Annotated in this window: 49 protein-coding genes, 1 other RNA gene and 4 pseudogenes; 30 read left to right on the forward strand and 24 right to left on the reverse strand. The window is 46.6% G+C overall.

Features of this window, described 5'->3' with window-relative positions:
- The coding region (locus D908_RS00840) for a GGDEF domain-containing protein (protein WP_005527729.1) at positions 1-738 on the reverse strand (738 nt) is incomplete at its 3' end.
- 224 nt (positions 739-962) lie between these two features.
- On the opposite strand from D908_RS00840, the gene D908_RS00835 reads away from it, so the two are divergent.
- From D908_RS00835 to udp, 3 genes are all read left to right on the forward strand, one after another.
- Positions 963-1379 (forward strand): CBS domain-containing protein, encoded by a 417-nt coding sequence (locus D908_RS00835; RefSeq protein ID WP_000377748.1) that lies wholly within the window; start codon positions 963-965, stop codon positions 1377-1379.
- 136 nt (positions 1380-1515) lie between these two features.
- Positions 1516-3837, forward strand: coding sequence for a zinc/cadmium/mercury/lead-transporting ATPase (locus D908_RS00830; RefSeq protein WP_005527732.1), 2322 nt, complete (start codon positions 1516-1518; stop codon positions 3835-3837).
- 277 nt (positions 3838-4114) lie between these two features.
- Positions 4115-4876 (forward strand): uridine phosphorylase, encoded by a 762-nt coding sequence (gene udp / locus D908_RS00825; protein WP_000169475.1) that lies wholly within the window; start codon positions 4115-4117, stop codon positions 4874-4876.
- Positions 4877-4958: 82 nt separating this feature from the next.
- On the opposite strand, the gene D908_RS00820 is transcribed toward udp, so the two are convergent.
- Together D908_RS00820 and metG are read right to left on the reverse strand one after the other, a co-directional pair.
- On the reverse strand, positions 4959-5789 hold the full coding sequence (locus tag D908_RS00820) for a hypothetical protein (protein ID WP_005527734.1): 831 nt from the start codon (positions 5787-5789) through the stop codon (positions 4959-4961).
- Positions 5790-6130: 341 nt separating this feature from the next.
- Positions 6131-8182: a methionine--tRNA ligase gene (gene metG / locus D908_RS00815; RefSeq protein WP_005527737.1), complete on the reverse strand. Its 2052-nt coding sequence runs from the start codon at positions 8180-8182 to the stop codon at positions 6131-6133.
- Positions 8183-8339: 157 nt separating this feature from the next.
- Between metG and apbC the strand changes: the two genes are divergently transcribed.
- The 3 genes from apbC to D908_RS00800 all read left to right on the forward strand — a co-directional run bounded on the left by apbC (position 8340) and on the right by D908_RS00800 (position 12572).
- Positions 8340-9416: an iron-sulfur cluster carrier protein ApbC gene (apbC, locus tag D908_RS00810; RefSeq protein ID WP_005527739.1), complete on the forward strand. Its 1077-nt coding sequence runs from the start codon at positions 8340-8342 to the stop codon at positions 9414-9416.
- Between the two features lie 302 nt (positions 9417-9718).
- Positions 9719-10360 carry a uridine kinase gene (gene udk / locus D908_RS00805; protein ID WP_001293731.1) on the forward strand — a complete coding sequence of 214 codons (642 nt, stop codon included), beginning with the start codon at positions 9719-9721 and terminating at the stop codon, positions 10358-10360.
- 97 nt (positions 10361-10457) lie between these two features.
- Positions 10458-12572: an AsmA family protein gene (locus D908_RS00800; protein WP_005527742.1), complete on the forward strand. Its 2115-nt coding sequence runs from the start codon at positions 10458-10460 to the stop codon at positions 12570-12572.
- Between the two features lie 71 nt (positions 12573-12643).
- On the opposite strand, the gene cobO is transcribed toward D908_RS00800, so the two are convergent.
- Positions 12644-13315 (reverse strand): cob(I)yrinic acid a,c-diamide adenosyltransferase, encoded by a 672-nt coding sequence (cobO, locus tag D908_RS00795; RefSeq protein WP_390622335.1) that lies wholly within the window; start codon positions 13313-13315, stop codon positions 12644-12646.
- Positions 13316-13334: 19 nt separating this feature from the next.
- Between cobO and D908_RS00790 the strand changes: the two genes are divergently transcribed.
- Positions 13335-13802, forward strand: coding sequence for a low molecular weight protein-tyrosine-phosphatase (locus tag D908_RS00790; protein ID WP_001174519.1), 468 nt, complete (start codon positions 13335-13337; stop codon positions 13800-13802).
- An 89-nt stretch (positions 13803-13891) separates the two neighbouring features.
- On the opposite strand, the gene D908_RS00785 is transcribed toward D908_RS00790, so the two are convergent.
- From D908_RS00785 to D908_RS00775, 4 genes and pseudogenes are all read right to left on the reverse strand, one after another.
- Positions 13892-15163, reverse strand: coding sequence for an outer membrane protein transport protein (locus tag D908_RS00785; protein ID WP_005527747.1), 1272 nt, complete (start codon positions 15161-15163; stop codon positions 13892-13894).
- Between the two features lie 301 nt (positions 15164-15464).
- Positions 15465-16738, reverse strand: a pseudogene (locus D908_RS0120095) (outer membrane protein transport protein).
- A gap of 259 nt (positions 16739-16997) precedes the next feature.
- Positions 16998-17729, reverse strand: a complete 732-nt coding sequence (locus D908_RS00780; RefSeq protein ID WP_005527752.1) for a DUF3379 domain-containing protein — start codon at positions 17727-17729, stop codon at positions 16998-17000.
- A complete protein-coding gene (locus D908_RS00775; protein ID WP_005510252.1) occupies positions 17722-18228 on the reverse strand; it encodes a sigma-70 family RNA polymerase sigma factor in 507 nt (168 codons plus the stop codon). The genes D908_RS00780 and D908_RS00775 overlap by 8 nt, the downstream gene beginning before the upstream one ends.
- 545 nt (positions 18229-18773) lie before the next feature.
- On the opposite strand from D908_RS00775, the gene fadI reads away from it, so the two are divergent.
- From fadI to D908_RS00760, 3 genes are all read left to right on the forward strand, one after another.
- Positions 18774-20081: an acetyl-CoA C-acyltransferase FadI gene (gene fadI, locus D908_RS00770; RefSeq protein WP_005527754.1), complete on the forward strand. Its 1308-nt coding sequence runs from the start codon at positions 18774-18776 to the stop codon at positions 20079-20081.
- On the forward strand, positions 20081-22207 hold the full coding sequence (gene fadJ / locus D908_RS00765) for a fatty acid oxidation complex subunit alpha FadJ (protein ID WP_005527756.1): 2127 nt from the start codon (positions 20081-20083) through the stop codon (positions 22205-22207). The genes fadI and fadJ overlap by 1 nt, the downstream gene beginning before the upstream one ends.
- A gap of 152 nt (positions 22208-22359) precedes the next feature.
- Positions 22360-22908: an NAD(P)H nitroreductase gene (locus D908_RS00760; RefSeq protein WP_000387673.1), complete on the forward strand. Its 549-nt coding sequence runs from the start codon at positions 22360-22362 to the stop codon at positions 22906-22908.
- A 74-nt stretch (positions 22909-22982) separates the two neighbouring features.
- Here D908_RS00760 and D908_RS00755 read toward each other — a convergent pair whose 3' ends face one another.
- Entirely contained in the window at positions 22983-23858 is an 876-nt protein-coding gene (locus D908_RS00755) for a LysR family transcriptional regulator (RefSeq protein ID WP_005527758.1), read from the reverse strand.
- A 248-nt stretch (positions 23859-24106) separates the two neighbouring features.
- Here D908_RS00755 and D908_RS0120100 point away from each other — a divergent pair.
- The 7 genes and pseudogenes from D908_RS0120100 to recR all read left to right on the forward strand — a co-directional run bounded on the left by D908_RS0120100 (position 24107) and on the right by recR (position 29707).
- Positions 24107-25205: pseudogene (locus D908_RS0120100) on the forward strand (response regulator).
- Between the two features lie 172 nt (positions 25206-25377).
- Positions 25378-25509, forward strand: coding sequence for a hypothetical protein (locus D908_RS22975; RefSeq protein ID WP_000013197.1), 132 nt, complete (start codon positions 25378-25380; stop codon positions 25507-25509).
- Positions 25509-25907 carry a YbaN family protein gene (locus tag D908_RS00745; RefSeq protein ID WP_005527760.1) on the forward strand — a complete coding sequence of 133 codons (399 nt, stop codon included), beginning with the start codon at positions 25509-25511 and terminating at the stop codon, positions 25905-25907. The genes D908_RS22975 and D908_RS00745 overlap by 1 nt, the downstream gene beginning before the upstream one ends.
- Before the next feature lie 138 nt (positions 25908-26045).
- Positions 26046-26591, forward strand: coding sequence for an adenine phosphoribosyltransferase (apt, locus tag D908_RS00740; protein WP_000206214.1), 546 nt, complete (start codon positions 26046-26048; stop codon positions 26589-26591).
- A gap of 18 nt (positions 26592-26609) precedes the next feature.
- The gene (dnaX, locus tag D908_RS00735; protein WP_005527762.1) at positions 26610-28691 is read left to right on the forward strand and encodes a DNA polymerase III subunit gamma/tau; all 2082 of its coding nucleotides are present in this window, start codon (positions 26610-26612) and stop codon (positions 28689-28691) included.
- A gap of 70 nt (positions 28692-28761) precedes the next feature.
- Complete coding sequence (locus D908_RS00730; RefSeq protein WP_000467102.1) at positions 28762-29091, forward strand: YbaB/EbfC family nucleoid-associated protein; 330 nt, start codon at positions 28762-28764, stop codon at positions 29089-29091.
- Between the two features lie 14 nt (positions 29092-29105).
- Positions 29106-29707 (forward strand): annotated as a pseudogene (gene recR / locus D908_RS0120105) (recombination mediator RecR).
- A 67-nt stretch (positions 29708-29774) separates the two neighbouring features.
- Here the strand turns inward: recR and D908_RS00725 are convergent.
- A complete protein-coding gene (locus D908_RS00725) occupies positions 29775-30023 on the reverse strand; it encodes a YkgJ family cysteine cluster protein (RefSeq protein ID WP_000340589.1) in 249 nt (82 codons plus the stop codon).
- 141 nt (positions 30024-30164) lie between these two features.
- On the opposite strand from D908_RS00725, the gene D908_RS00720 reads away from it, so the two are divergent.
- Positions 30165-30602 carry a YcgN family cysteine cluster protein gene (locus tag D908_RS00720; protein WP_000106699.1) on the forward strand — a complete coding sequence of 146 codons (438 nt, stop codon included), beginning with the start codon at positions 30165-30167 and terminating at the stop codon, positions 30600-30602.
- Between the two features lie 90 nt (positions 30603-30692).
- Here the strand turns inward: D908_RS00720 and D908_RS00715 are convergent, their stop codons facing one another.
- The gene (locus D908_RS00715) at positions 30693-31436 is read right to left on the reverse strand and encodes a YciK family oxidoreductase (protein ID WP_005527765.1); all 744 of its coding nucleotides are present in this window, start codon (positions 31434-31436) and stop codon (positions 30693-30695) included.
- 157 nt (positions 31437-31593) lie between these two features.
- On the opposite strand from D908_RS00715, the gene sohB reads away from it, so the two are divergent.
- Positions 31594-32655, forward strand: coding sequence for a protease SohB (sohB, locus tag D908_RS00710; protein ID WP_005527766.1), 1062 nt, complete (start codon positions 31594-31596; stop codon positions 32653-32655).
- An 86-nt stretch (positions 32656-32741) separates the two neighbouring features.
- Here the strand turns inward: sohB and D908_RS00705 are convergent, their stop codons facing one another.
- A complete protein-coding gene (locus tag D908_RS00705) occupies positions 32742-33809 on the reverse strand; it encodes a PLP-dependent cysteine synthase family protein (protein WP_005527768.1) in 1068 nt (355 codons plus the stop codon).
- Between the two features lie 121 nt (positions 33810-33930).
- On the opposite strand from D908_RS00705, the gene D908_RS00700 reads away from it, so the two are divergent.
- Positions 33931-34389 carry an Lrp/AsnC family transcriptional regulator gene (locus tag D908_RS00700; protein WP_032467781.1) on the forward strand — a complete coding sequence of 153 codons (459 nt, stop codon included), beginning with the start codon at positions 33931-33933 and terminating at the stop codon, positions 34387-34389.
- 10 nt (positions 34390-34399) lie between these two features.
- On the opposite strand, the gene tesB is transcribed toward D908_RS00700, so the two are convergent.
- Positions 34400-35260 (reverse strand): acyl-CoA thioesterase II, encoded by an 861-nt coding sequence (gene tesB, locus D908_RS00695; protein ID WP_000042754.1) that lies wholly within the window; start codon positions 35258-35260, stop codon positions 34400-34402.
- A gap of 149 nt (positions 35261-35409) precedes the next feature.
- On the opposite strand from tesB, the gene D908_RS00690 reads away from it, so the two are divergent.
- Positions 35410-35844 carry a YbaY family lipoprotein gene (locus D908_RS00690; RefSeq protein WP_000756877.1) on the forward strand — a complete coding sequence of 145 codons (435 nt, stop codon included), beginning with the start codon at positions 35410-35412 and terminating at the stop codon, positions 35842-35844.
- A gap of 39 nt (positions 35845-35883) precedes the next feature.
- Here the strand turns inward: D908_RS00690 and D908_RS00685 are convergent, their stop codons facing one another.
- Entirely contained in the window at positions 35884-36186 is a 303-nt protein-coding gene (locus D908_RS00685) for a DNA base-flipping protein (protein WP_001071327.1), read from the reverse strand.
- A gap of 50 nt (positions 36187-36236) precedes the next feature.
- Between D908_RS00685 and D908_RS00680 the strand changes: the two genes are divergently transcribed.
- The 5 genes and pseudogenes from D908_RS00680 to D908_RS00665 all read left to right on the forward strand — a co-directional run bounded on the left by D908_RS00680 (position 36237) and on the right by D908_RS00665 (position 40942).
- On the forward strand, positions 36237-36980 hold the full coding sequence (locus D908_RS00680; RefSeq protein WP_005527773.1) for a VP0952 family biofilm-associated protein: 744 nt from the start codon (positions 36237-36239) through the stop codon (positions 36978-36980).
- Between the two features lie 194 nt (positions 36981-37174).
- Complete coding sequence (locus D908_RS00675) at positions 37175-39193, forward strand: GGDEF domain-containing protein (protein WP_005527775.1); 2019 nt, start codon at positions 37175-37177, stop codon at positions 39191-39193.
- A 133-nt stretch (positions 39194-39326) separates the two neighbouring features.
- An RNA gene (ffs, locus tag D908_RS21230) (signal recognition particle sRNA small type) lies at positions 39327-39423 on the forward strand.
- A 258-nt stretch (positions 39424-39681) separates the two neighbouring features.
- A pseudogene (locus tag D908_RS00670) lies at positions 39682-40606 on the forward strand (hypothetical protein).
- A 3-nt stretch (positions 40607-40609) separates the two neighbouring features.
- A complete protein-coding gene (locus D908_RS00665) occupies positions 40610-40942 on the forward strand; it encodes a hypothetical protein (protein ID WP_005527778.1) in 333 nt (110 codons plus the stop codon).
- A 97-nt stretch (positions 40943-41039) separates the two neighbouring features.
- Here the strand turns inward: D908_RS00665 and D908_RS00660 are convergent, their stop codons facing one another.
- Entirely contained in the window at positions 41040-42077 is a 1038-nt protein-coding gene (locus D908_RS00660; RefSeq protein WP_005527779.1) for a DUF1254 domain-containing protein, read from the reverse strand.
- 160 nt (positions 42078-42237) lie between these two features.
- On the opposite strand from D908_RS00660, the gene D908_RS22840 reads away from it, so the two are divergent.
- Positions 42238-42474 (forward strand): helix-turn-helix domain-containing protein, encoded by a 237-nt coding sequence (locus D908_RS22840; RefSeq protein ID WP_005527781.1) that lies wholly within the window; start codon positions 42238-42240, stop codon positions 42472-42474.
- Positions 42456-43112: a LysR substrate-binding domain-containing protein gene (locus tag D908_RS0120110; RefSeq protein ID WP_005527783.1), complete on the forward strand. Its 657-nt coding sequence runs from the start codon at positions 42456-42458 to the stop codon at positions 43110-43112. Before D908_RS22840 ends, D908_RS0120110 begins: the two co-directional genes overlap by 19 nt.
- Positions 43113-43161: 49 nt before the next feature.
- Here D908_RS0120110 and D908_RS00655 read toward each other — a convergent pair whose 3' ends face one another.
- Positions 43162-44034 (reverse strand): AraC family transcriptional regulator, encoded by an 873-nt coding sequence (locus tag D908_RS00655; protein ID WP_005527785.1) that lies wholly within the window; start codon positions 44032-44034, stop codon positions 43162-43164.
- Between the two features lie 182 nt (positions 44035-44216).
- Between D908_RS00655 and nrtS the strand changes: the two genes are divergently transcribed.
- Together nrtS and D908_RS00645 are read left to right on the forward strand one after the other, a co-directional pair.
- Positions 44217-44495 (forward strand): nitrate/nitrite transporter NrtS, encoded by a 279-nt coding sequence (nrtS, locus tag D908_RS00650; protein WP_001133512.1) that lies wholly within the window; start codon positions 44217-44219, stop codon positions 44493-44495.
- Between the two features lie 187 nt (positions 44496-44682).
- The gene (locus D908_RS00645; protein ID WP_226048013.1) at positions 44683-45402 is read left to right on the forward strand and encodes a methyl-accepting chemotaxis protein; all 720 of its coding nucleotides are present in this window, start codon (positions 44683-44685) and stop codon (positions 45400-45402) included.
- A gap of 111 nt (positions 45403-45513) precedes the next feature.
- On the opposite strand, the gene iutA is transcribed toward D908_RS00645, so the two are convergent.
- The 8 genes from iutA to D908_RS00605 form a co-directional block, all read right to left on the reverse strand.
- Positions 45514-47685 carry an IutA-like xeno-aerobactin receptor gene (gene iutA / locus D908_RS00640; protein WP_005527788.1) on the reverse strand — a complete coding sequence of 724 codons (2172 nt, stop codon included), beginning with the start codon at positions 47683-47685 and terminating at the stop codon, positions 45514-45516.
- Between the two features lie 103 nt (positions 47686-47788).
- The gene (locus D908_RS00635) at positions 47789-49099 is read right to left on the reverse strand and encodes a lysine N(6)-hydroxylase/L-ornithine N(5)-oxygenase family protein (protein WP_005527790.1); all 1311 of its coding nucleotides are present in this window, start codon (positions 49097-49099) and stop codon (positions 47789-47791) included.
- Positions 49100-49165: 66 nt separating this feature from the next.
- On the reverse strand, positions 49166-50935 hold the full coding sequence (locus D908_RS00630) for an IucA/IucC family protein (RefSeq protein ID WP_005527792.1): 1770 nt from the start codon (positions 50933-50935) through the stop codon (positions 49166-49168).
- Positions 50935-51852, reverse strand: a complete 918-nt coding sequence (locus D908_RS00625) for a GNAT family N-acetyltransferase (RefSeq protein ID WP_005527794.1) — start codon at positions 51850-51852, stop codon at positions 50935-50937. The genes D908_RS00630 and D908_RS00625 overlap by 1 nt, the downstream gene beginning before the upstream one ends.
- The gene (locus tag D908_RS00620; protein ID WP_005527797.1) at positions 51845-53641 is read right to left on the reverse strand and encodes an IucA/IucC family protein; all 1797 of its coding nucleotides are present in this window, start codon (positions 53639-53641) and stop codon (positions 51845-51847) included. Before D908_RS00620 ends, D908_RS00625 begins: the two co-directional genes overlap by 8 nt.
- Before the next feature lie 212 nt (positions 53642-53853).
- Positions 53854-55815 (reverse strand): Fe(3+)-hydroxamate ABC transporter permease FhuB, encoded by a 1962-nt coding sequence (gene fhuB, locus D908_RS00615; protein ID WP_086028670.1) that lies wholly within the window; start codon positions 55813-55815, stop codon positions 53854-53856.
- 32 nt (positions 55816-55847) lie between these two features.
- A complete protein-coding gene (locus tag D908_RS00610; protein WP_005527800.1) occupies positions 55848-56741 on the reverse strand; it encodes an iron-siderophore ABC transporter substrate-binding protein in 894 nt (297 codons plus the stop codon).
- Positions 56742-56764: 23 nt separating this feature from the next.
- Complete coding sequence (locus D908_RS00605; protein ID WP_000489419.1) at positions 56765-57532, reverse strand: ABC transporter ATP-binding protein; 768 nt, start codon at positions 57530-57532, stop codon at positions 56765-56767.
- Between the last annotated feature and the right edge of the window lie 139 nt (positions 57533-57671).

A 57671-nucleotide genomic window follows, 5' to 3' on the forward strand; every position in this document is an offset into this window, starting at 1 on the left:
TTGTGCCGCATCGACACCCGTCATAAGAATTAAAAACTCATCACCGCCATAACGAAAGCAAAGCTCTAAGTTGGATTTCCATTTCCTCAGAGCCTGACTGATTTTCCGCAGTACAGTATCCCCCTGAAGATGGCCGTAGCAGTCGTTATATTCTTTAAAACAATCAATATCGATCATCAATAATGCGGCGCTGACTTTATCGAGCCTTGCAATTTCAAGGGCTTGTGGAAGTAGAGAGTCCATCGCATAGCGGTTGTACACTTGGGTCAGGTGATCCATATGCGTCAAGTGTTCCAATTCCAACTGATGTTGAGCGAGCTTTTCGACGGTGTGTTTGTAATCGGAAATATTACGCACAGTCCATAGCACCATGTCAGTACCGGGGAGGGGAATCACCAGCGCTGAAAAGTGCTGTCGATCCGTTGGGCCGGGAACACTATCGAAGCAAGGTAGCTGGCTAGGGTCAATTTCATATTCCAACTCTTTGGCCCGATTCTGTTCAATCGTTTCAGCGATAACCTCAGTAAACCAAGCTGCTTGAGCGGCTGGCAGAACGTCATATTGATTCAAACCCACCAGATAAGAAGGGTTATGGTGACGTTCACTGTCGGTTCCTCCCCATGCCTCTATGTACACACCTTGTTTATTGATGAGAAAAGTCGGCTCAGGCAGTGATTGGAAAATAAACTGCAAAATTTCAGGCTTGGCAATAATCGTCGAGGAAAAAATGGAAGCCACCGACCTTATTCCTATTGGCTAATGGGTTATTACTTTATTTATAGATGATCTTGATAAGAACGAATACTTACTCGCTATCATATTTATCAATTGAACCTAATATTCATATAAAAGAATGAAATGTTCGAATTTGTCTAGCGCAGCCACAAAATGAGACAGGATAAATTGTTCATTTTGAACAACACTTAGTTTAGTCAGCTTGATTTGACGTTAAGGAGATTAGAATGGACTCACTCAAAGTTAGCGATTACATGACTACACAAGCAATTACTTTTAGCCCTGAAATGTCACTCAGTGCGGCTTTAGAAAAAGTGGTGCGCTCAGACAATATGGGCGGCCCTGTCATTGATACCCAGCGTCACGTGGTGGGGTTTTTATCGGAGCAGGATCTGTTGGATAAGTTGGTGCATACCAGTTACCACTGTCAGGACACCCACATAGTGAGTGATTGCATGCACAAAGAGGTGCTGTCTGTCTCTCCAGATACCTCAATTATCGAGTTGGCCGCCATGATGAAAGTCGGCAAACCTAAAATGTATCCGGTGGTTGATGAAGGCCGACTGGTTGGGATTATCACCCGACGCGATGTGCTGCGTGCATTGAGTAAAACACTGAATAGTTGTTTCCAACATCCGGTTTAAGATGCAGTTAATTTAAGGAGCAGTTAAGGAATAGAGCGAACCGCAAACTTTTTTCTGGTGAATTACTTAATCAGCTTGACCTTGAAGCTGACTCCAAGGTGTAAGCTGACAGCAGACCATAAAAAGGAGATGAAATATGTGTACTAAACACCATGCGTGTCGTTCAAAATCGTTAACTCAACCAACGCCAACGCATCACACTAGCTGTTCGGGAAGCCCGAAAATCGTGGCAATTCGTGCTGCGGGAGTAGCCTCTGCGTGTGATGGTGATGGCTGTTGCAGCACTGCGGATGGCGGCGGTGGCTCAACATTGGAAGATGAGCCCGAGCGACATCGAAGCGAAGAGTCAGCATCGCGTTATCAGCAGAGTTGGTATATAGCCGGGATGGATTGTCCCTCCTGCGCACAAAAAATTGAAAAAGCAGTCAAGCAGCTGAGTGATGTTGCTCAGGTACAAGTAACCTTCGCCACACAGAAGTTGGTGGTGGGCTTTAATCAACAAACAACCGCGTTAAGCATCGAACAAGCGGTTATCAATAGCGGCTTCACTCTAAGTTCATCGGGTGCGGCGGCTTCTACCTCCGAACAGACTAAACCTCCTTTCTGGCAAAGTGAAAACGCACGCATCATCGGCATTGCTGCCCTGATGGCTGTGGGTGTGTTAGTCAATTCCGCTGAAATCAGCCGTTGGATTTTCACTATTACCTGTCTTTTGGGCTTGCTGCCCATCATTCAACAAGCTTGGCGTTTGGCAAAATCGGGTTCTCCTTTCTCGATTGAAACCTTAATGTCGGTTGCTGCTATCGGTGCTTTATATCTCGGTGAAACCTTAGAAGCAGCCATGGTATTGCTGCTGTTTTTGATTGGTGAGCGTTTAGAGGCTTATGCCGCTTCACGGGCTCGAAGTGGGGTGCAGGCTTTGATGGCTCTGGTACCTGAAACTGCATTGAGAATTGAAAATGGTCAACGTGTCTCTGTGCCAGCAGCGCAGTTGCAGCCCGGCGATGTGATTGAAGTAGCGCCCGGAGGCCGCTTACCCGCAGATGGACAACTTCTGGCGGCAGCAAGTTTGGATAATAGTGCGCTGACAGGTGAATCTCTCCCCGTAGAACTTACAGTTGGCGATCGCGTTTCTGCTGGGTGTGTGGTGGTAGATAAAGTCGTGCAGGTCGAAATTACTTCTCGCCAAGGTGAGAATGCCATCGATCGCATCCTACATCTGATTGAAGAAGCTGAATCACGCAAAGCTCCGCTTGAACGCTTCTTGGATAAATTCAGCCGTTGGTACACACCATTAATGATGGTGGTGGCAATCGCAGTGATCATCATCCCGCCATTAGCATTTGGTGCGGATTGGCAAACTTGGGTGTATCGAGGTTTGGCGCTGCTCTTGATCGCTTGTCCTTGTGCATTAGTGATTTCGACGCCTGCTGCGATCACTTCTGGTTTAGCAGCAGCTGCACGCCATGGTGCCTTGATTAAAGGCGGCGCTGCGTTGGAGCAATTAGGCAAAATCGAAACCATTGCATTCGATAAAACTGGCACCTTGACTGAAGGTAAACCACAAGTCACTGACCTTATTCCTTACCAAGGTTGGGATGGGCTCACCTTATTGGCGAGAGCAGCCGCGATAGAGATGGGTTCACACCATCCTTTGGCAACGTCACTTGTCGCTAAAGCGCAGACAACAGGCTGTGAGATCCCTGATGCTGAAGAGAGAACCGCATTAGTAGGAAGAGGCATAAGCGGAAGGATTGATGGGGTGACTTACCGGATTTTAGCGCCAAATCGCGTAGAAACCGAGTTACCGGACGACGTTGTACAACAGGTTAATCAGCTTGAAGCACAAAGCAAAACGGTTGTGGTGATGCTTGACGGTGAGAAAGCTGTAGGTGTGATTGCTTGGCAAGATACTTTGCGTGACGATGCCCGATCGGCTGTTGAAGCGTTGCAGCAGATTGGTATCAATGCCTTGATGCTGACTGGTGATAATGAACGCAGTGCTGCCGCGATGAGCCGTCAATTGAATATGGATTTCCGTGCAGGGCTATTACCCCAAGATAAGGTTCGTTATATCCAACAATTGGCGCAAAACCAACGGGTTGCCATGGTTGGCGATGGTATTAATGATGCGCCTGCGATGAAAGAAGCCAGCATTGGTATCGCGATGGGTGGCGGCACGGACGTGGCACTGGAAACGGCAGATGCAGCACTTACGCACAATCGACTGGTTGAGCTGGCGAGCATGATTGAACTCTCGCGAGCCACATTAGCCATCATTCGGCAAAACGTCACCTTGGCATTGGGATTGAAAGCGGTGTTTTTGGTGACAAGTCTAATGGGCATTACGGGATTATGGGTTGCCGTGTTAGCTGACAGTGGAGCGACTGCTTTAGTGACGCTTAATGCGCTGCGTTTGCTGAGGTTCAAAACTCAAAATACTTCTTCGGAATCTTAATGGAACATACTTTGGCTAGGAGAATTCCTAGCCAATTTCTATTGTTAATCGCGTAGATGGTGATGTTTACAAGGAAAGTGCATAAGCATTTTTCTGTATTTAATTGCAGCACAGATACATTAAATTTGTGATGCAAATCGTTTAATTGTGAAATGTGAGCATGTATTACTTATGCTGCTGTGATTTGTGTCACTTCATATTGGAGGTGCCTCAGTTAAAGTAACCTAGTACCCTAAATGATTGATGCGCTGAATAGACGCAATGAAGGAGCCCCCTTATGACCAAAACTGTATTTCACCTTGGTGTGACCGAAGCTGATTTAAATGGTGCAACATTAGCCATTATTCCGGGTGATCCTGCTCGTGTGCAGAAAATTGCGGAGCTGATGGATAACCCAGTTTTCCTCGCTAGCCATCGTGAATATACCGTGTACCGCGCGGAGCTGGATGGCCAGTCTGTTGTGGTTTGTTCAACCGGTATTGGTGGTCCTTCAACGTCGATTGCGGTTGAAGAATTGGCGCAATTGGGTGTGCGTACCTTCCTGCGTGTAGGTACTACAGGTGCTATTCAGCCACACGTTAATGTGGGTGACATGATTGTTACAACTGGTTCAGTGCGTTTGGATGGTGCAAGCCTGCACTTCGCACCGATGGAATTCCCTGCTGTACCTGATTTTGATGTTGCAACAGCAATGAAAGCGGCAGCACAAGAAAGCGGTGCTGCGGTACATATGGGTATCACGGCTTCTTCTGATACTTTCTACCCAGGCCAAGAGCGTTACGACACCTTCACTGGTCGCGTAGTGCGCCGTTTCCAAGGCTCTATGAAAGAGTGGCAAGAAATGGGCGTGCTGAACTTTGAAATGGAATCTGCAACTCTGCTGACCATGTGTGCAAGTTCAGGTCTGAAAGCGGGTTGTGTGGCGGGCGTGATCATCAACCGTACACAGAAAGAGATCCCAGACCACGCGACGCTGAAAGAAACCGAAGCGCGCTCAATCAAAGTCGTGGTGGAAGCTGCGCGTAAGATGCTGAAATAATTCATAGACTCCTTAGTTTATTACTAAAGAGTATGACTAAAAAGCGCCACCTTGTGTGGCGCTTTCTGTTATCCGCTTCTGTTTAAGCGACAACGAGTTGCGGCAAAGGGTGATAAAGGCTTTCCACCAGATCATTGAGCATATGATCGTAAACCTGAGCGATGGTTGATGAAAGCTCAGAGCTTAATTGGTACAGCGCATCGCTCTCCAACTCTACGTGAGTATTGTCCGTCACCTCATTGAGTTGACGCATTGCGGATGAACAGACTGGCGAGCCCAGCGTTAAGGGGCTGATTAGTGCCAATTGATTCAGCTTGCGTTGCATCAGTTCACAATAATGTCTTATACGTAACTCATTGTTTTCATTTCGAGTATCGTCAATACACAGGCGTAATTGAGTCAGTGTCTCCATTGCATCAAAAATTTGCTGCCAGTTCATATGGTACTCATCACTCAGTTCTTCACGACCTGATTCCGCTAACCATGCCAATACCACATCATCCATCAAATACATGCAGTGGCGGATCAGCTTGCCATGCAAGCGTTGATTCTTGCTCACGTTAGCTTGTGACCACTCGTTTAACACCTTCTTTAATGAGTTCTGCAAAATCCGATAAGACGGTCTGTTATCAAAATGGGCGATTTGGATCAGTTGCTCTGATTTCTCCAACAAGTGCTGTTGTAAATCTTGCAGATGGAGTTGCCCTTGTTGAGTCATTCCTTGTTGACCAAGCCCTAACTGACTAAGAGTTTGGTGAGTCAAACTACGATGCTGGCGACACAGGGCAAGTACTTCACGCAAACAAACAAGCAACTCAAATTTACGCTGCTGTGCAGAGTGCTTTTGTTGAGAAAGTGTGTAAATCAAGCCAAGAATAGCCAATGAAACAAGCATTGAAATCGTCACAAACATAGCCACCTCCGTGTTGGTGTTTGACGGTTCCTCTCTGTATTTGAAAGAGAGAGAAGAGAGGATGTTTGGAATAGTGCAGTTTGAATGCCAGAAAATTAATAATTTAAAATCAATTACTTAAAAGTTTATTGTGATTTTTAATGCACATTTATGGGGCAGGCTGCGCAAAAAATGTGAGTTAAGGTGGGTATTTTCAGGAAAGTTATTCTGAGTTCTAGCAAGGGAAGTGTGCCAGTGTAATCACAGGGTTCAATAACAAAAAAGCCTTTGCAGTCGCAAAGGCTTTAAAGGCTCTCATCTCTCAACATTGAAGAGAGACGAGAATCGAAGGATGGCGAGAATTACATCACGCGCATGCCCGCTTTCGCACCTTGATGCGGTTCAAGCAACCACAGGTCACTACCGCCAGGGCCTGCTGCGAGGATCATGCCTTCTGACATACCAAACTTCATCTTACGTGGTTTGAGGTTTGCTACCACAACAGTGTATTTGCCAATCAGATCTTCTGGTTTGTAGGCAGATTTAATGCCAGAGAAGACTTGACGGGTTTCACCGCCGATGTCGAGTTCAAACTTAAGTAACTTGTCTGATTTCTCTACGGCTTCACAAGAAAGAATCTTGGCAATACGCAGATCCACTTTCGCGAAATCATCGAACTCAATTTCAGCCGCTAGGGGATCTTTGCTCAGTTCAGTTTCTTCGCTCTTTGGTTTTGCTGCATCTGCCGCGGCTTTTTCTGCTGCCGCTTCTGCTTTAGACGCTTCAATCATGGCTTCAACGTGTTTCGGATCGATACGGTTGAACAGCGCTTTGAATGGCGTTACAGCATGATCAGTCAGCGGTGTCGCGATGCCTTCCCAAGTCAGTTCTTGGTTGAGGAAAGCTTCAGTGCGCTCTGCCAAAGCTGGCATCACTGGCTTGAGGTAAGTCACCAGTACGCGGAACAAGTTAATGCCCACAGTACAGATATCTTGCAGTGCTTGGTCTTGGCCTTCTTGTTTCGCTACAACCCAAGGGGCTTTTTCATCCACATACTGGTTCGCTTTGTCTGCCAATGCAGTAATTTCACGGATGGCACGACCAAACTCACGCGTTTCAAACAGCTCAGCAATACGATCTGCTGCGCCAGCAAATTCAGCATACAGCTCAGGCTCAGCAAATTGTGCTGACAGCTTGCCATCAAAACGTTTAGTGATGAAACCTGCGTTACGTGACGCAAGGTTAACGATTTTGTTTACCACGTCAGCATTCACACGTTGGGTGAAGTCTTCGAGATTCAAATCGAGATCGTCAATGCGGTTGTTCAGTTTTGCCGCGTAGTAGTAACGCAGACACTCTGGATCCAAGTGATTCAGGTAAGTGCTTGCTTTCACAAACGTACCTTTCGACTTAGACATTTTCGCGCCATTGACGGTCACATAACCGTGCACAAACACGTTGGTGGGTTTACGGAAACCAGAGCCATCCAGCATTGCAGGCCAGAACAAGCTGTGGAAGTAAACGATGTCTTTACCGATGAAGTGGTAAAGCTCCGTTTTGCTGTCTTTATTCCAGTATTCGTTAAAGTCCAAATCGCCACGCTTGTCGCACAGGTTTTTGAATGAACCCATGTAACCAATTGGGGCATCTAGCCACACGTAGAAGAATTTGTCTTTCTCGCCCGGGATTTCAAAACCGAAGTAAGGTGCATCACGTGAGATATCCCACTGCTGCAAGCCACCTTCAAACCACTCTTGCATTTTGTTGGCGGTTTCAGATTGCAGAGAACCTGAACGCGTCCATTCTTTAAGCATGCTTTCGAACTGAGGTAGGTCAAAGAAAAAGTGCTCAGAATCTTTCATCACTGGAGTGGCACCAGAGACGGCTGATTTTGGATTGATCAGCTCAGTCGGACTGTAAGTTTCACCACAGGCGTCACAGTTGTCACCGTACTGGTCTTCTGATTTACATTTCGGGCAAGTGCCTTTTACGAAACGATCCGGCAGGAACATCTCTTTTTCTGGATCGAACAGCTGAGAAATCGTGCGGCTTGAAATAAAACCGTTCTTTTTCAGTTGCAGATAGATGTGTGAAGCCAGCTCGCGGTTTTCATCGCTGTGCGTGCTGTGGTAGTTATCAAAGCTAATATCGAAGCCAGCAAAGTCGCGTTGGTGCTCTTCGCTCACCATTTCGATCATTGCTTCTGGTGTCATACCCATTTGCTGTGCTTTCAGCATGATAGGTGTACCGTGCGCATCATCCGCACAGATAAAGTTTACTGTATTGCCACGCAGACGCTGATAACGAACCCAAATGTCAGCTTGGATATGCTCAAGCATATGACCAAGGTGGATTGAACCGTTCGCGTAAGGCAGGGCACAAGTTACCAGAAGTTTTCTTGGATCGTTTGCCATACTTAATATTCGCTTTTCTTGATAGGGACCAAATTGAAGCGATAATACTACCCTAAGCACGCAGTCACGCCAAGGCGCGCAACAGTTGATTCCCCTATCTTTTTCGGGGTTCAGTCGCAGGCTGAGCGGTGATAGCATGGGTAAAAAAGGGGAAGTTATGCAATCTATTCAATCCAAACAGGATCTCTGCCTATGGCTGAGTCAATTTTCGCATCCCGATTTAATTGCAGATTGGGCAATGTCACCGTCTGTCGTTACGATAACGCCAAATCAGCAAGTCACGATTCAACTGCCGTTTGCTGCGAACACTCTCATCAGTGAATTGAGTGACTGGATCGCCAAGCAGCAGGCAATCGGCGCAATTGCGCCTGTCACTTTTGACATTCAAGTAAAACCTCAAGCTCTGGAAACTCGCGTAAGTGCGGCAGTCAAAGGGGTGAAAAATATTATTGCGGTCACTTCAGGTAAAGGTGGCGTGGGTAAATCCACGACTGCGGTGAACCTTGCACTCGCAATTGCGAAGTCAGGAGCCAAAGTTGGTCTATTGGATGCCGATATTTATGGCCCCTCAGTCCCGCTTATGCTTGGTAAAACCAAAGCAAAACCTGAAGTGCGTGAGAATAAATGGATGCAGCCAATTGAGGCACACGGCATTGCAACTCATTCGATTGGTTATTTGGTTGATGAGGCGGATGCGGCGATTTGGCGTGGGCCTATGGCATCCAAAGCGCTGGCACAGCTATTAAATGAAACCGAGTGGCCGGATCTGGATTATCTAGTAATCGATATGCCGCCGGGCACGGGGGATATTCAGCTCACTCTCGCACAGCAAATTCCAGTAACGGGTGCTGTGATTGTGACTACACCACAGGACTTAGCACTGGCTGATGCCCGTAAAGGTGCGGCAATGTTTGCCAAAGTGGAGGTACCTGTGATTGGGCTGGTGGAAAACATGAGTTATCACATCTGTAGCCATTGCGGCGAAAAAGAGCATATTTTCGGCGTGGGCGGAGCACAAACTCTTGCCGCAGAATTTGGTTTATCACTCTTGGCACAAATTCCTCTGCATATTGAAATGCGTGAAGATATTGATGCTGGAGTTCCGACAGTTGTGGCACGTCCAGATAGTGAACATACCCAACGTTATTTAGAACTTGCGCAGCGCGTGTGTGCTTCTCTTTACTGGCAGGGAAGACCCAAACCGGAGAGCATTCAAATCCAGTGGGTGAACTAAGTATCCCCTTCCTACTTGAAGCTACAGCGGTGTTGGCTACGTTCATTCACCCCAATCACATAGTTTGTCTATGCTCATGGGGATTCACTCACTTGCCGCCTACCTGCAACTCCAAGTAGTTTGGGTATAGAATCCTGTTCTGACAGCCAGAGTGAATGTAATCGTTTGCTCTGGTTTAAACTTATCCATCCGACATTTCTTCGGCTGTTTTTGCACAATGCAAACTGGTATCGCGGTCACATTCTCCCTATAATCAGGCGGTTTACCTTAATTCCTCACAACCATGTTTCGGGTGCATAACCATGTCTGAGAATAATCAATGTGTCATCGTCGGTATTGCTGGCGCTTCTGCTTCTGGTAAAAGCCTTATTGCGAGCACGATTTATAACGAGCTACGCGCCAAAGTGGGTGACCATCAAATCGGTGTGATTACGGAAGATTGCTACTACAAAGATCAGAGCCATCTGAGCATGGAAGAGCGTGTTAAAACCAATTACGATCACCCGAATGCACTAGACCACGATTTACTTTGCCAACATTTGCAAATGTTGGCGCGTGGCGAAGCGGTTGAAGTGCCAGAGTACAGCTATACTGAGCATACTCGTACGGACAAAACCACCGCAATGACACCGAAAAAAGTGATCATTCTGGAAGGTATTCTGCTCCTGACTGACCCGCGCCTACGTGATTTGATGCACGCGACAGTATTTATGGATACACCGCTGGATATCTGTTTGCTGCGTCGTGTTAAGCGCGATGTACAAGAACGTGGTCGTACGATGGAATCCGTACTGAAGCAATACCAAGAGACGGTGCGTCCTATGTTTATGCAATTTATTGAGCCGTCAAAACAGTACGCAGACATTATCGTGCCTCGTGGTGGTAAAAACCGTATCGCGATTGATGTACTCAAAGCGCATATCGCAAAACTGCTCAAATCGTAATTTTGACCAGAGCTTTGCATCGGTTAGCTTTATTTTTACCAGTAGAAGTGGCACTTTAAGTGCCACTTTCTTTTTCTCGTCAAGCAAGGAAAAGCAGATGAAAAAACTGTTTCTTTCTCTTCTCGGTCTAGTGGTGGTCATCGTTGGTGCACTGCTTGCGCTCGTGTTATTGGTCAACCCTAACCAATTTAAACCTTTAATTGTTGAACAAGCCAAAAAGCAAACCGGTTTGGAACTCGTCATTGAAGGGGATATCGGTTGGCAATTTTTCCCTTCAATTGGTTTTGAATTAGGGAAAACCGAGCTGAAAAACCCGCAAGGTTTCCAAAGCGCGAACCTATTCAAAGTTGAGAGTGTGGGTATTGATGTTTCTGTCATGCCGCTGCTCGATAAACAACTGAAAATTGGCAACATTCATTTGGATGGCGCAGAGTTTCATCTTGAAACACTGAAAGATGGCCGCTCAAATCTGGATGCTTTAACTCAAGCGCAATCAAAGCAAGCTGCTGCTCCTGCGGCAACTGAGTCAACGCCTACTCCTGAAACCACATCAAGTGAACCTACCGCCGCTTGGAGTATTGAGCTTGGTGGTGTATCGGTAAGCAATGCTGTGCTGGAAATTGTGGATCACAAAGCAGGCACGCAGACCAAGCTTTATGATGTTCAATTGAGTGTTTCTGAGTTTATGCCTGACAGTTGGACTAAAGCGACTTTTGCCGCGAAAGGCAACAAAGATCAGCAGAAGTTTGCGGCGCAAGGTGATGCAGAAGTGCGTCTATCAGCAGATTTTAAGCAGTATGCACTACGTAATATCAACCTTGATGCGAGCTTTAGTGACCCAAGTAATCAGATCGATTCAGCTAAGCTAAAACTGGATACCTTTGAATTTGATAAAGCTAATGCGCTGACTTTCTCCGTGGCGGGTAAAGCGGCGGACATGAAGCTGAATGCAAAAGGTTCTGCGTCACTGATGGTGGATAAGGCGATCAGCAAAGTCGGTTTAGAGGGTTTGAAACTGGAAGCTGACCTTGAAGGTGCTGCGTTGCCACAGTCGCCAATGAAAATTGGTTTGGATTCGCAAATCTCCTTTGATCTGACGAAAAGCCACTTGAATGTGCTGCTGAATAAACTGACTGCGAATGCGTTGAGTTTTGATGGTAAAGCGGACGTTACGCTCGCGGATATTCCGAAAGTGCGCTTTAACGTGCACAGTCCAGAGATTGATCTCGATGCATTTCTTGGTAATAAAGCAGCGACAACTGAGCCAACGCCAGCGAATGATAGTGCAGCAGCCTCTTCCTCTACGCCTGTTGCTTCTGATGCACCTGCGGAAGTTGAGCCTGATTTATCTGCTCTGAAAACCTTGGATGTGGTTGGTGATATCACCATCGATAAATTCAAAGCCAACAATGCTCATCTCCAAAATGTGAAAGCAAGCTTTGTAATCAATCGTGGTGTGGTGGATTTGAAATCATTCACTGCCAACCTGTACCAAGGTTCAGTACAAGCTACCGCTCACTTGGATGCCCGTAAAACACCAGCCACTTACACAGTGAAGAAGCAGGTAAAAGGGGTTCATGTACAACCTATGCTGAAAGATATTCTGAACAATCAGATGCTGGAAGGTACGGGTAATATTGATGTTGATATCCAAGGCCAAAGCCTGACGCCAAGTGCGATTCAGAAAAATCTGCTTGGTACCGTGGCGATTAACTTTGCTGATGGTGCTGTGAATGGCATCAACGTAGCTAACCTTATTCGTACTAACTACGCCAAAATCAAAGGGCAGGATGTACAAGAGGTGGATACGGTTAAGAAAACGGATTTCAGTGCGATGACAGCGACACTGAAACTCAACAAAGGTGAAGTCACCGCCAATGATTTGAACATGCAATCTCCATTGCTGCGTATTCATGGTGAAGGTAAAGCTAATTACCTGCAGCAAACCGTTGATTTTCTGGTGCGTACCTCGATTGTTGGCTCGTTAGAAGGTCAGGGCGGTAAAAGCATTGATGATCTACGTGATGTGACCATTCCGATCAATGTTTCAGGCTCATGGAGTGATCCAAAGTTCCGCTTGGTGTTTGATGATGTACTCAAACAAAAAGCCAAGAAAGAAGTGGATCGCGGTGTTGAGAAATTGACGGATAAAATCAAAGATGAAGAGACGAAGAAAGCGGTCGATGGATTGCTGAAAGGTCTATTTAATTAATGGTTATGCATCACTGATGGTACAAAAAAGGGCTGATTTTCAGCCCTTTCTATTTTTGCCGCTTTGGCGTTTTACCAATCGACACCTTTCAGTGCTTTAACACCAGATTCAAAAGCGTGCTTAATGTTTTTCACTTCAGAAACGGTATCGGCCATCTCAATCAAAGTGCGGTGTGCGCCACGCCCAGTGATGATCACGGATTGCATTTTGGGGCGCTGATTTAATGCTTCGACGACTTCATCCAGCTCGATGTAACCGTAGCTCACCATGTAAGTGAGTTCATCAAACAGCACAACATCAAGAGACTCATCCTGCAACATACGTTTGCACTCTTGCCACACTTCTTGTGCGGCCGCGGTATCGCTCTCGCGGTTCTGGGTTTCCCAAGTAAATCCGGTTGCCATCACTTGGAACTCGACACCGAGCTTTTCTAAAAGATTGCGCTCGCCGTTTTCCCAAGTGCCTTTAATAAATTGGGCAACCGCACACTGTTTTCCATGGCCCACTGCGCGAGCAATAGTGCCAAAACCAGACGTTGACTTGCCTTTACCGTTGCCAGTAATAATCAGCAATAGCCCTTTCTCTTCCTGAGCGGCGGCAATTTTGGCATCCACTTGCTCTTTTACTTTTTGTTGGCGAGCTTTGTGACGCTCTTGTTTGATTTCATCGCCTGACATGGCAAATCCTTTTTCAATCTGAAACTTGTCGCTATGATAGCTCAACTCGTCAGTAGCAAACACCAAACAAAAATAGGGATATATCATGCAAAAGGTTCTTGTGGTGTGTATGGGCAATATTTGCCGTTCTCCGACCGCTGAGGCCGTATTACGGGCCAAGGCAGCACAACTTAACGTTGAAGTGGAAATCGATTCAGCAGGCACGATAGGGTATCACCAAGGTAATCCTCCTGACGCACGTTCTCGTGTTGCTGGAGAGAAGCGTGGTTATTCATTTTCAGGGATCAAAGCCAGAAAGATTCGTGATGAAGATTTTGCGAAATTTGATTGGATTTTAGCGGCAGACAAAGAGAATTTGGCTGAGCTGAAAGCTCGCTGCCCTAAACCCTATCAACACAAGTTGTCACTGATGCTTAGCCATTGTGATTCTGACTATGAAGAGATCCCAGATCCCTATTATGGCGGTGAGCATGGTTTTGAGCGGGTATTAGATTTAGTTGAAGAAGCGGCTGAGCAGTTTTTACTGAAACTAAAACAACAAGGCCAGCATTAAGCTGGCCTTGAAATATCTCTTGTCGACTTGAGTTGCAACGGTGTTGGCTGCCCCTTAGGTCGTTTGGATATAGAGAAATAGCAATCAAATTAGAAGCGGTAGTTCGCTTGCACACCGATCAGCCAAACGTTGCCTGTTACATTGGCATCGAAAGCTCCACCAATCAATGCTGATGGCTTATCAGAATCATCACGCGGTTCACTGATAGTGGCATCTTTTGCAAAGATATAAGTGAAACCAGCATCCAAAGTCAGTTGTGGTGTTGCCACGTAGCTCGCGCCCAAACTTAGCCAAGTACGGTCAGTTTCAGGGATGGTTGCTGTGCGGTTTTTATCGTCTACTGCTGAAGTATCGTAAGCAACACCAGCACGCAGAGCGAGTTTGGCATCGTATTGATAAGTTGTACCGATCGCAAAGCGGTAGTTGTCTTCCCAGTTTTCTGATTTGATGAGATCAGATTTTTCTGGGAACACAGCAGTCAGCTCTTTGAATGAGCTCCAATCTGTCCAGTTAAGGCTGGCATGAATAGCCCATTGCTCATTCAATTGATGGAAGCTTGCCAGTTCAGCGGTAGCTGGTAGAGCAATAGACATCATGCCTGGCTTGTAGGCACCATAAGTAATACCCTCAGCATGGCCTTCAAAATCCATCATCACTTCTGATTTATAAGCAAAACCTAAGCGATGATCTTCATTGATTTGCCATGCAGTACCAACTTGCCAACCCCAAGAGTTGTCTTCGCCTTCCATGTATTTCAGCGTAGTGCCTTGAGGTAACTTTAGGGCATTTTTAGCGGGTGCAGTTGCACCGAAATGACCTTCCCCCATCACATAACGCACACCGCCACCAATGCTCAGTTGAGGCAGAATTTGGTACGCAATGTTTAGGTTTGCTTCTTTGCTGATCACGCTGGCTTGGTTACCAAAGTGAGAAGCAGCAAACTCAGTACCCAGATCCGTTTCCATACCGTAGTTAGTGCCAAGGGCAAAGCCCAGTACCACTTGTTCGTTCAACTGGTGTGACAGGTAGAAATTTGGAATCACAGCATCGTGTGCAAAATCTTTTGAAGAAGCCGCTGTTTGGCCAAGCAATTGATGCTTGACGGTTCCATCAACATCTACGTTTGGGTTCACGTAAACCGCACCAGCCGAAACTTGTGTGCCGTTGAGGTAGGTTAACATGGCTGGGTTACGCCATTGTGCGCTCGCATTGTCTGCCATTGCCGCTTCACCAGCGTAAGCTCGACCAAGACCTGTTGCTGAGTACTCAGCAAGCTGGAAACCAGCAGCCTGAGTAAGAGTAGAAACACTGGCTAAACCGAAAGCCACGGCACAGGAAAGGAAAGTCTTATTGGTTTTCATAGAGATTGTTCGCTGAAATTCGCAAATTTAGGTCGGGGAAGTCTACGGCTAGAGCAATTACTTTAAAACTTCAAATCAACGAAAGTAATGGATTTGAAGTTTTAAACTAAAAATTTGCCATTTTCTAGATGATATTTCTAATTATAAAGATGTGGGTATTAAAATTTCAGCGTACAAATGTAGGTTTATCTATGGTGTTAATCGCACAAGTGTACGCTGATATTGAGCAATCAAAACTCAAAATAAAAAGAAAGGGGCTGATAAATCAGCCCCTTAGCAATAGGATATTTTGACGTTTTAATTAGAACGTACGGCTGTACTGTAAGCCCAGCAGGATTGCATCTGCGTGAGTTGTACCAGTCAGAGATGATAGGTACTTAGGTGTACCTGTTGGATTTGGAGTTGCTTCTGTTACTGCAACATCATCACCCATCAGGTAAGTAAAGCCGAAGTCGATGTTTGATTTTTGGTCAATATGGTAGGTGAAACCAGCAGATACCCATTGACGGTCTGAGTCAGGTACAGAGATTGAAGTTAACGCATCTTGTGCGCTGGTGTCATACATGTAGCCTGCACGTAGTGTCCAGTCATTGTTTAGGTAGTAAGTACCACCAATCGCGTAATGCCAGCCGTCTTGCCATTTATATGGTTTGTCGTAGCTTGAGCCAGTGGTGAGCCTTGCAGATTACGGAATTCGATTTGGTCGAATGCGCTCCAGCCAATCCACTGCACGCTATAGTGAACTGCGAATTTTGTATCTTCGATTTTGTGGTAGCCAGAGAATTCAAAAATGTCAGGCAGAGGTAGTGTGATCTCTTGGCCTTTATCATCTTTTGCCTTGAATTCAGGGCTGTAATGGTACGCAGCACCAAAGCGGTTGTTCTCATCCATTTCGTAGACTGCGCCTAGGTTAAAACCTACAGCCCAACCATCTGCACCATCTACGTTAACAAGATCTTTGCCACCAATAGAGGCAACACTAGTGCTAGCAGTGCGCTTCATCGTTCCTTGGCCATAGATTAGGTCAAGACCAGCACCCAAACTGACTTGGCTGTTGATACGATATGAACCAGCTAAACCAAAGTTCGCACTTTTAACATCAGTTAGGCCACCAAATTCACTAGCAACATAACTATTTTCAAATTCAGTTTTAGTGCCAAAGTTAGTGTACGCGTTGAAACCAACGGCAAACTTATCATCAATCGGTACGATCAGGTGAATGTTTGGAGCTACAGAAGTGCTGCCTGCATCGTCGTAATTGGCATCTTTTGCTGGAGAAAGAGTTGGAGCCACTTGGCAAGTTGTTCCACAGTATTTCGCATCTTTAACGTCAATCAAGGTTGTGATGGTTTCAAAACCTAACGACAGTGCTGTTTCATCAAACAGCGCCATAGCGGCAGGGTTACGAGCCATAACAGATGCGTTATCGGCAATTACCGCATCACCGGCAAATGCGCGGCCAAGGCCTGTCGCTGATTGTGCGTTGAGCTGGAAGCCCGCGGCAAAAGCTTGTTGTGTCGCAAGCGTTACTGTCACTGCAAGTAACGATTTTTTAAACAGACGCATGTTGTTCATTAGACTTTTCCTTTTTGGTTTCGCCTCTAATGGGCGTTGTTATATGAGCCGCTGCTTTTTTTTGAGCAATTGCTCAGTGGTGGCTGATCCTAGTCGCTAGTATAGGAGATAGAAATCCGACCATTGTCTAATTTCGCGAGAAAGTTACTGAAATGATGGCTATTTGGCAGGAATTTAGGCGAAAACTCTATAAATTAGAGTTTTCGCTCTATTTGATGGGTTTCGTTAATGAATAAGTCTCTGATGAACAATCTGTCTTTTAGATAGAAGATTGAATCATCGGCATTAACTTCTCAGCAATTGCAGAGATATTTTCACCTTGGTCTCCGACTAGGATTAGGCTGGCATTGCCAATTGGTTCTACAACACCAGACATTCCATCTTGCTTAAATTTCAACGTTTGTTTGCTGACAATTGGCGTAAAGAATAAGGTGACTTTGCCTTTTTCTCCTTGGAAAACCATATGAACCGCATTTTCTTTACCAAAACCGCAATGGTTAAGGTAGTAAACGTGATATGGGAAGTCTCCATCCATTTTGTAGGCGAAAGGCTGCATTTTTGCGTTGATTTGGTTCATATCCGCGCGCTCATCGAGTCGCTCGACAAAGCCTTCTTCATGAGTCACATGTTTTATCGCCATTTCCGACAAACTTGCCTGTGCTGGTGAAACCAAAATATTTCCCCACTGGACCTGGCCAACGAATAATCCCGCGGTAAAGGCAATGGATGCTGCAATCGCCATTGCTTTACGAACAAATTGTGGACGGATAACTTTCTCATCTTCAATTTGGGCGCTTTGTCTGAATAAGATCTTATCAGCCAAATCATCAGGAACATCGACCTTGAATGCTTGGGCAATGTGTTTGTCGAGCTGCAGCACGTCATCAGCAAATTTGGCGTTAGAATCGCTTGAGGCGATCATCTCAAGTAATTCGTTGTCGCGTTGTTTAGGATCAGACATGACTTTGCGGCGAAATTCTAATTCATCCATTGTTCTGCTCCTGATAGTGTTCTGAACCATCCATCATCTCTTTGAGTTGGTTGCGTGCTCTAAACAAACGGGTCATTACCGTATTTTTGTTCAGTGAAAGAATGTCAGCGATCTCTTCACCGCTGAATCCTCCCACTACCTGTAAAAAAAGTGGCTCTCGATACTCAACATCCAGTTTTAGAATTTGGTTTTGCAGCCACTCATTTTGATGATGTTCATCATCGGTGTACTTCGCTTCATAGCCGTGTTCATCGATATCGACTAAATCAAACTGTTTACGCTCAAAACGGCGAGCATTTTCTCTGCGTAAAATGGTGATCAACCAAGCTTTTGCTGCTTTTTCATCCAGCAAGCTGTCGAGTGATTTCCACGCTCTTAAGCAGGTTTCTTGCACTAGGTCTTCGGCAATCGAGCGATCTTTACATAACCAGTAAGCGTAACGGTAAAGATCACGATGATAAGCTCGTACAAGTGCTTCGTATTTTCTTTGTCTGTCCATGTCACTATTGACCGGACGTTGTGAAGCTTTCTTTCCAAACAGATTCAATATCGACACCAAGGACTCCCTAAATGCGTCGTGTAAGTCAAATGGATTTCAGTGACGCACCTCTTATGATGGGGCGAATAGCTGAAAAAGGTAGCATTTGAGCTCACGTTTAATTTCGTACAGTTTAATAAATCACATTAAACTTGATCTAATTCAAAATCTCTTGTTCTGAAGCGGTTATAGTACCTCCTGTCATCTCGTTAGTCATTACGACTGACATTGTTGAGCAAAGATGACACTTCCTTTTGAAGGCTGACTTTACTTTCTCCTAATCAGGAAACTGATTTTTCAATTGGCGTAAGTTAATTGCTTTACCCATTCCGACCACACAGTTCTGTGTGGTTTTTTTTTGCAAAAAATTCTTTGTACGAACGATTCCACAGCACTTTTGACGTGGAAAGGATTGCTTGAATCACGATTATTTAAACGGTCGTTTGATTTGTTTAACATTCTCGTTACAATGCTTCAGGTCAGACCTCTTAATCGAAGGAGAAATCATGGGCAAGCAGGAAGTCAGGACTCGTTCTGGAGAACGAGTGGCGATAGTGGCGGGGCTACGTACGGCTTTCGCTCGTCAAAGTACCGAATTTGGTCAAGTACCCGCCGTTGATCTCGGCAAAATGGTGGTGCAAGAAATGATGGCGCGCACAGCTATTGATCCGAAATTGATTGAACAAGTGGTGTTTGGTCAAGTGGTTCAAATGCCAGAAGCCCCCAATATTGCTCGAGAAATTGTGTTGGGTACGGGAATGTCGATTCACACGGACGCCTACAGCGTAACCCGTGCTTGCGCGACCAGTTTTCAAGCGGCGGTCAATGTTGCAGAAAGCATTATGGCTGGAACGATTGATATTGGTATTGCAGGTGGTGCGGATTCCTCTTCTGTTCTGCCCATTGGTGTTTCCAAAAAACTGGCTGCTTCTTTATTAGCACTGAGCAAAGCCAAAACGATGGGCCAAAAGCTTAAGCTGCTCAGCAACCTCTCTTTCAAAGATTTGATGCCTGTTCCTCCTGCGGTGGCTGAATATTCTACTGGGCTTTCCATGGGGCAAACGGCTGAGCAGATGGCCAAAAGCTATGCCATTTCTCGCGCCGATCAAGATGCGTTAGCGCATCGTTCACATACTTTAGCTGCTCAGGCATGGGCAGAAGGGAAAATTCGTGATGAAGTGATGACCGCTTTCCCAGAACCTTATAAAAAGTGGATTGATACCGACAATAACATTCGCCTTGATTCCAAATTAGAGAGTTATGCAAAGTTGCGTCCGGCGTTTGATCGTCAATACGGTTCAGTGACGGCGGCAAACTCAACGCCGCTAACCGATGGTGCAGCCGCGATTATGTTGATGCGCGAAGGCAAAGCCAAAGAACTTGGTCTGGAGATCATGGGTTACATCCGTTCTTATGCGTTTGCGGCGATTGGTGTGGAAAAAGATATGTTGATGGGGCCATCGTACGCAACGCCGATTGCATTGGATCGCGCAGGGATAACTCTAAACGATTTGACCCTGATTGATATGCACGAAGCCTTTGCAGCGCAAACCTTGGCGAACTTGAAGATGTTCGCGAGCGATAAGTTTGCTCAAGAGCAACTCGGTCGTGCGCAAGCCATCGGCGAAGTCGATATGAGCAAATTTAACGTCCTTGGCGGTTCATTGGCGTATGGTCATCCATTCGCAGCCACGGGCGCGCGAATGATCACTCAAACATTACGTGAATTGAAACGCCGCGGTGGAGGCTTAGCCTTGAACACAGCTTGTGCTGCTGGTGGTTTGGGCGCTGCAATGATTTTGGAGGTGGAATAATGGACAACAAAAAAGCGTTTCAGCTCTCGTTTGATGAGCAGCATTACGCATGGCTAGCGATTGATGTCCCTGGTGAGAAAATGAATACCTTGCAAGCGGCGTTTGCCGAAGAGATGCAAGCGGTATTTACAATGCTCAATGAAAAGAAAGGGCAAATTAAAGGTCTGATTATCCACTCTCTTAAGCCGGATAACTTCATTGCGGGTGCCGATGTGCGTATGTTGGAAGCCTGCCAATCCGTCCACGAAGCACAAGCGTTGGCCTCGCAGGGTCAGCAGATGTTCCAACAGCTTGCAGATTTGCCTTTCCCTGTGATTGCAGCGATTCACGGCCCCTGTCTCGGTGGTGGTTTAGAATTGGCGCTGGCGTGTGATTATCGAGTCTGTACGGAAGATGATGTTACTCGCCTTGGCTTACCCGAAGTGATGTTGGGTTTGTTGCCGGGTTCTGGTGGTACGCAGCGCTTGCCACGCTTGATTGGTTTACTACCAGCACTGGATCTGATCCTGACTGGTAAACAGCTACGGGCGAAGAAGGCGAAAAAGCTTGGCATCGTGGATGCCTGTGTTCCGCATTCTGTGTTACTGGATGTGGCAAAGCGTGTGTTGGAAGAAAAAGGGCACAAGAAGCGTGCGCAAACCGCGTTACCCATCAAAGAAAAACTGATGGCGAATACGGGGTTGGGACGTAAGTTAATTTTTGATCAAGCTGCCAAGAAAACGCAGCAGAAAACACGCGGCAATTACCCTGCAGCGCAAGCCATTTTAGAGGTGATTCAATACGGCCTTGAAAAAGGGATGCACGCAGGTTTGGAGTATGAAGCGAAGCGTTTTGCCGAATTGGTGATGACGCGAGAATCGAAAGCGCTTCGTTCGATTTTCTTTGCCACGACAGAGATGAAAAAAGATCTCGGTGCGGACGCGAAACCAGCAGCAATTAAAGCGGTAGGTGTGTTGGGTGGCGGTTTGATGGGGGCGGGCATTAGCCATGTCTCTGTAGCAAAAGCCAAAGTGCCAGTACGAATCAAAGATGTGGCTAACGATGGAGTGCTGAACGCGCTCAATTACAACTACAAGCTATTTGATAAGCAAAGGCAACGCAAAATTTTGAGTAAGGAACAGTTGCAAGCTCAGATGTCGCAACTCTCTGGCGGTACGGATTTTGTGGGTTTTGATCGCTGTGATGTGGTGATCGAAGCGGTGTTTGAGGATCTCAAACTTAAGCAACAAATGGTGGCAGATATTGAAGCCAACGCGAAACCTTCCACCATTTTCGCAACCAATACTTCGTCATTGCCAATCCATCAAATTGCCAGCCAAGCGCAGCGTCCAGAAAACATTGTGGGTCTGCATTACTTCAGCCCGGTGGAAAAAATGCCGCTGGTGGAAGTGATCCCTCATGCCACTACTTCGGATGAAACGATTGCAACAGTTGTGGCACTTGCGCGTAAACAGGGTAAAACGCCGATCGTGGTGAAAGATTGTGCTGGTTTTTACGTCAACCGTATTCTTGCACCATATATGAATGAAGCCGCGCAAGTGTTGATGACGGGTGAACCGATTGAGAATCTGGATACCGCTTTGCTCGATTTTGGCTTTCCAGTAGGCCCAATCACTTTGCTGGATGAAGTGGGGGTCGATATTGGCGCGAAGATCATGCCGATATTGGTTAAAGAGCTTGGACCTCGTTTCCAAGGTCCGGATGTATTTGATGTGCTACTCAAAGACAACCGTAAAGGCCGTAAGAGTGGCAAGGGGTTTTATACTTATAAAGGCAGCAAGAAGAAAGATGTCGATAAATCAGTCTATAAACTGCTCAAATTAACACCTGAGTCTAAGTTGAATGACAAAGATATTGCGATGCGCTGCCTGCTTCCTATGCTCAACGAAGCAGTGCGTTGTCTTGATGAAGGTATTATCCGCAGTGCACGTGATGGTGACATGGGCGCGATTTTCGGTATCGGTTTCCCTCCATTCTTAGGTGGCCCTTTCCGTTACATGGATACGCTTGGTTTAACAAAGGTGGTGGAAATGATGAATCAGCATACCGAGAAATATGGCGAACGATTTGCGCCATGTGGCGGCCTGCTGACTCGAGCGGGATTAGGTGAAAAATTCTATCCGTAATCTTCAGCCCACGACTATCCATCCCCAAACTACTGGTAGCTTTAGGTAGATAGGTATAGAAAGAGGCCAAGTGCCTCTTTCTTATTGGGAGTGATTCTCAAAAATGTGTGCTAGGATGAAACGTAAAATAAAGAAATAACAAGGAATCCAATATGGAAGCGCTCGATTTATTGCTCAACCGTCGTTCAATCGCGAAACTGGATGCGCCTGCACCGCAAGGTGAAGCACTAGACAATATTTTACGTGCAGGCTTACGCGCACCGGATCATGGCGCACTGACTCCGTGGCGCTTTGTGGTTGCTCATGGCGAAGGTTTAGCGAAATTAGCTGCGGTTTTAGAGCAAGCAGAGATCGCCAACGGCAGTGATGAAGCGGTGATTAACAAAGCCAAGAATGCGCCATTTCGTGCTCCTATGGTGATCACCGTGATTGCAAAAGTGACTCACAGCGAAAAAATCCCGGCTTTTGAGCAACACTTATCTGCAGGCTGCGCTGTACAAGCCATGCAAATGGCCGCTGTGGCACAAGGATTTCAGGGGATTTGGCGCTCGGGGAGTTGGATGTTCCACCCTGTAGTTCGCAGTGCTTTCAATGTGCAGGGTGAAGATCAAATTGTCGGTTTTCTTTATCTCGGCACCCCAGGCACAACAGCAACTAAGGTACCAGAACGCGATCTCAGTAAGTTTGTCGAATACCTATAAATTTGCATACTGAACATAAAGAAAAAGGGCTGAAAGCCCTTTTTTAATATCTTTTTTAGTCTCCGAAGTTCGGATTACTGCAAGTGATAGCTAATCACGAAATCAATAAACAAGCGTACTTTTTCAGGCTGATGATCTTTGTGGTTATACAGCATATAAATATCACGCGGGTTTGAGCTCCAATCCGAAAGCACTTGGACCAAACTGCCATCATCAAGGTACTCGCGCAGCATCACATCGGGCATCAGCGTAATGCCTAACCCTTCTGAACAAGCACTTCGCACCACATTCAGTGCACTAGCCTGAAAACGGCCACGATCCGTGTTGACTACGGTTTCTCCCTGACTGTTAGTCAGCTGCCATTTGAGTAGTGGATAGCCTTTGAGCAGTTGATGCTGATGCAACTCTTCCGCGTGAGTGGGCTGCGGGTGATTGGCCAAATAGGTTGGGCTTGCCACCAAAATGTCTTTCACTTCACCAATTTTTCTGGCAATTAGGCTCGAATCACGTTGTGGCCCAACGCGGAAAATAACGTCCCATTCGGTTGGATCAAGATCATCCGCTTGATTGCTCATCATCAGTTCAATATGGATATCGGGGTATTTCTCCATGAAGGCATTGAACATGGGCATCATCATTCGCTTGGTGAGGTTTGATGGCGCAGAGATACGAATGCGTCCAGAAGCACCACGGCACTCGTCAGTAATTTCCTCAGTCATAGAGGCAAGGCGCTCTAGCAGTGGAGAACAATCTTTATAAAAGCGTTCGCCTGCCTCGGTCAGAGTCAATTTACGAGCATGACGATTGAGTAACCTAAGATTCAGTGAATCTTCCAAGGCTTGGATCCGCCGAGTGATGGTGGCCACCGGAATCATGGTTTTTTTTGAAGTTGAGGTGTAGCTTCCATTTTCAACAACCAGTCGAAAGAGGTTTAAGTCATCTAGTTTCATCGTTTCTGACACATTATTTTGCAATTCTGGATAATTTATACATATATAAGCTGCTAAATTTTGCGTGATGTCAATTTGTGTGACGATTTGATGAAAACCATACATCTAGTGATGGGGCAAATTTGAAGCACCTATGGTTTGTGCAAAGTCTATTTCGGAGCTACTTTTTAATTAATCAATAATTAATTATTTCTGTAGCGAGTTAGCGGTAACTTGCGCAATGAACTTTATTAGTGAGGTCGATGTTTATGTATAAATCTCACATTCCGGATGACGGTGAAGCGGAAGCTCAGATTGCAGCTGAAAAGCTGATTCTGCTGGTGGACGACGATCCTGTTTTCCGACGTATGACCAAGGGATATCTTCAACAACAAGGTTATCAGGTACTTGAAGCAGAAAACGGTTTAGATGGCGTTACGTAAACTGCGTGATAGTGAGCCAGATATCGTGCTGTGTGATTTATCGATGCCGATCCTCAATGGGATTGAATTTGTTGAAGAAGTCAGCCTTGAATACCCATCATTACCCTTAATTGTGGTGTCTGCTACTGAAGAAATGGCCGATGTCGCTAAGGCATTACGCTTCGGTATTAAAGATTTTTTGCCTAAACCCATTACCAACCACGTTCATTTGGCCAGTTCGATAGAGAACATTCTGGCGAACAATGATGATGTGCATCAGCGGGATTTCGCCAGTTGCTGGTATGGGGTAGATAGCCAAGGTGGAATTCCAGAAGAGCAAGAGCTGCACTGGCATTTGCAATACTTGAAGGAAAACCCTAATGCAGCCAGAGAACTGCTTGCAGCCTTGCTGCCTGAGAAGGACTCAAGCCAAGGGGATTGGAAATGCAATTACCGCTTGTTGCAGTCGGCGGAGTTGATGCCTTTAGTGTTTGATTATGCTTGGCTGATCAATGGTCAATTTGTTTTTTATGTGGTGGATGCCGACAGTCATGCGGAGTGTGGTGCTGCGTCCACACTTCTTGTGCGTGCGTTATTTCATGATTATGTGCGCAATTTGCGTAACTTTAGTGTTGAGCTTAAAGATCTTGCTGAAATTATCGAGCGTGGAATGAACTGCTCAGAAGGTATAGATGAAGTCTCTGCACTGCTCGGCGTAGCCGATCTGGCGAGTGGTACAGTATCATTATTGCCAGCAGGGTTGGATTGCCAATGGTCTAACGGTTATGCGCAGAGCCATATTCGTTCGGGTGTTAAGCTTGGTGATAATAGTTTGCGTAATTTCCTAACCAAAGATTTGCCAATACGTTCAGGGTGTCAAATTAGCTTGAGTAAGCCGAGTGCTTACAGCTTTACCTTGGATCTCTATCAAGGTTGTGAGGCGTGATTTTAGCGTCTAAATTGTGAGTGTGATTGGAACTTTGAATTGAGTTGCTAATAACCTTATACATTGTCAGTGTTTATGGCAGCTGGGTTTCGATATAGTTCTGAGCACATTGAACAAGTGAGGTCGCCGTAGAGCTACCCATTTTAAAGTCACCCAAAAAGAGAAGATTACAATGGCAAATCAAGAGTTTAAAGAACCCTTTAATATTCTGTACTTTCTAGGCTTGGTTGCAGCTCTGCTGATCCCAACCCTGCCTGCTACTCTAACGTGGATCCGTGTATTTAACGGTTACGCTGGTTTTTAATGCGTTCATCCCTACAACGTTTTTTATTCAGTTTTATTGGAATAACGAGTCTATGCCTAGGGATACTGGGCATATTTCTCCCTCTCTTACCGACCACTCCTTTTATCTTACTCTCCAGTGCCTGCTTTTTACGCAGTAGCCCCCGTTTCCACCGCTGGTTGAATCAGCATGAAACCTTTGGTCCGATTATTCAAAATTGGCAACAACACCGCGCGGTTAGCAAAGCCGTGAAAAAACGCGCAACGATTTTTATCCTAATGAGCTTCGCTTTCTCGATTTGGATGGTGCCTTGGATGTGGCTTAAGGTTGTGCTGTTTATCTGGCTTGTGCTTTTGATCACTTGGTTTGTCCGCTTACCGACCCATGAGCTGGTTGCTAACCAACAAGAAAATCACTAGCATTAGTGGGAAGTGTGCCCACTCTTCGAGTGGGCTTTGTTTTTTCAGTGCCGTGCGATACCGCGCTATAGCTATAGACGGCACCGGAATTGTTCTGTAATCACCTTAGGTGATTAAGCAACTGAAGCTAAAGTAACTATGACAACTGAAACTCTTTCACTGATCAAATCCAGCATCAAAAGCATCCCAGACTATCCAAAAAAAGGCATTCTGTTTCGTGACGTCACCAGCTTGCTTGAAGACGCCAAAGCGTATCAAGCGACCATTCAACTTCTCGTTGATAAGTACAAAGCGATGGGCTTTACCAAAGTAGTCGGTACGGAAGCGCGTGGTTTCCTATTTGGTGCGCCGCTGGCTTTAGAACTGGGCGTGGGTTTTGTTCCTGTGCGTAAACCAGGCAAGCTGCCTCGTGAAACCGTTGCACAATCTTATGACCTAGAATACGGTACAGATACATTGGAAATCCATGTTGATGCGATCAAAGCCGGTGACAAAGTGTTGGTGGTTGACGACTTACTCGCAACAGGCGGCACGATTGAAGCGACCACTAAGCTGATCCGCCAATTGGGTGGTGAAGTGGAACACGCTGCCTTCGTAATCAATCTGCCAGAAATTGGTGGTGATAAGCGCCTTGAAGGGTTAGGCTTGCAGGTTTACAGCATCTGTGAATTTGAAGGTCACTAACCGACAACGGATATTGGAATGAGTTATCTTGCTTTAGCACGCAAATGGCGTCCGACACGATTTAGCGAAGTAGTCGGACAAACCCATGTTTTAACTGCTTTAGAGAACGCATTGGCGCAAAATCGTTTGCACCATGCGTATCTGTTTAGTGGAACCCGAGGTGTGGGTAAGACCACTATAGGTCGTCTGTTTGCGAAAGGGCTCAACTGCGAGACGGGGATTACGGCGACACCTTGTGGCCAGTGTGCAACCTGTAAAGAGATCGATCAGGGGCGCTTTGTTGATCTGCTAGAGATTGACGCGGCATCGCGTACCAAAGTGGAAGACACGCGCGAGCTGCTCGATAACGTGCAGTACAAGCCAGCGCGTGGACGCTTCAAGGTTTACTTGATCGACGAAGTACACATGCTCTCGCGTCACAGCTTTAATGCGCTGCTCAAAACGCTTGAAGAGCCGCCTGAGTATGTGAAGTTTTTGCTGGCAACCACAGATCCACAAAAACTGCCTGTGACCATCTTGTCGCGCTGTTTGCAGTTCCATCTCAAACCGATCAGTGTTGAAAATATTCAGCAGCAGCTTGATAAAGTGCTGCAAGCCGAACAGATCACCAGCGACAGCAAAGCGCTGAATCTGTTAGCACATGCCGCTGATGGGAGTATGCGTGATGCACTGAGCCTGACTGACCAAGCGATTGCGTTGGGTAATGGTGTGGTGAAAAGTGACATCGTCGCGCACATGCTGGGCACGCTAGACACTGACCATGCGCTGCATCTGCTGCAAGCCATCAGCCAACAAACACCGCAAGCGGTGATGGAGTGCATCGAAACGCTCGCCCAGAATGGCGTAGAGTGGGATGGCCTATTGCAACAGCTTTCTACCCAATTGCATCGAATTGCCATGTATCAAGCGTTGCCAGCGACTTTGGATAAATCGGTGCCTGAAGCATCAAGAATCGAGTCGCTTGCTAAAGTGTTAACGCCGCAAGATGTGCAGCTTTATTACCAAATTGCTTTGAAAGGTCGACAAGATTTACCTTTGTCGCCCACCGCGCGAATTGGCATTGAAATGCTGATGCTTCGCATGATGGCGTTTCGTCCGTCGAGTGTATCTCTAGCCAGTGTGATCACGCCGGTCAATGCACAATCGGAAGTATCACCTGTTGTCGCACCAGCAACAATGGCTCGCCCTGCACCTCAAGCACCACAGTCACAACCTGTAGTTCAGCCACCAGTGCCGCAACCCGCGCAAGCTATGCCGAATTCTATGGTACAGCCTATGATGGCTGCTGAGCCTGTGATGGAAAGGGCTGCTCCGGTCGTTCAGCGAGAAGAAGCAAGCTCGATGAACTCACCACTGGGTACGGCTGTCCCCAATACGGATGCTCAAAGCCAAACCACTATGCCTGCCTTAGCAGGGCTGCGTCATCAGCTGCGCTCTAAGCGTCAAGAAGTACAAAACAAAGGTGCGGACGGAAAAAAGTCTGACGCGACATCTGCTACTCCTGCATCCGCGCTAGAGCGTATTGCGCAGCGAGCACAGCAAGTGCAGGTGTCGCCAGATATGAGTGATGAGGATGAGCTGGAGCCAGAAGATGAAATTTATCAATGGCGTCCAATGCAACCCATCGAAGTCGCGGTGAAAAGTGATGTCACACCGACTCAGCTGAAAAAAGCGTTAGAGCATGAAAAAACGCCAGAAATGGTGGCGAAGTTGATCGAAGAAGCCGTCGCGCAAGATGCATGGTCGGCTCTGATTCAACGCTTGCAGACGGCAAAAATGGTCGAGCAATTGGCGTTGAATTCTTCCTTTATTCGTCAAGGCGAACAGATTTCTCTGACGCTGCGTCCAAGCCATGCACATCTGCATAATGAGAAAGCCCAGCAAGAGCTAGAACAAGCGCTGAATCAAGTGCTTGGCGAATCTTGTACTTTGAGTATTGCCGTGGGGCAAGAGGGCGAGACCCCCCTTGAGCTGCGTGAGCGGCTCTATCAGCAGAAGCTCACTTCGGCACTTCACAGCTTACAGACCGATCCGCATGTACAATTTATTGAGCGTCGGTTTAATGCGCAGTTGGATAGCGACAGCGTACGTCCGATTTAACTGGGGTTGAAACCGAGCTGTCTCGTCCCCACACTATGTAAAACGTTTAACGATAACCAGAGAGATAAAGATGTTTGGTAAAGGCGGAATGGGCAACCTGATGAAGCAAGCCCAACAAATGCAAGAGCGTATGCAAAAGCTGCAAGAAGAGATCGCAAACATGGAAGTGACTGGTGAATCCGGTGCTGGCCTTGTGAAAGTGACAGTGACTGGTAGCCACAGCGTACGCCGTGTCAACATCGATGAAAGTCTGATGGAAGACGACAAAGAGATGTTGGAAGATTTGATTGCAGCTGCATTTAATGACGCCGCTCGTCGTATCGAAGAGACGCAAAAAGAGAAAATGGCTTCAATTACCGGTGGAATGCAACTGCCTCCGGGCATGAAAATGCCATTCTAATCTGAGCTGAATTTATGCGTACCAGTCACATGCTGGAACATTTGATGGAAGCATTACGCTGCCTGCCGGGCGTTGGCCCAAAATCAGCGCAGCGTATGGCATTCCATCTGTTACAGCGCGATCGTAAAGGCGGTTTACAACTGGCTGAGGCACTGAGTCAGGCGATGGTCGAAATCGGTCATTGTCAGGAGTGCCGAACCTTTACCGAGCAAGATGTTTGCCACATCTGTAGCAACCCTAAGCGTAAAGAAAATGGTCAGCTGTGTGTGGTCGAAAGCCCGGCAGATATTGCTGCGCTGGAAGCTACCGGTCAGTTTTCTGGTCGCTATTTTGTGTTGATGGGTCACCTGTCACCACTAGATGGCATTGGCCCGAGCGATATCGGCTTGATACTCTGGATTATCGCCTACAGCGTAAAGACATCAGTGAGGTGATCCTCGCTACGAATCCGACTGTAGAAGGTGAAGCTACTGCGCAATACATTGCGGAGCTGTGTCGTGAACATCAAGTTACCGCAAGTCGTATTGCCCACGGTGTACCTGTGGGGGGCGAGTTAGAGTTGGTGGATGGCACAACCTTATCGCATTCGCTGTTAGGTCGTCATAAGCTGTTTTAACTCAGCCCGAATAATCAAATTGCCGCTCAATGAGCGGCATTGTTTTATCTTCATCCACATTAACTGATCAGGTTAATCGCTCAAGCTCGGTTAAGTTGGTAAGGGCTTGTTGATCAGTTTTTCCGCAAACGATAGGGCAGGCTTTGAAATCATGGCACACCTTTGGGCGCTCAGGGCGACCAAATAGTTTGCACAGATTATCGTCATTGAGCTGAATACAGCGCACCCCAGCCGGTTTGCCGTGCGGCATACCGGGAATGGGTGAAGAAATACTTGGTGCGATACAACAAGCACCGCAGCCTAATCGACAATCCATCATGAACTCTTTGCGCTGGAAAAATGGGCGGCCATCCTAACAGAAAGCACAATAGGATGCACTGACTTGCTCTCTCCTTGCACTTTGGCGGCGCAAAGAGTATAAATCGACCCCCCGATTGATTAACCGTAAGACAATGCAATGAGTACACCCTTCTGGCAAAGCAAAACTTTAGATCAAATGACCGAAGCCGAATGGGAATCGCTGTGCGATGGCTGTGGTAAATGTTGCCTGCACAAACTCATGGATGAAGATACGGATGAAATCTACTACACCAATGTGGCGTGTAGCTGGCTCAATAGCGAAACCTGTTCTTGTAAAGATTACCCAAATCGCTTTAGCTCAGGTGAAGAGTGTTTAAAACTCACCCGCGACAAGATTGAAGAATTTATCTGGCTGCCCGATACCTGCGCTTACCGTTTGCTCGGAAGTGGTCAAACACTTCCGGAGTGGCATCCTTTGCTGACCGGTTCGAAAGACGCCATGCATGCCGCCGATGAAAGTGTGCGCGGTAAAATCGTCTATGAAGTGGATGTGATCGATTGGGAAGATCACATTGTGCTGATGAGCCGAGATTAAGCTCTTTCCTAATCGATGATGTTAGGGAATAAAAACGCCTTGCTTCTCGCAAGGCGTTTGTCTTTGAGCGAAAGCCAAAACTAAACCGCGTTATTTCTTCGGTTGGGCATCAATACATTGCCCATGAACTTCACGGCCTTCTGGAGCCATCAGATACAAATAGAGGGGCATGATGTCGAGCGGCGTTTTTAACTTGTCTGCATCTTCCGCTGGGTAAGCTTTCGCGCGCATTCCGGTACGAGTACCACCCGGGTTAATCGCATTGACACGAATGGTACTGTCGCTCAGTTCATCGGCCAGAATTTGCATCATGCCTTCGGTGGCGAATTTAGAAATGGCATAAGTGCCCCAAAACGCGCGGCCACTGTGTCCCACTGTTGAGCTGGTAAACACAATTCGTGCATCCGGAGATTTATGCAGCAAAGGTAGCAGTGCTTGTGTCAGTAGAAACTGCGCTTTTACGTTCACTTGCATTACTTCATCAAAGCTGTCTTCGCCAATTTGATCAAAAGGGCTGAGCACGCCAAGCAAGCTTGCGTTGTGTAGAACGCCATCCAAGCGGCCAAACTGCTCTTCAATGGTATCCACCATATCCAGATAGTTTTGTTTGCTCGCGCCCTTCATATCTAAGGGTACGATGGCGGGTGTAGGGTAACCGGCTGCTTCAATCGCATCATAAGTTTGTTCAAGCTTTTTCACGGTGCGACCGAGGAGGATCACGGTGGCGCCATGTGCTGCGAAGCTGATCGCTGCTTGTTTACCGATACCGTCGCCGGCACCCGTTACTAAAATCACTTTCTCTTTCAGGGCATCTGCTGAGACTGAATAATTCACGTCTTACATTCCTTATTATTCTTGGCTCTTCTGGTTGATACACCGCGGTTATTCTCGTTAACCACGCGGGGAATGTGGCTCAGAAGAGGATTTGCTTTAAGTCTTCGTGACAAGGTGGTTACAATACACCAATTCGCATTGAAGAAGGATGAGTCACTTGGAGTTTTTGTTAGATTACGGCCTGTTTTTGGCCAAGATTGTGACTGTCGTAGTCGCGTTGGTGGCGGTGTTGGTGGTGGTTAAATCACTGGGTGGACGCAGTGGGGCGGCCAAAGGTGAACTGGAAATCACCGATCTGACCGAACAGCACAAAGAGACAGTTGAACGTTTAGAATCTTATCTGCATGACGATGCCTTTTTAAAAGCGCGTGATAAAGCAGAAAAGAAGAAAGAAAAAGCAGAACAGAAAAGTCGTGAGAAATCACTCAAACAAGCGGCAAAAGAAGGCGAATTGGAAAGCAAACGCGAACCGCATCTGTTTGTGCTCGATTTTCATGGCAGCATTGATGCCAAAGAAGTCGCTTCACTGCGTGAAGAAGTGAGCGCGATTTTGGCGGTTGCACAAGCGGGTGATGAAGTATTACTGCGCTTGGAAACTGGTGGTGGCATGGTGCATGGTTACGGTTTGGCTTCCTCACAGCTTGATCGTATCAAAGCGGCAGGCTTACCTCTGACCATCTCAGTCGATAAAGTGGCGGCCAGCGGCGGTTATATGATGGCGTGTATCGCCGATAAAATCGTCAGTGCACCGTTTGCGATTGTTGGTTCGATTGGCGTGGTGGCTCAGTTACCGAACTTCCATAAACTACTGAAAAAGAACGATATCGAATTTGAACAACTTACTGCGGGTGAATACAAACGTACGTTGACTATGTTTGGTGAAAACACGGATAAAGCGCGTGACAAGTTCAAATTAGAGCTCGAAGAAACCCATCAACTGTTCAAAGACTTCATTCGTGATCATCGCCCAGCGTTGGATCTGGATAAAGTCGCTACGGGCGAACACTGGTTTGGTACACAAGCTAAAGCGCTGGGTTTGGTTGATGAGATTCAGACTTCCGATGATTTGATTGTTGAAGCGTGCAAAAACAAAACCGTGCTTCTGCTGCGTTATGTGCAGAAGAAAAAGCTGGCCGATAAATTGGCTGGGGTGGCGGGAGATGCAGCCGACAATGTGTTGATGAAACTGATCAGCCGAGGCCAACGTCCATTAGTGTAATGTTGGTTCCCATAACGGGTCTCTAATGAAAAAACGCGCTTAGTGATTTCTCTAAGCGCGTTTTTTATTTGATTTAGTGAGACGACTTAATCAAGGCAGCCTGTAGCGGAAAACGTCTCCAACTTGTGCTGATATTCGCTCAAGTCGCCGATGTTATTTTTCACCCATTCAGGGTTGTAATAGGTGTCAAGGTAACGTTCACCACTGTCGCACAGTAGAGTGACAATCGAACCTTGCTCACCGCGACGCTTCATTTCACACGCCAGTTGCAGTGCGCCATACAGGTTAGTGCCTGTAGAGGCACCGGCTTTACGGCCAAGAATTTTCTCCAACCAGTAAATGGTTGCCACACTGGCGGCATCTGGAATGGCGCGCATTTCATCCACTACGTCAGGAATAAAACTCGGCTCGACTCTTGGGCGGCCAATGCCTTCAATTTTGCTCCCACAATTGCGTGTCAAAGCGGCATCGCGAGTACGGTAGTAGTCATAGAAAACCGAATTTTCAGGGTCAACCACACACAGTTTGGTGTTGTGTTGCTGATAGCGAATGAAGCGGCCGATAGTGGCAGAAGTGCCGCCTGTTCCTGGGCTCATTACAATCCAACTCGGGACTGGGTGTTCTTCCATCTGCATTTGGCTGAAAATACTATCAGCGATGTTGCTGTTGCCGCGCCAATCGGTGGCTCGTTCGGCGTAAGTGAACTGATCCATATAATGGCCTTTCAGTTCCTTTGCTAGGCGGTGAGATTTGGCATAAATCTGATCTGAGCGGTCTACAAGGTGTGCCTTGCCACCATAGAACTGAATCTGCTCGATTTTTTTACGCGCCGTGCATTTGGGCATCACAGCAATAAAGGGCAGACCAAGCAAGCGGGCAAAGTAAGCCTCAGAAACCGCGGTGCTGCCAGACGAGGATTCAATAATCGTGGTTTCTGGCCCAATCCAGCCATTACACAGACCATACAAAAACAGTGAACGTGCTAAACGGTGTTTGAGAGAACCTGTTGGGTGGGTACTTTCATCTTTCAGATAGATATCGACACCAGAGACGCAAGGTAAATCGAGTTTAATCAGGTGCGTATCGGCAGAGCGTTGGTAGTCTGCTTCAATTTTACGAATTGCGCTGTTAATCCACTGATGGTCAGTACACATAGTCAAATTTCTCCCTTGAGTTACCGAATAAGTTTAGCTAGAGAAGGAGAGAAAAACTTTGCCATTTTGCCTGCGCTTTTGTAGTTTTGGAGAAAAATTTTCTCCGTAAAGGGTGCTTTGTATGTTGCTTGATAAAATTGATCGGCAAATCTTGGCAATTTTGCAACAAGACTGCACAGTCTCGCTCAATGAATTAGCGGAAGCGGTGAACTTAACCACCACACCTTGCTGGAAGCGCTTGAAAAAAATGGAAGAGGGCGGAGTGATTCGTGAGCGGGTAGCACTACTGGATGCTCAAACACTCGATCTCTCTTTCACGGCCTTTGTGATGGTGACCACCAATAACCACTCCCATGAATGGTACTGCCGTTTTGTTACCGCAGTGGAAGAGTTTTCAGAGGTGATGGAGTTTTATCGCATGGCGGGAGAATACGATTACATGATGAAGGTGCTAGTCAAAGACATGAAGTGTTTTGATCAGTTTTATAAAAAGCTGGTCAATAGCATTGAGGGGCTGAACAAAGTGACCTCCACCTTTGCGATGGAGTCACTTAAATACACCACGAGATTGCCTCTTTAAGCGCGATTATTTAGTCGAGGAAACGCATCACGCCTTCTTGCACTGCGGTGGCAACGAGGTTGCCTTGGCGATCGTAAATCTCGCCACGCACTAAACCGCGTGTATTGCTCGCCGTTGGGCTTTCGATGGCATACAACAACCAGTCATCCATCTTGAATGGGCGATGGAACCAGATGGAGTGATCAATGGTGGCGACTTGGAATTTTGGGGTCATCAAAGAAACACCATGTGGATGTAAGGCGGTGACCAAAAATCCCCAGTCAGACGCATAACCAAGTAGGTATTGATGAATGAGTTGGTTATCCGGCATGTTGCCGTTAGCACGGATCCACAAATACTGTTTCGGCTCCGCTTTTTGTGGTTTCAACGGGTTAATGACGGTTACTGGACGCATCTCAATCGGCTTTTCACCACAAAAAGTTTTCTGCAGTTTTTCTGGCAGGAAGTGAGCGATTTGCGCTGCAAGTTCAGATTCTGAAGCAAAGTTTTCTGGTCCTGGAACCACAGGCATGGTTTTTTGGTGCTCAAATCCCGGTGCATCACCATGATAAGAGGCGGTCAGGTAGAAAATAGGGCGTCCATTTTGAATTGCTTTGACGCGGCGTGTGCTGAAGCTTCTGCCATCGCGCAAATTTTCCACATCGTAAATGATCGGTTTTTCTGGATCGCCAGGATAGAGAAAATAGCTGTGGAAAGAGTGAACGGTGCGGTCAGATTCTACCGTGTAACGTGCCGCAGACAGTGCTTGACCGATCACCTGCCCACCATACACTTGAGGAAGACCCAAATTTTCGCTGGCACCCCGATAAAGTCCCTCTTCCAGTTTCTCCAATTGCAGCAGACTTAATAATTCGTCTAACGGTTTACTCATTACCCAGGATCCTTTTTTACTATTTTGATGATTTTGTGATGTTAGTCAGATATTTGTCAATAATCTCGCTGTCCAATGACACAGATATCCCAGCAGCATATAATTTCCATGTTTCTTAATTTGTCATTTTTATTCTGTCGTGAGGCCCTATGAAAAAGGTTCTGCTTATTGTTATCTCTGCTCTGTTTGGTTCTTTACTCGTAGGTTGCCAAATGAATGAATCTGCCGCTAAAACGCAAGACAAAATCCAGTCTATTACTGGTAGCGTGGCATACCGTGAACGAATTGCGCTACCGGATAATGCCGTGGTGACTGTGTATCTACAAGATGTGTCTTTGGCGGATGCGCCTGCAACCGTGATTGCAAAACAGAACTTTATCACTAATGGTATGCAAGTACCGCTAGAGTTCAACTTAGCGTATGACAGCAGCAAAATTAAAGCGAGCCACAGCTACAGTGTAAGTGCCCGTATTGAGGTGGATGGTAAGTTGCGCTTTATTACTGATACTCACTACGGTGTGATCACCGATACGAATGCAACAAAACAAGTACAGATGATGCTGGTAGGCGTGCAAGGCCAGTAGCGGAATAGGTAAGCCCAATCCATTAAAACAATGGCAGCCTTAGGGCTGCCATTGATATTTCTTCAACGATATTTTTCCTGCCTCGCTCACTTCCACACCTTCTGCCAACAAATGTCGCTGCTGGCGAACAAAGTCTTCTCCTTGTAGTGAGATTTTTCCTTGGCTATTAATCACTCGATACCACGGCAACTGACTGCCTTCTGGTAGATTACCGAGAGCTTTGCCCACATGACGAGCATAGCCCGGATAGCCTGCCATTTTGGCTATTGCGCCGTAAGTTGAAACTTTGCCAACCGGAATTTGGTGAATTACGACAAAGATCTGTTGTAAAAACTGGTTCATAATAAGAAGCCCGAAACGGAGTTTACCAAGGATAGGTATAGGGAGGTGACATGATACTGTCTGCCGTACAATTTCTCATCGCAACCCTTTTCGCTATTGTGGCTGCGCATATCGCTGGGTTAAGCGAAGGCGACATCCCGATCATTGCGTTTTTGATCCCCGCACTGTGGTTATTGCCAAAATCTGGAATTTCCAGTGCCGTGATGTTGGCTGCCATTGGCATTTTTGGTCTCACCTTGCCACTGCAACCGATCGCTTTATCCATTAGCCAGTGGGTGATTATCCCTCTATTAATGGTGGCATTTTCGCCGCGCAGTAACTGGGGTGTTATCTTAGTCAGTGCACTGATTGTGCTCACTTTACAAGTGGGCATCATGGTAACCCAATCGGCAGGTAAACTGGAAGGTTCACCTGTGGTGACTGTAGTGCAAATACTGATGGTAATCTTGATCTGGTGGGCTGCACGTGGTTGGAAACCTAGTCACTCTCATAGCTGGTGGGCATTGGCGCTAATCATTCCCCTTTGGGTGGCAGAGCAATTTTATGCCGCTGCTCTGGCTTTATTGATTACTGGGATTATTGCTGCATGTGAATATTTATCCCGAAAAACGACACCGACATTAAACTGGGGTACTCTCCTTGGCTGGAGTTTGCCTTGTGTGAGTTTCGCCGCTTTAGTGGTGTCGCCAGTGACAGAAGTGCCAAATCCGGTTTTTGTGGTATGGATTTGTATCTTGGCGACCGCGTGGACAACCGATTACGTGCTCAAAAGCACAGAAGAAGCTCATGATTAATCAGGGGATTCTTCGATTTATTGTTTGAAGGAATAGAAATAGCGTGATCATGCGCGGTTAAGTATTGCCATTTTGCATGATTATTTACTAAGGATTAGTCAGCTTTATGAAATTTATCACTTAAAGTTGATAGTGGGGTGTGGGTATTTGAGATAAAATGCGCCCCAAAAAATAACATTTAATATTCAACGTCTATGCTGTCTAATGCTTTTTCTCGCTTAGTCTTGTTGCTATTGGGATGGTTAGCCATATCAACCAGTAGCTTGGCTAATTCTCAATCTTATGTGGTGGCCACAGAAGCCGATGATGTGGTCACTCGTGTGCTGTTTGATTCGATTGCCTATCACTTCAATCTTGAGATTGAATACGTCAATTACCCCAGTTTTAACCATATTTTGATGGCAATAGAGTCTGGCCAAGCTGACTTTGCTGCCAATGTGACTTACACCGATCTTCGTGCTCAACGCTTTGATTTCTCCAGTCCAACGAACATTGAATACACCTATCTCTACAGCTACGGCGGGTTGCGCTTAAGCGATATTCGCACTTTAGGTGTTCCCAAGGGCACGATTTATGGAGATTTAGTCAGCAAGCATTATCCCTACATTCAGCAAGTGGAGTATCAAGGCCATCGTGAGGCACTCGCTTTATTGGAAAGCAGTCGTGTAGATGGGGTAGTCGATGCCATCAATCAGCTTAAACCCATGTTACTCAAAGGGCTTGATGTACAGCTATTAAACGATCAGTTACCGATTCAACCGGTATCCATTGTCAGCCCTACAGGCAGACACACTGAGCTTCTGGGCAAAATTGAAAAATACACACACTCGGCTTATATACAGCGTTTATTACGGGAGTCTATTCAAAAGTACCAATTGGATATTCGTAAGCAGGCTCTGCGCCAAGCCGTGATTGATAGCGGCCTGAATATGCAGCGTGTACTGCGAGTAAAGCTTGAAAATAACCCGCAATACGCACTTTATCAGGCGGATGGTTCTGTAAAAGGGATCAGCGCAGATGTGTTGTTTCAAGCCTGTGACATGTTACTGCTCAAATGCGAGTTGGTCAGTCATGAGCAAGAAACGTGGGAAAATATGTTTGCTGATTTGCAGGACAAAAGCATTGATATTCTCGCGCCAGTTACCATTTCGCCACAACGTAGAAACTTCGTCTATTTCAGTGAAAGTTACTATCACCCAGAAGCGATTTTGGTGAAACGAGAACACTATAAAGATAATGTTTACAGCAATGTGTCGGAGTTAGTAGCCGAGCGTGTCGGGGTCGTGAAAGGTGACTTCTTTGAAGAGTTGCTGCAACAAATGCTACCTAACAAGACACTGCTAACTTACGCCAGTCAAAAAGAGAAAGTACAAGCCTTGATGGATAAAGAGGTTGATTACATCGTTCTCAATCGAGCGAGTTTTAATCTACTGCTTCGTGAGTCCGAGGAAATGCTCCCCATTGTGGAAGACACCATGATTGGCTCTTTCTATCAATACGACATTGCGATTGGTTTTGCTAAAAATCCATTGGGTGCCACTCTTGCTCCGCTTTTCTCTCGTGCCATAAAAATGCTCAACACTGAGCAGATTATCCATACTTATGACTACCAACCGAATTGGCGAGCCACTTTGCTGGCGGAAAAGAAATATCAACGCAGCACTCAGTGGCTATTTGCCATGGCCTTGTTGGCTCTGTTCATGGTGGCGTTTTATCTACATGGCATTTCACATACGGATAATTTAACTAAGCTGCGTAACCGTCGAGCCCTGTATAACCGCCATCGTCGAGGATTGTCACCTCGGCAGTCATTGGTGTATCTCGATGTGAATAAATTCAAATTGATCAACGATCAATACGGCCATGAAATTGGGGACAAAGTGCTCAAGCAGTTGGCACAACGCATTGATACTGTGTGGCGAGGCCGTAGCTATCGTATTGGTGGTGATGAATTTATCTTGATTGGAGAATGCTCTGCGCAGCGATTGGATCAAGTCGTGAATCAGTGCGAGCGCTTCATCTTTGTGGATGCTGAACGTGATGTGAGCTTTGAAGTGACAGTAGCCATTGGTATTGCCAAAAGCCGTGACCGCACTATGTCGCTTAACGATGTGATGCATCAGGCAGACATTGAAATGTATCGTGCGAAATCGGAGTCAGCCCCATATCACTTCAAGCATGATTTGAAAGTCAAAGCATTACACATCGTTTGACCAAAGTGGCGAAATGCTGCGCTGTTAGAAGGGGATGCAAGCTAAAAGTAGGATTATCGCTTGCATTGCCCAATTCGATGTTTAATAATCGCACCCGATTTGGAGGCAATCCAAACTCAAAAATCGATGGAGGCCCTGGTCCTCCCGCAACACTAGTTCGTGAACCTGGTCAGATCCGGAAGGAAGCAGCCACAGCGGATGATGTGTGTGCCGGGATGTGGCTGGGGCCTCCGCCCATCTGATGATTTTAAAATTGTAACCTCACCCAATAAATCCAATCCTTTCCTTTTAAAATTTGTAATGTGTCCTACACTGGCTTTGGCTGTTTTTTCAGCGTTATGGCGCTGTCTGCACGTTTAAGTGCTTAAGTTATTTCAGCATCTAAAACGTCTGCAGTTTATTCAGTACTAAAAATCCGCTCACTAAATATTCTGCTGTGTGCACTGAATTTTTAGCTAACGACTTACATTCTTAATAGGCAAAGGAATATGTATACAAGACGTGGCGGATCAGTACGCTCCGCATGGAAACTCAGTTGGGTTATTTTACTCGCCGTGACCGGATCAGTAGGCTGTGCGTCAAACGAATCGATGAGTTTGATCAGTGAATACGCGAAACAGACAAGAGCTTTTGAAGGTTTACCAAACTGCGGATGAAGTAAGAATCAATGCCAATCTTGTCGAAGCGGTGAGAGATGGGGTAACGGGTAAAGATCTGCAATTTAAAACGATCGATAATGCAGGCCAAGAAACGCTATTACAGAATTTGCATGATTTTTCTCAAAGCATTTACTTACTCTCGACCGACGATCGAGGCGAATCGTTAGATAACAACTCGGAAAAGTTAAATGATTCCTTGATGTCACTAGCCGAAAATTCTCAAGTAAATGGGATTGATTCAAAACAGGTTGAGATTATCTCTGTCAGCGTGAATGCGTTGGCGCGTGCTTATACAGAGCGGGCTAGGTACCAGTACCTAAAGCAAATTTTGATTGGCTCTCAGCCTGTTATTCAAAGTTCTTTCGATTCATTAAATGGTGAACTTGAAGCATGGAAAACGGCAACCAAAGTTTCACTTGAGAAAGAGCTACGCATTCGTCTTTTTCTGCTAAACAATCCGAACCTTTGTGAAAGCCGTGATGATGCTAAATGCGTGAATTATTACCACTCGTTAGAAGAGAGGGTGGATGCGTATCGGAAAGCTTATGCATTGAAGTCCCACATTATTCATCTTGATGCTCAATTTTCGAAACTAGAAAAGGCATTAAAAGCCATTCAGAACTTGAACATTTCAGTGGTTAATTCTTTGAATGAAGACGATGATTTTTCAAAAGCTGCTGCCAAAAAAGCCATCAAATCAACCCAAAAACAGATCGATGCGATTAAAGAGTTTCGCAATAAATTAAAGGATTAATGCATGGAAGTGAATCACAGTGAAAGCTACGCTGAACTGAAAAGTATGTACGATGAACTCCAATCCTATTTGGACTCTGTATTGTTGGAGCCGGAAGACGAAGTCATCTTGCTAAAATGCGAAAAACTTGGTGAGCAAGTCTACGCCTATAACGTCGCTATCATTGAAGGCAACTCTTCTTTACATAGCGCAAAGAGTGAAAGCATCAGAGCACTGATTGAACAAGCGAAAACTGCGAAAGAGGCCTTAAAGAAAGCGGAAGATAAGGTCAAAACGCTAGCGAAAGTTGCCAAAGTTATTGATAAGGTTTTGGAACAACTCTCGAAACTATTCTAGAAAGAAGAGATATTGGATTGGTCTTTGCGTTGAAGCGTTATGTAAATAAGGTAAGCAGGCATAGCCAACCTGATTAGGTTGGCTATTTAAACGCAATTTACTGAGATACTGGCGTAGGCAGCGGAAGTTGATAAGAACCGTTTACCACATCTTCTTTTGCACGATAGACTCGCATCCCCAAATACCAATTGTCCGATGGCGTATCGAGGCGATTAGCAACATCGCCACATAACTCTTTTGAGCCGAAATAAAGCGTAAAAGTACCATCTTCATTTCGCTTAATTGTGCGGTCATTTAAGTTTGAAATGCCTTCATGCAAATACTTATCTGCCCCATACATAGTAAATGAGAAAAAGCCGAGTTTATTAAAGCCAGGTTCTTTATAGGTCGCGCTATAACACACGTCTTTTGATAACCCATAGTCACGATACAAATACATAGCGTCTTGAGGTGGCAGTAAACCTAATGCTACCGCGACCCCCATTTTTTGTTTCTCTGGGTCTAACGTGCCATGAGCACCGGATGTTTCGTTGAAGTTTGGTAATTGAGCGGCTTTAACTTGGTATTCAGCTCGTATTGAATCAACGCTTTTCATGTCCCATTGTCGAGGTTGATAGTCTTTGACCTTCACACCTTGAGGGAAAGTCACCTTGATCTGATCCTGCAGCGTATTTACATACTTGATATCATTTGTATCGGAAGCATCTACTTGAGTGCGAATTACAATTGCCGCGAATTCTGTCTGCGATTTAATTTCATGATCACCGGCCCCGTAAAATACTTGATCGATGTAGTGATCACTTTGCAAAATCATGGCGGACTGATAGCGGTTATCCTTCGATTTTGGCAGCGTAATGACCGTACCTTTAGGGACATTGAAAATGCCAAATGAATAAACAGTGTCACGATTCATGGTGACTGCAAGCTGCTGATCAAGCGCCATTAAATTACGGTCATGTCGAAACGTATTTGCTCCGGCAGTTTTATAAATATTTGCAAAAGAAATATCGACTTCAGCTTCGACATAATTATCTGTAGTAACAGGAATGACAGCGGGCTCTGCAGCATAGGTAGCAACACTGCTTAGCGCTGCGGATGTCACGAGTAAAGACAAAAGCGTTTTTTTACCAATCATTTTTTTCTCCACGAATACTCATCATTTTTGACTAACCAACGGCTTAAACGTAGCTAGGTTTTGAGAAATCTTTTGAATCAACAGATGCTATAGTACGAGAAACTTTTGGATTAAGAGGGCAGAAGTACTTGAACAAAATTCAAGATATAAGGAGGCCGACATGCGTTTTGATCTCGATTTTAATTTGCTAAGAACATTGATCGTCTTGGCGGATAAGCAAAATCTGAAGAAAGCGGGCATGGCTTTAGGGTTAACTGAAAGTGCGGTGAGTAAACAAATGGCGAAGCTAAGAGATCAACTGAATGATGATTTATTCGTTCGGATGTCAGGTAAGCTTGAGCTACAGAATACACATTATCGATTTTGCCTAAAGTCAAAATGGCGCTCTCTGATTTAGAAGAAGCGGTGACACCAGCGGCATTTGATCCTTCAACATATGCAGAGCCTATTCACATCGCACTGCCTGATTTGGTTATGGAAAGGTTTGGCATGGTGCTTTATGAGCAGCTGCTGCAGGTTTTCCCCAAAGCATCGGTGACGCTTCATTCATGGGGTGATGACACCGAAAATCGGATAATCACGGGGAGCATTAACTTTGGCATTCATTTATTGAACCCAGACAGGTCGATGAGTATCTATCAGCAAAAAATATCGAATGACAAACTGGTGATTGCGACGGCGACAAAACATGGAAAACATCATTGGGATGAAGTGAAAAGCTGGCCATTTATCAAGCAAAGAGCGGTGGGTTGGAATGAGCAGAAATTTCAGTTTATAGAACACTTGCATAAAACAGGGATTAATCTGAACTATGCCCACGACATTGATACTGCATCTTTTGCATTGAAACTCATGTTGCGCCAAAAAGTTGCAAACGTGCTGCCACATTTAGTCTTGGGTGATGATTTTGTTCAAGTAGATGGTTCTGAATTTATTCATTACGACGCGATTTGGGTGTCGAATGTGCGGCTCACGGACAGAAAATCCCCGCTATACCAATATTTGCACAAGTTAGTTTTAAAGATGTTCCATTAGTTTCAATGAACCCATTGAGATTACTGGGCTTTACTTTAGAGATTTTCGCTTATTCAGATTGGCGGGCTTTTCCGGGGCTGATTAAGAATGCTTTCTTAAACGCTCGGGAGAAGGCTGCCTCTGATCGATAGCCTACCGATTCGGCAACCGAGGAAATGGCTTCTCCAGCTTTAATTTGGCTCCATGCAATCTGCATACGCCACCAAGTCAGGTATTCGATCACAGTCGAACCACTGATTTGACGAAATGAGTTAGCGAGTGCAGTTCGTGACATCGCACAGTGTTTAGCCAATGTCTCTAAAGTCCAATAGTGTTCTGGTTGTTGATGAATAGCAGAAATCACTCGGCGCAGTTTAGGGTGGGCGTAGAGTGCTAGCATGCCAACATGGTCTGAACGCGTGTACAGATACGCTCTTAACGCGTAGATAAACAGCAATTCGGCAAGCCGGCCAATAATCGCGTTTGAGCCTGTGTCAGTTTGATAACTTTCACTGATGATCAGCGACATCATGGCCGATAGCCACTCATCACTCTCTGCCGCTTTAATCACAAACACATTGGGTAAAGCTTGGATGATGCCTTGAATACCCACATGCTGAAATTCTACTTTCGCACACAATAGCCCTGTTGAATGGGGATCTTGGCACTGCGCATAACTAAGATGCTGTTGTTCACCTGTCCGGGTTGCCACGGGTGAAAGCGTGTGATTCAACTCTTTAGGAAAAATAACCAGATCCCCCTCTTTTAAGATGGCATGCAACTGACTCGGAACATCGAGCTGACATTCACCCTTAGTCACCATATGAAAGCTGGTAAACGAGGTTTGTTCTTTATTGATAACCCAATTTCCGCACACCTGAGCGTTGTGATACACCTCAACATTCAATCTCATGTGCTGAATCAAATGAGAAAAAGGCTCCAAATTTGTACTCCTGAGCATGATTTGTGTACGAATTGGCATTCATCGTACAGGTCGATTGGCTTAGTGTTAAGCCCTTAAATAAGAAATCATGCGACTCACTCGCTAAGGCGATGTGTTAGCACAACGCTGAAAGCAATAAAAAACCAATAACAACAAAGAGAGTGATAGAGAGGTGCCCACCCATGCCAAACCCCGAAGCAGCCGCAAAAAGTGAAGCAACAAAAAGTACGATTTACGATTTTATTGCTACGGCTAAAACACCTTCTATTTTAAAACGTTCAGTGAAAGTGGCAGCGATTGTCGGTACGGTTTTAATGATGATTAATCATGGGGATGTCTTGTTGGCTGGGCAGATTGAAAGCGAGCGAGTATTAAAAATTTTGCTAACGTATATGGTGCCATTTTGTGTTTCTACCCAAGCCAGTGTGAGTGCCACGTTAGCCATGCGAAAGAGTGCCTAATCCAATGAAATTTAAATTATTCCAAAAAGCATTATCCCAAGAACAGATCATTGTTGAACGCTCGCGCTTGCAAGAGTTGGAAGCCATTGAAGCGCGTTATCATCAATTGCTGCAAGATAACCCTCTGCAATTTGCCGAACAGATTGTCACTAATGCGAGCAACGTGAATAAAGCATCGGCTAACCGTATGGCTTCGATTACGGAAAGCTCAGAGTTGGTGGGGTACTTTATTGAGCAATCCAACGATATTGAACGATTGTCGGAGGACTCATACCGTTCTGCATCGCAAACCGCAGCCACCGCCTCGCAAGCCATTTTGAAATTGCACGGTGTTATGGATCAGATCCACGATTCAAAAGTGCAAATTTGTGAATTCACCAAACTACTTAACTCACTAGAGCAGAACAATAAAAACATTGGCAAGCTGGTGGATGCGATTAAAGGCATTGCCGCGCAAACCAATTTGCTTGCGCTGAATGCTGCGATTGAAGCGGCTCGAGCGGGTGAGCACGGGCGCGGCTTTGCTGTTGTTGCAGATGAAGTGCGTTCATTGGCGAATACCGCTACGGAATCTGCCGATAGCATCAGTTTTGAGATGAAATCGATTATGGATATTTCTGCACAGGTGATGGAAAAGCAAAAAGAAGTCGAGCAGGTGATCCATTACAGCGCAGAAATCGCTGAAAAAACGGTAGTGGATATGGAAACCTTGGTGCAGATGTCGGGTGAAAGCCAAAGTTTTGTTGCCAATGTAATTGAAAGCGTACAAAAGCAGTTGTCTGATTCGCAAACCATTCAAAGCAATATGCACAGGTTGGTGGAAGATACCAGAGTCGCGCTGTCACTCTCGGGTTCAAACCATGAACTAGCAAAACAGATCACCCAAGCTTTGACCAAAGTGGCTTAGATTTAACGGTTGTTTTTGGAGCGAAGAGAAAAACGCAACGATTAAGCTTTATCGTAAGATCGTTTGATGAAAATAGGCCGCCACCCATGGAATGAGTGGCGGCCTGTTAGTTTAGAACTTCACTTGGTAGTTCAGGGTATAAGTACGGCCACGGCCTTTGTAATCGAATGCCGCAGCATCGTAGGTTGAGTAAACGATCTGAGCACGCTGACCCCAAATGGTGGTGTAGTCGTGGTCAAATAGGTTGAGTACACCAAAACCGAGACTGCCCACTGGCAACTGGTAGTTACCAACTAAGTCAAAGATGGTGTAACCATCCAGTTTATTCTGTTTGTCATCTTTGTAGTCAAACATGGTTTGGCTCTGTAACTTAACCGCCAGATCCGCGTCATACCAACCCGCCCAAGCACTGGCTTTTGATGTGCTGGCTTCGCCGGCAGTCATATCTTCCCAGCCGTTATCACCTTTGACTTCCGAGACCACGTAGTGGCCTGACGCACCCAATTGAACGTTGGTGTGTACCCAGTAAGACGCCATGGCTTCAAGGCCGTAAACGCGTTTCTTATCTTCCACTTCTTCAATCAATAAGGTTTTCTTGTTGTAAGAAACGGATTTATCCGAGGTGGAATAGTAGGCTGCAGTTTGCAGGTTGAGGCTGTCTTTCTCTAAACGGTAGCCCAGCTCAAAGCTGTTGGTTTTAATGCCTGACATTTTAGAGCTGTCGACATTGATGCTGTCTTGCAGCGCCCAGTGGTTGCCGACCCGTTTATAGTTGCCTTGACCATAGTATTTCGCAGGGTCAGCCAGATCGAAACCTTGTGAGAAGTTAGCCCACACTTGCGAGTGGTTATTGAGATGATAAAGCGTGCCTAAGTTGAACAGACCCACGTTGTAGTCAGTTTCGCCTCCTGGTACAGCATCGGCAGAAGTCCCTTTACCTTCTGCAATGTTTTTCTGCTGTTGGTTGCCCACGAAATCATCGATCTTATTGACCATATGTTGGTAACGGAAGCCACCTTCGACTGACCAGTCGTTCGTAATGTCGTAACCTGCTTGAACAAAGCCAGCGACAGAACCTACTTTAATCCCTGGGTAACGACCAATTTGTGCGTAAGTACGGTTGATGAGGTTTCCTGAATTATTGGCAATGGTTTTGTCATACAGGGCTTGGTTATTCTCCATCTGATCTTTGTAAGCATCAATCCCATACACCAGATTCAGTTTGTCAAAATTCTTTGCCAGAGCGGCCTTGAGTGAGATGACATCCGTGATCTGCTGGCTAGAAGACTGGGAGTAAGGGGTATAGGTTTGATCTTCTTTACGGTAGGAGGCTTCTGCAATCAGTTGGTGATTCAAGAACTCATCATTGACGTAAGACGCACTCAGCATCATGCGTTCTGTGCCGTGTTCGCGGTCTGAGTCAAAGCCGTTTCTCACGTCCACAAACTTGTTATTAACGATGTACAGGCCGTAAGGGGAGTCTTGCTGGCTATCATAGTATTGCGCCAACAGGTTGAGTTTTTGGGTTTCAGAAATATTCACACCCACAGTCGTCATCAAATCAACGGTTTGGTTGAATTGCAGAGAGCCTTGTGAAATGTCGGGTGTGACGATATCGCCGTTGGCATCAAAGAAACCTTGGGTTTCGGTATACACCACAGAAGCGCGGGCTTGAACTTTATCGTTGCCGCCTGAGATGGATTGGCCGACTTTGTAGTCAAAATCTTCGCTAGAATTAAAACCAGACTTTGCGCCGACGTAAGATTCAAATTCGAGCTCTTGGCTTGTCGCTTTCTTGGTGATGATGTTGATGACACCGCCCGATGCGCCCGCACCGTAGATAGACGTTGCACCAGAAAGCACCTCGATACGTTCAATGTTAAACGGGTCGATAGAATCCATGTGGCGACTGATTTGACGCGAAGATTCGAGGGATACGCCATCGATCATCACCAGCATTTTGCGTCCACGCAGATTTTGGCCGTAGTTGGTCCGTGCGCCTGAGCTGACATCCAGTGATGGAATGGCTGATGCGAGAATCTCGCCTAACGTTTTACCACCACGATATTCTTGTTCGATCTGCTCTGAATCGATGTACCAAACGGTTCCCGGGATATCACTGATCGCTTTCGGGGTGCGGCTTGAAACCACCACCATTTCGTCAAACAATGTTTGTTCTTCTGCTACAACGGGCGTGGTAAAGATGACACTGGCTACGGCAATTGCTGCCGCAGACAGTGACAAAGGTGTGGATGGTAGCAATTTTCCTTTTGTAGATTTCATTTTCTTCTCTATACGTATGTAAAAATAAGCCCTTAGGCCACTTGGGTGTTCGGGGCTGATTGAAATGCCACTCACCTTTGGAGTGAGTGACAAAAAAGTGAGTTTAAGCGACCAATTTTTTCGCGATGGCGCTAGGCGATAGCCAATCAATCATTCCTTTTCCGGAGTCGATATCGAAAATAGTTTGTCCCGCAAGGCGATTGATGATGCGTGCACTGCGCCACGCCATAAGGCTAAGCTGCGGCTCGGCAATACCATGGCTATGCATCCCAGCATTCACGGCGAAGATCTTGTTACGTTGTTGTCCTTCCCACTTAAGCTCAAAATCTGGGGTCATTTGGTAGCGGTTGTGCTCATCAAGATCGAGCAGCGGCAGAATCGTGTTCAAACAGGCGGGATAGGGCGCTTCAAAGCCCGTCGCCAGAATGACGATGTCTGCTTCGTACGTTTCTAAACACTGCCCCAGTGCATTGCTGGCGGTCAGTTTGAACGCACTGCCCTGTGCACTCATTTGAGTTAAGGCGCGGTGTGGTAGCAGCCTTACCCATTTGTCTTCCTTGAGTACATCGAATCGGTGGTAAAGCTCTTGATAAATGGTTAACAAGGCTTTTTGTGTTACTCCATCCGAGGTCAGTTTCTGGTTTGCCACCTCTTTACGTTTGACGCTAGGTGACAAATGAAAGAAAGCATCCACGTAATCGGGCGCGAAAAACTCATTGGTAAACGCGGCTTCATCGAGAGGTTGATAATTGGCGCGGCGAGATAGCCAGTCGAGTGACTTGGGTTTGCCCCATTTCTGCTGTAAAGCGTTAATGAAAATATCTGCACCGCTTTGCCCGCCACCAATGATCAGCACACGTTTGCCAGTGAAGTTTCGCTCTTGTAGCCCAACGTCTGCGGCGTGGAATACGCGCTCACCAAGGTGTGCTTTGGTGCATTCGGGTACTGAAGGAACTTTGCCTGTGCCAATGCAGAGATTTTTCGCTTGGTAAGTGCCTTGATTGGTGTGCAGCGTGAATGCCTCACCGGTGTATTCCACCTGTTCAACTCGGGTTGAAAACTGAACGTTATCCAACTGATGAGCTACCCATGCGAGATAGTCAGAAAACTCGTGACGGCTGATGCATTTGAGCTCAGCAGACAAGAAACGATAAAACTTTTTGTTCTTCACCAGATAAGAGATGAAGGAGTAGCGACTTTCTGGATTCACCGCGCTCACCAAGTCCTTCAAAAACATGGTTTGCATGTGGGTGTTATCAAGCAGTAATCCCGGGTGCCAAGAAAAATGGTCACGGCTTTCAAAAAAGCGTGCGGAAATTTGCGGTTTGTCCGCCAGTAGGGCAGCAATGCTAAGGTTAAATGGACCGACGCCGACACCGGCGAAATCAAGTTTGGCGTTGTTAGTGTGTTCCATAAGAGCAATCCTTTTCTTTGGGTAATGTCGGCTTCGTTAACACTAAAATTATGGTTATGTGGTTAGTTAGCCTTGGTGTTCCAGTGCTTTGGTCAATGGGTTGTTGAGCATGTCATCCATGTCAGGCAGCATCCTTGATGCGCTGGCATCTGTGCTGTGGCGAAACTTGGCTAAGTTCAGCCCGATCCGTAAAATTTTCGTCTTAAACAGGTCGAACTGTTCAAACCTTGGTTGGTACTCACGATGGGCGGCCATGTAAGCTTTCAGTCGGTCACCGAGCAGGCGGTAAAATTGCGGCTCGGAGAAGCCCAATTTGGCCACTAAGGGCGAAATAAAACGTAACGTGGTAACAAAGTGCCCGGTTTGTAAGTCATGAATAATCAGGTGTTCTGGCAGGCGAGCGGTGACTTTTTTCACGCTGTCATCCAGTGAAGCCTGTTCTGGATACTCACTGCTCACTAAGCGCATATCGCCTTGGAAATCCTTGAGTAGAATGCGTTTCGGGGCGTGGTTCTCCAGCACTAAAGTGACGTTCTGCCCATGCGCAATCAGCGAGACACCGTATTTGCACAGCAGGTGGTAATATGGAATGACCACCGCATCAAACAGTTTGCTGAGCCAAGCTTCGAGGGTTAACCCAGAGGTTTGGACGTATTCCGCAATCAGTGGTTGACCTTGATTGTCACTTTCCATCAGTGCCGCCATTAAGATGGCGCGTTCACCGGCTTTTAATTTGGAAGCCGCCGATTCACGCCAAATCACACCGAGCAGTTCGTGGTAGCGGTATGGAGCATTAGGCAGCAGAGCGTAGTCCGCTTGGGCGGCGAAGGCGGCTGCGGGTTCTTGCAACACTTCGGCCTGTTTCGCGATCAGCAGGGGATCAGATTTAAACACCTGATCGATCCAGTCAGAAGCCGTAGGGCCGGCCAAAATGTAGCGCCCCGGAATCCCTCGGTAGCAGGAGGTATTCATTACCGTGAGCGGCAACTTGATGTCGTAACTCGCAGGACGAGTGACATTACTTAAGGTGCGCAGTGACAGTTGAGGCAAGAAGTGATCGCCAAACTCGCCTAAATACACCAACTGCTTAGTCGCGATTTCACGTACAAACAGCAGGGCAAGTTTATTGCTCCATTGCCAAGGATGAACCGGAACATAACGATAATCATGAAGTTCAAGCTGATAGGAAGCCAACAAACAGTCCATCTGCTTGATTTCATCGGGCGTGATGGCGCTTTGCAGTAAGGCTTGCCATGTGACTTCATCGTTGGTGGCGAGCTGCAAAATCGAGTGATGAACCGCGACCCAACCCAGTTGGAAAGCGCGTTCCGCTTCTGGTGCATACAGCTGCAAATCATCACTGCCCCAACCGCGGCGGCCTTTATTGAACACAAATTTCGGATGTCCATCAAAGTAGGTTTGCTGCTGCTCGCACGGCAGCATGGCCAGATCTCGCGCCGTCATGGCTTGCTTGCGCTGCATCAGCTTGCAATCACCGAGTAAGGTGGCATTGAGATCTTCGAGATGTTCGGCGAAGGCGTCATCCGGCATCTTGAGCAGAGGTTGCAGATCGCGCATCAATAGCGCGGCGGAAATCGGCTGCTCCGTCTCGATTTCGGCATGGCGAGTAATTGAAGTCGGGTCAATCATGACCTGCCCCCAAATATTCTCTTCGCCAGCAAAGCAATAACGTGTGCCATTTTCTAAGTTGAGGTGATAACCCTGTGCGGTTGGCTCAAATTGAAACGCTTGCTCATAAGCGAACTCACTGAGGATTTTGCCCACCATCTTCTGATTGGCGACTGCCCAGTAACGATGTAGCGCTAACTGATCCATTACCATCGCTCCGCAAAAAATTGCTCACGATTTAGCATCAACAATGCCGAGCGTTTATGGGGGAAGTTGAACTCAAAACACTTGCGGTAACCCAGTGGCAAGATGCGATTAAATAAGCGTTCATTGTCAGAACGAGGCTCAAGCACAACGCGGTTGGTGCGAACATCGTCAATAAACAAGTAGTGGCTGATGGCGCACATCCAAGCGTTGAAAAATTTAGGGCCGCGGAAGGCTTGCTCGCCGACAAGCAAATGGATACCACGGTCATAATTCTCTACTGCGTAGTATGGGCTGAGTCGATCTTCAGCAACCCAATAGGCTTCCACATAACCAAACGGTTCACCGTTAAATTCGCCAATCAGCGGGATGATGTGTGGATCAGCAAGGCGCTGCTCAAGAAATTCGGCGAGTTTTTCTTCACTCCATGCTTGTTCCCAAAAGTGCGCCACGCGAGGGTCGTTCATCCAGCGTGTGAAGCGTTGCAGATCTTTATCCAGCTCAATCACTCGGAAACTGACGTTCAACTCGGTATCAAAATCATACCTTTGGTACACCTGGCCTTGCGGCATAGGCGGACGTAAAGGGTGATGGCGGTATTGGTTGTTGGATTGAATAAGCTGCAGTGGGAAATTGCTTGACGGTTTGTGTTGGTGCCAAGCGAGTGGCAATTGGTAAAAAGCGCAGCGAGATACCTTTTGATCAATCAAAGGTAAGAGTTGCTCAATCCAGGTTTGAATCTCAGGGTCACGAGCCACCACTTTCAGCGCATCAATCTGTTTATCTTGGCTGAACAACTGGTCAATTTCGCGCACGAGTTGCGGGGCAATTTCAGAGCAAACCAAATCACTGGCGTGCAGGGTCAATTCAATAACCGGTTGAGGATCGGTGCTAAAAATGAAGGTATTAAACTTAGACATGAGCAATTTCCTCAACACGAGCCAGAGGGTTAGGTAAATCGAAATAGATCACAGCCGGATCGGGAATGGAGTTTTCATTAAAGTTTTGTAAGTAACAGAAAAAGTTACCTTTACAGCACAGCGCCTCACTGGTCAGTACATAGCGCAGGCAGAGATCATCCTTCACCCCGCTTTGCAGCAGCGCGTTAAGGTTGTGATACAGAATCTCGATGAGCTCACTCTCTTCCACATCCAAATTCGCGCAGATCGCAGAAATCAGATTGAAGGTGGAGTTGATGATGAGGTAGTAAGCGAAGTAGCGGCGTACTTTGTCTTGGTTCCAGTAGTTTTCGAGCGCTTCTTTTTGATCGCCAAGTTGTTCGCCAAACAGCTTAAATGCCAAATCGGTATAGCCAGTGCCTTGGCAGTCGCGATAGTACATACCCACTGGGAAGCCTTGCTCTAACTGCATGACGATATTTTGCTGGTGGGCTAAAAACACAATCCCAAAATTGGCCTGCAAGTGGAACAAAGGTACAACGGCATGGCGGCAATAAGCATCAAACCATAGGCTGGCTGCTTGGTGCGAAGAAAGGTGTTGTTGTGTGGCGTAATGCTGAATGCGTGCCGCCACAAGGCTACTGCCACCATATGGGTTTTGTTGGGTGAGCGTTGCCAATACCACGGCTTCTTCTGCCGGATAATCCATCAATGGATTGTCTCGAAATGCCACAAGACTCTCGTCAATGATTTTGCCATTCAGATCTTTCAGTCCGATATAGGCAGGTTCTTGCATCAACTGGAAACCTCGTCTGTTACCGAGCTGTTGTGCCAGTTGTGGGTGCTGGAACAGATCATTGAGTCGTGTTCCGCGAATCACTTCTTTCAGTGACAGGTTACGGATGGAATTGGTGAGTTTGACACTGAGCGAGAACTTGAGCATGTAAGGCAAACCCGGCGCGTAAAGTGAGCGCGTGGACGAGGTTGGATACCAAGTTGCACCGAGTTGACCTAGATTCTGGATTTGCTTGGTGGCGATGTAGCCTTTTATTGATGGGTTCTCTGCCATTACATGCCATTGCCATGGATGTACGGGAAGCAGCCCATGACCTTGTTGCTGCGCACCCTGCAAAGCTTCAACTAATTTGGGATCGTGCGCGACGAGTGCTTCAAATCGCTGGTTGAAATGAATGTCAGCAGAGCTACCGCTAGTGAGAAGTGATTGTTCGACGCTCAGCCAGAAGAGTTTGAATTGACCACCGAGTTCGGGTGAGTAGAGCTTGGCATCGCTCAAACTAAATTGTTCACGGCTTTTGGGGGCAGGGTGGAAAGAGTGGCCGATCAATAACCCCTGTTCTGCGGTTTTAAAATCCAGTTGTTCGGTAAATAACTGCTCTTGATAGGGAGAGTGTTCGATGGCCTGTTCAGTGTTGCGATGACTTTCTAGAACTCGTTTAGTGAAAATGGCTTTTTGCGCTTCGCTGACGATGCCGACGAGTGCAGGCTCGTTAACTATGTGTTCAATGAGCTGCTCGACACTCAGCGTTTTAATGCTGTCTTGCGTATGCAAAAGAGCAGGTAGGCAATATTCATGGCTCCCAAGGGAAGAAAAATAACTGAGAGGGATATTAATGAAGTCTGAGTTTGCCAGAGGGAGTCGATAAACACGTTTTCCATCTTCACCACAAAGTAGTTGGACTGATTGACTCTCACGGGCTAATGAATTGAGAAAACACGCGATAGAAGGTTCATTTGTGTTGGCCCAATCGTTTGATTTTTCGAGGTTAATCCGCTCGTTGTTGCGATGCATTCCGTTTCTCGCCGTCTTATTAATCAAAATGTAGAGTAATGCTAATTATTATCATTTGCATGATCAATAGGTTTTTGTAGATTTGTGCGAATTTTTTGTTAAAAAAGTAATTGAATAATTAAATCAATTCGTTAGATGTGTGTTGAGAAGGCAGGTAATGAGGAAATAGCAGAGAAGGCTAACAGCGTAGCCTTCTAGAAGATCGCATACGGTTAACGTCTCATCAGATACAGGAAGTACCCCCCACCGATGAGCGAAGCGAGCAGGCCAGCCGGGAATTGCCAAGGGAACCAGAGATTACGTCCAACCCAGTCCGCCAGCACCATCACGATTGCGCCGAGCAAAGCGGCGGTAAGCATTTGTGCACGCGGTTGGTATTGGTGCAGCGAACGTGCCATATGGGGTGCCAGTAAGCCGATAAAACTTAAAGGGCCAATCACTATGGTGCAGAGTGTGGTGAGGGCAGCAACAAGCAGCAGCAAGACTAAGCGAACTCGAGTGGCGTTCATGCCAAGGCTTCTGGCGGTCACTTCACCCAACTCGATAATCGCAACCCATCGTTCGAGCAACAGTGCCACGCTAGCGACTAGCCCAACACCTATTGCCAGTAAATAGATATCGGTGGTGGCAACCAGATAGGTGGAGCCCGAAAGCCAAGTGAGCAGTGCTGTGGCGTTGTCATTTCCTGAACTCATCACAACACGCAGCAGGGAATCCAGCCCCGCGCTCAAGGCTATCCCCGTCAATAAGGTTTGGTTTGGTGCAAAATTATGTTTGCGTCCGATAAGCCAAATCAAAGAAGTGACTGTCAGCGCGCCTAATGTCCCTAACAGCATCTGTTCATCACGTTCAATCGCGATACCGAATGTACTGCCGAGCACAATGGCCAGTGCAGCTCCGGAGCTAAGCCCGAGTACTTCTGGGCTTGCCATAGGATTATTGGACAGGCGTTGAATGAGGGTACCCGCTAATGCCAGCCCTATTCCCGCAAGGAGTGCGGTGAGCACACGGGGAGCGCGAAGCTCCAACAGTGTTGGATTAAGAGTTAGGCTCCAGCCCGTTTGCCCTTGCCCGAACACTAATGCGCACAGGGTTACTACGCTAAGTAGGCTCAGCATAATGAAGAAAACTCGCGCGGTACTGACTTTTCGATAATGCTCAACCGGCCCTTCGCGAGCCCGAAGCTCGGAAAGAAGTTTAGTGTGTTGTAGTAGCCACAACAGGAAAGGCGCACCGAGTAAGGCCGTCATCGCGCCAGTGGGCAGCAGTTCTCCCCCCACGCCAGAGAAAGGTTGAATGGCTAAATCGACAACCAACAGCATCAGTGCGCCAATCACGCCACTACTCAGCAATTGGGCGGTGAGTTGCCGGATGCCGAGCAATCGTGCGATGGCTGGAGCGACGATTCCAATAAAACCGATCAAGCCCACTTCACTGACCACTGCCGCGGTAATGAATATCGCCAACCCAAGACAGAGTAGTTTGATCTGCTTGATGTTGACTCCCAAAGAGGATGCAACGCCATCCCCAAATTGCAGCGCGGACAGAGGGCGTTGCAGCATCAGTAATAGTAGTGTTGGGAGAGTGATTAAAGGCAGTAGAACTTGCGTGCTATTCCAGCCATTTTGGTTGAGTGCTCCCGCTCCCCAAACAAAAACACTGGTGAGTTTTTGCTCGTGCAGCATCAGCAGCATAGTATTGAGTGAGCCAAAGAAGAGGCTAACTACCATACCCGCTAAGATCATGTGCAGTGGAGCAAAACCACGGCTGGCACTGAGCAAAAACACCAGCCCAGTTGCGAAGCAGCCACCTAAAAATGCAGGTATGAAGTTAGGTATCGCCAACCCCGTTGGAAGCAGCAGCAAACTCAGTACCATGCCGAGTTCTGCCCCCGTGGCCACACCCAGCGTGGTTGGTGACGCTATCGGGTTACGCAGTACAAACTGCATGACACAACCTGCTACTGCGAGGGCAAAGCCACACAGCAGCGCAACACAAAGCCGTGGTAGATAAGTCAGGTAGGTGATCACATGCTGATAATTGCTCTGGTCAAAGTGCCACACGGTATCCCAAATGAGACTAATACCTTGCGAATAAGGTGCTGTCGTCTGCAGCAACACGGCAATCAGACAGAAAACCATAACCAAGAGCAGAGTGCTTGTCGGGAGTTTCATTTTGTTGGGGTGGGGAAGGCTCACAGTATTCATCATTGTGTGGCTAAGAGCTCTGTGATGTGCTCACTAAAACGCTGCGCGGCAATAAGGCCACCAAAGGTCCAGATTGGAGGAAGCTCATAGACAGCATTTTCGCGCGTAAACGCCATGACCTGCCATAGCGGAGACGTTTGTAGCACTTGGCGATCTTGTGGTTTGAGTGGGCCAAACAGCATCACATTACTTTGCTGATGTTCGGCGAGCTTTTCTAAGCCCGTGGTGGTAAATCCCCATACATTGCTTTGCTCATGCCAGCTATTGCGGAGTCCCATAGCGGTGATCGTTGCGTCCGCTAGTGAGCCTTGACCATGAATACGCAAGGTTTTGTCGTTAATAAAACGTACGAATAGAAGGCTTTTGGTGGTTGGGGATTGTGCGCGAATTTTCTCGCCATTGGTTGTCAGTTTGGCTTGGGTTTCCGTAATCACTTGCTCTGCTTGCTGTTCTTTTCCAAACAACTGACCCAGAGAACGGGTGATGGATTCTGCTGTTTTCAATGGCTGTTTTTGTTCCCCGTAAAGGGTAAAGACCACAACAGGGGCGATTTTATTGAGGGGTTCATAAGCGGCGGCCATGTGCTGACTAATCAAAATCACGTCGGGCTTGAGTTCGCTCAGTAGCTCGATATTGGGTTCACGTCTTGAACCGACGTTCGTTACGGTTGGATTCAGTGCAGGCTCAACAACCCATTCTTGATAGCCTTTGGCATCCGCTACACCTTGTAGCTCCACGCCTAAACTGAGCACGATTTCGGCTAACGTCCAATCAAGCGCGACCACTTTCTTTGGTGGAGCTGAGAAGGATGCGCTGCCCATCTCATGTTGAATGTCTAAGGCGTGTGCATGAACTGCCAACATGGAAACCAGCAGGGTGATAAACGTCTTCACAACAGAATCCTTTTCTACGTTGTTTAAGGGATATAGCTAATGGCTTGCCCTGTGCGTGGGTGAGGAAAGAGCGCCAGTTCCATGCCATAGATTTGCATTAAAGTATCGCGATTCATTAACTGGTCTGGCGTACCATGTGCGATAACTCGGCCGGAATGCAGTGCAATTAAATGATCACTGAACTTGGCCGCCATGTTCACATCGTGGAGCACCATGATCACCGTGAGCGCTAAGCTTTGGTTCAGTTCGCGGATCAGGGCCAACAACTCATGTTGATGCGCTACATCAAGGGCTGAAGTTGGCTCATCAAGCAAGAGGGTTTTACTTTGCTGGGCGAGTAACATGGCAACCCAAGCACGCTGCCTTTCTCCACCAGAGAGGGTGGCAACAAAACGATCTGAAAATTCACTCAAGCCCACTTTGGTAATCGCTTCATCCACAATGGCGTAATCTCGCGCATCGTAACGACCCAAAGCCCCTTTCCACGGGTAGCGGCCAAAACAAACCAACTCGCGCACCGTAACCCCAGCCGTCAGTGGTGGATGTTGGGGTAAATAAGCCACTTGGTGAGCAAACTCGATATTACTCAGGTCATGGACAGGCTGGTCACCATAGAAAACATGGCCTGAAGTGGGCTTATTTTGTCTGCTGAGCAGTTTAATGAGGGTAGATTTACCACAGCCGTTATGACCGAGTAGAGTCGTGACCTTGCCAGACTCGAATGTCAGATTAGTGGTTGAGAGAATAGGCTTCTCATCAATGCTAAATGAGGCGTCGACAAGTCGAAACATAATGTAATGGAAAGTTGATTTATTGGTTACGAGCAGGTTATGTTAGCACATCAAAATATAAATGATAATTGTTTTTATTGTCATCATTTGTGTTATTAGACCACCACACTGATGGCTTGATACGGCTCAACAACAGCGA

The organism is Vibrio mimicus CAIM 602 (assembly GCF_000338875.1).
GTDB classification, from domain to species: domain Bacteria; phylum Pseudomonadota; class Gammaproteobacteria; order Enterobacterales; family Vibrionaceae; genus Vibrio; species Vibrio mimicus.

Bases quoted from the DNA above. Each gene is read 5' to 3' on its own strand.
- D908_RS00830 (WP_005527732.1), top strand. From the start codon at position 1,516: ATGTGTACTAAACACCATGCGTGTCGTTCAAAATCGTTAACTCAACCA.
- D908_RS0120110 (WP_005527783.1), top strand. From the start codon at position 42,456: ATGGCGCTCTCTGATTTAGAAGAAGCGGTGACACCAGCGGCATTTGAT.
- fadI (WP_005527754.1), top strand. From the start codon at position 18,774: ATGGGCAAGCAGGAAGTCAGGACTCGTTCTGGAGAACGAGTGGCGATA.
- D908_RS00690 (WP_000756877.1), top strand. From the start codon at position 35,410: ATGAAAAAGGTTCTGCTTATTGTTATCTCTGCTCTGTTTGGTTCTTTA.
- D908_RS22840 (WP_005527781.1), top strand. From the start codon at position 42,238: ATGCGTTTTGATCTCGATTTTAATTTGCTAAGAACATTGATCGTCTTG.
- iutA (WP_005527788.1), bottom strand. From the start codon at position 47,685: ATGAAATCTACAAAAGGAAAATTGCTACCATCCACACCTTTGTCACTG.
- fhuB (WP_086028670.1), bottom strand. From the start codon at position 55,815: ATGAAACTCCCGACAAGCACTCTGCTCTTGGTTATGGTTTTCTGTCTG.
- D908_RS00675 (WP_005527775.1), top strand. From the start codon at position 37,175: ATGCTGTCTAATGCTTTTTCTCGCTTAGTCTTGTTGCTATTGGGATGG.
- D908_RS00630 (WP_005527792.1), bottom strand. From the start codon at position 50,935: ATGGATCAGTTAGCGCTACATCGTTACTGGGCAGTCGCCAATCAGAAG.
- D908_RS22975 (WP_000013197.1), top strand. From the start codon at position 25,378: ATGGCAAATCAAGAGTTTAAAGAACCCTTTAATATTCTGTACTTTCTA.
- D908_RS00700 (WP_032467781.1), top strand. From the start codon at position 33,931: ATGTTGCTTGATAAAATTGATCGGCAAATCTTGGCAATTTTGCAACAA.
- D908_RS00665 (WP_005527778.1), top strand. From the start codon at position 40,610: ATGGAAGTGAATCACAGTGAAAGCTACGCTGAACTGAAAAGTATGTAC.
- D908_RS00760 (WP_000387673.1), top strand. From the start codon at position 22,360: ATGGAAGCGCTCGATTTATTGCTCAACCGTCGTTCAATCGCGAAACTG.
- D908_RS00625 (WP_005527794.1), bottom strand. From the start codon at position 51,852: ATGTCTAAGTTTAATACCTTCATTTTTAGCACCGATCCTCAACCGGTT.
- udp (WP_000169475.1), top strand. From the start codon at position 4,115: ATGACCAAAACTGTATTTCACCTTGGTGTGACCGAAGCTGATTTAAAT.
- D908_RS00835 (WP_000377748.1), top strand. From the start codon at position 963: ATGGACTCACTCAAAGTTAGCGATTACATGACTACACAAGCAATTACT.
- D908_RS00725 (WP_000340589.1), bottom strand. From the start codon at position 30,023: ATGGATTGTCGATTAGGCTGCGGTGCTTGTTGTATCGCACCAAGTATT.
- fadJ (WP_005527756.1), top strand. From the start codon at position 20,081: ATGGACAACAAAAAAGCGTTTCAGCTCTCGTTTGATGAGCAGCATTAC.
- D908_RS00745 (WP_005527760.1), top strand. From the start codon at position 25,509: ATGCGTTCATCCCTACAACGTTTTTTATTCAGTTTTATTGGAATAACG.
- D908_RS00720 (WP_000106699.1), top strand. From the start codon at position 30,165: ATGAGTACACCCTTCTGGCAAAGCAAAACTTTAGATCAAATGACCGAA.
- D908_RS00605 (WP_000489419.1), bottom strand. From the start codon at position 57,532: ATGTTTCGACTTGTCGACGCCTCATTTAGCATTGATGAGAAGCCTATT.
- metG (WP_005527737.1), bottom strand. From the start codon at position 8,182: ATGGCAAACGATCCAAGAAAACTTCTGGTAACTTGTGCCCTGCCTTAC.
- D908_RS00820 (WP_005527734.1), bottom strand. From the start codon at position 5,789: ATGTTTGTGACGATTTCAATGCTTGTTTCATTGGCTATTCTTGGCTTG.
- D908_RS00680 (WP_005527773.1), top strand. From the start codon at position 36,237: ATGATACTGTCTGCCGTACAATTTCTCATCGCAACCCTTTTCGCTATT.
- dnaX (WP_005527762.1), top strand. From the start codon at position 26,610: ATGAGTTATCTTGCTTTAGCACGCAAATGGCGTCCGACACGATTTAGC.
- apbC (WP_005527739.1), top strand. From the start codon at position 8,340: ATGCAATCTATTCAATCCAAACAGGATCTCTGCCTATGGCTGAGTCAA.
- apt (WP_000206214.1), top strand. From the start codon at position 26,046: ATGACAACTGAAACTCTTTCACTGATCAAATCCAGCATCAAAAGCATC.
- D908_RS00780 (WP_005527752.1), bottom strand. From the start codon at position 17,729: ATGGATGAATTAGAATTTCGCCGCAAAGTCATGTCTGATCCTAAACAA.
- D908_RS00620 (WP_005527797.1), bottom strand. From the start codon at position 53,641: ATGCATCGCAACAACGAGCGGATTAACCTCGAAAAATCAAACGATTGG.
- D908_RS00790 (WP_001174519.1), top strand. From the start codon at position 13,335: ATGCAAAAGGTTCTTGTGGTGTGTATGGGCAATATTTGCCGTTCTCCG.
- D908_RS00705 (WP_005527768.1), bottom strand. From the start codon at position 33,809: ATGTGTACTGACCATCAGTGGATTAACAGCGCAATTCGTAAAATTGAA.
- nrtS (WP_001133512.1), top strand. From the start codon at position 44,217: ATGCCAAACCCCGAAGCAGCCGCAAAAAGTGAAGCAACAAAAAGTACG.
- tesB (WP_000042754.1), bottom strand. From the start codon at position 35,260: ATGAGTAAACCGTTAGACGAATTATTAAGTCTGCTGCAATTGGAGAAA.
- D908_RS00775 (WP_005510252.1), bottom strand. From the start codon at position 18,228: ATGGACAGACAAAGAAAATACGAAGCACTTGTACGAGCTTATCATCGT.
- D908_RS00755 (WP_005527758.1), bottom strand. From the start codon at position 23,858: ATGAAACTAGATGACTTAAACCTCTTTCGACTGGTTGTTGAAAATGGA.
- udk (WP_001293731.1), top strand. From the start codon at position 9,719: ATGTCTGAGAATAATCAATGTGTCATCGTCGGTATTGCTGGCGCTTCT.
- D908_RS00660 (WP_005527779.1), bottom strand. From the start codon at position 42,077: ATGATTGGTAAAAAAACGCTTTTGTCTTTACTCGTGACATCCGCAGCG.
- D908_RS00800 (WP_005527742.1), top strand. From the start codon at position 10,458: ATGAAAAAACTGTTTCTTTCTCTTCTCGGTCTAGTGGTGGTCATCGTT.
- D908_RS00645 (WP_226048013.1), top strand. From the start codon at position 44,683: ATGGCTTCGATTACGGAAAGCTCAGAGTTGGTGGGGTACTTTATTGAG.
- D908_RS00730 (WP_000467102.1), top strand. From the start codon at position 28,762: ATGTTTGGTAAAGGCGGAATGGGCAACCTGATGAAGCAAGCCCAACAA.
- D908_RS00635 (WP_005527790.1), bottom strand. From the start codon at position 49,099: ATGGAACACACTAACAACGCCAAACTTGATTTCGCCGGTGTCGGCGTC.
- D908_RS00785 (WP_005527747.1), bottom strand. From the start codon at position 15,163: ATGAAAACCAATAAGACTTTCCTTTCCTGTGCCGTGGCTTTCGGTTTA.
- D908_RS00685 (WP_001071327.1), bottom strand. From the start codon at position 36,186: ATGAACCAGTTTTTACAACAGATCTTTGTCGTAATTCACCAAATTCCG.